This is a genomic window from Micromonospora sp. NPDC018662, from assembly GCF_044391475.1.
Classification (GTDB): Bacteria; Actinomycetota; Actinomycetes; order Mycobacteriales; family Micromonosporaceae; genus Micromonospora.
Genome location: NZ_JBISAC010000003.1, coordinates 288357 through 346027, shown reverse-complemented (window position 1 = coordinate 346027; position 57671 = coordinate 288357). Strand labels below are relative to the sequence as shown.

The 57671-nt window shown below is 74.5% G+C and carries 51 protein-coding genes (2 of these 51 cut by a window edge); 15 read left to right on the top strand and 36 right to left on the bottom strand.

Going from position 1 to position 57671, the window contains the following annotated elements:
- The 3 genes from katG to ACH495_RS11210 form a co-directional block, all read right to left on the bottom strand.
- Positions 1 to 1150 carry the 5' portion of a catalase/peroxidase HPI gene (gene katG, locus ACH495_RS11220; protein ID WP_396857577.1) on the bottom strand. 1127 nt of this gene lie to the left of the window's left edge, so 1150 of the gene's 2277 nt are visible here — the first part of the coding sequence; it begins with the start codon at positions 1148 to 1150; its stop codon lies off the left edge, out of view.
- Between the two features lie 43 nt (positions 1151 to 1193).
- Positions 1194 to 1622, bottom strand: a complete 429-nt coding sequence (locus ACH495_RS11215) for a Fur family transcriptional regulator (protein WP_396857576.1) — start codon at positions 1620 to 1622, stop codon at positions 1194 to 1196.
- Between the two features lie 117 nt (positions 1623 to 1739).
- Positions 1740 to 2741, bottom strand: a complete 1002-nt coding sequence (locus ACH495_RS11210) for a glycoside hydrolase family 11 protein (RefSeq protein ID WP_396858038.1) — start codon at positions 2739 to 2741, stop codon at positions 1740 to 1742.
- 527 nt (positions 2742 to 3268) lie between these two features.
- Between ACH495_RS11210 and ACH495_RS11205 the strand changes: the two genes are divergently transcribed.
- Genes ACH495_RS11205 through ACH495_RS11195 form a run of 3 tightly spaced genes read left to right on the top strand, consistent with a single transcriptional unit; the run spans position 3269 to position 4501 of the window.
- Entirely contained in the window at positions 3269 to 3622 is a 354-nt protein-coding gene (locus ACH495_RS11205; RefSeq protein WP_396857575.1) for an ArsR/SmtB family transcription factor, read from the top strand.
- Positions 3619 to 4086: an SRPBCC domain-containing protein gene (locus ACH495_RS11200; protein ID WP_396857574.1), complete on the top strand. Its 468-nt coding sequence runs from the start codon at positions 3619 to 3621 to the stop codon at positions 4084 to 4086. The genes ACH495_RS11205 and ACH495_RS11200 overlap by 4 nt, the downstream gene beginning before the upstream one ends.
- Positions 4079 to 4501: a DUF6069 family protein gene (locus tag ACH495_RS11195; RefSeq protein WP_396857573.1), complete on the top strand. Its 423-nt coding sequence runs from the start codon at positions 4079 to 4081 to the stop codon at positions 4499 to 4501. The genes ACH495_RS11200 and ACH495_RS11195 overlap by 8 nt, the downstream gene beginning before the upstream one ends.
- Before the next feature lie 53 nt (positions 4502 to 4554).
- On the opposite strand, the gene ACH495_RS11190 is transcribed toward ACH495_RS11195, so the two are convergent.
- On the bottom strand, positions 4555 to 5532 hold the full coding sequence (locus ACH495_RS11190; RefSeq protein WP_396857572.1) for a PaaX family transcriptional regulator C-terminal domain-containing protein: 978 nt from the start codon (positions 5530 to 5532) through the stop codon (positions 4555 to 4557).
- A 185-nt stretch (positions 5533 to 5717) separates the two neighbouring features.
- On the opposite strand from ACH495_RS11190, the gene ACH495_RS11185 reads away from it, so the two are divergent.
- A complete protein-coding gene (locus ACH495_RS11185; RefSeq protein WP_396857571.1) occupies positions 5718 to 7079 on the top strand; it encodes a PHB depolymerase family esterase in 1362 nt (453 codons plus the stop codon).
- A 99-nt stretch (positions 7080 to 7178) separates the two neighbouring features.
- Here the strand turns inward: ACH495_RS11185 and ACH495_RS11180 are convergent, their stop codons facing one another.
- The 13 genes from ACH495_RS11180 to ACH495_RS11120 all read right to left on the bottom strand — a co-directional run bounded on the left by ACH495_RS11180 (position 7179) and on the right by ACH495_RS11120 (position 22259).
- Positions 7179 to 8381, bottom strand: coding sequence for an aldo/keto reductase family oxidoreductase (locus tag ACH495_RS11180; protein ID WP_396857570.1), 1203 nt, complete (start codon positions 8379 to 8381; stop codon positions 7179 to 7181).
- Between the two features lie 156 nt (positions 8382 to 8537).
- Entirely contained in the window at positions 8538 to 9980 is a 1443-nt protein-coding gene (locus ACH495_RS11175; protein WP_396858037.1) for a glycoside hydrolase family 19 protein, read from the bottom strand.
- Positions 9981 to 9994: 14 nt separating this feature from the next.
- Entirely contained in the window at positions 9995 to 11746 is a 1752-nt protein-coding gene (locus ACH495_RS11170) for a TraM recognition domain-containing protein (protein ID WP_396857569.1), read from the bottom strand.
- Positions 11743 to 13515, bottom strand: coding sequence for an ATP/GTP-binding protein (locus ACH495_RS11165; protein ID WP_396857568.1), 1773 nt, complete (start codon positions 13513 to 13515; stop codon positions 11743 to 11745). Before ACH495_RS11165 ends, ACH495_RS11170 begins: the two co-directional genes overlap by 4 nt.
- Complete coding sequence (locus ACH495_RS11160; protein ID WP_396857567.1) at positions 13512 to 15011, bottom strand: SCO6880 family protein; 1500 nt, start codon at positions 15009 to 15011, stop codon at positions 13512 to 13514. Before ACH495_RS11160 ends, ACH495_RS11165 begins: the two co-directional genes overlap by 4 nt.
- A 20-nt stretch (positions 15012 to 15031) precedes the next feature.
- Entirely contained in the window at positions 15032 to 16567 is a 1536-nt protein-coding gene (locus ACH495_RS11155; protein ID WP_396857566.1) for a hypothetical protein, read from the bottom strand.
- A gap of 1 nt (position 16568) precedes the next feature.
- Positions 16569 to 17306: a hypothetical protein gene (locus tag ACH495_RS11150; protein ID WP_396857565.1), complete on the bottom strand. Its 738-nt coding sequence runs from the start codon at positions 17304 to 17306 to the stop codon at positions 16569 to 16571.
- A 3-nt stretch (positions 17307 to 17309) separates the two neighbouring features.
- Positions 17310 to 17681, bottom strand: a complete 372-nt coding sequence (locus tag ACH495_RS11145; protein ID WP_396857564.1) for a hypothetical protein — start codon at positions 17679 to 17681, stop codon at positions 17310 to 17312.
- 56 nt (positions 17682 to 17737) lie between these two features.
- Positions 17738 to 18397: a hypothetical protein gene (locus tag ACH495_RS11140; protein ID WP_396857563.1), complete on the bottom strand. Its 660-nt coding sequence runs from the start codon at positions 18395 to 18397 to the stop codon at positions 17738 to 17740.
- A gap of 26 nt (positions 18398 to 18423) precedes the next feature.
- On the bottom strand, positions 18424 to 18927 hold the full coding sequence (locus ACH495_RS11135; RefSeq protein ID WP_396857562.1) for a hypothetical protein: 504 nt from the start codon (positions 18925 to 18927) through the stop codon (positions 18424 to 18426).
- Between the two features lie 147 nt (positions 18928 to 19074).
- On the bottom strand, positions 19075 to 20235 hold the full coding sequence (locus ACH495_RS11130; RefSeq protein WP_396857561.1) for a ricin-type beta-trefoil lectin domain protein: 1161 nt from the start codon (positions 20233 to 20235) through the stop codon (positions 19075 to 19077).
- 302 nt (positions 20236 to 20537) lie between these two features.
- Positions 20538 to 21593, bottom strand: a complete 1056-nt coding sequence (locus ACH495_RS11125; RefSeq protein WP_396857560.1) for a zf-HC2 domain-containing protein — start codon at positions 21591 to 21593, stop codon at positions 20538 to 20540.
- Between the two features lie 99 nt (positions 21594 to 21692).
- Positions 21693 to 22259, bottom strand: a complete 567-nt coding sequence (locus ACH495_RS11120) for a sigma-70 family RNA polymerase sigma factor (protein WP_396857559.1) — start codon at positions 22257 to 22259, stop codon at positions 21693 to 21695.
- A gap of 440 nt (positions 22260 to 22699) precedes the next feature.
- On the opposite strand from ACH495_RS11120, the gene ACH495_RS11115 reads away from it, so the two are divergent.
- Positions 22700 to 24295: a ricin-type beta-trefoil lectin domain protein gene (locus ACH495_RS11115; protein WP_396857558.1), complete on the top strand. Its 1596-nt coding sequence runs from the start codon at positions 22700 to 22702 to the stop codon at positions 24293 to 24295.
- 67 nt (positions 24296 to 24362) lie between these two features.
- Here ACH495_RS11115 and ACH495_RS11110 read toward each other — a convergent pair whose 3' ends face one another.
- Entirely contained in the window at positions 24363 to 25847 is a 1485-nt protein-coding gene (locus ACH495_RS11110; protein ID WP_396857557.1) for a S8 family serine peptidase, read from the bottom strand.
- A gap of 184 nt (positions 25848 to 26031) precedes the next feature.
- Here ACH495_RS11110 and ACH495_RS11105 point away from each other — a divergent pair, with 184 nt between their 5' ends.
- Positions 26032 to 28083: a hypothetical protein gene (locus tag ACH495_RS11105; RefSeq protein ID WP_396857556.1), complete on the top strand. Its 2052-nt coding sequence runs from the start codon at positions 26032 to 26034 to the stop codon at positions 28081 to 28083.
- On the opposite strand, the gene ACH495_RS11100 is transcribed toward ACH495_RS11105, so the two are convergent.
- The 6 genes from ACH495_RS11100 to ACH495_RS11075 all read right to left on the bottom strand — a co-directional run bounded on the left by ACH495_RS11100 (position 28044) and on the right by ACH495_RS11075 (position 35224).
- Positions 28044 to 29660, bottom strand: a complete 1617-nt coding sequence (locus ACH495_RS11100; protein ID WP_396857555.1) for a hypothetical protein — start codon at positions 29658 to 29660, stop codon at positions 28044 to 28046. The genes ACH495_RS11105 and ACH495_RS11100 overlap by 40 nt on opposite strands.
- Before the next feature lie 115 nt (positions 29661 to 29775).
- Positions 29776 to 30261: a hypothetical protein gene (locus tag ACH495_RS11095; protein WP_396857554.1), complete on the bottom strand. Its 486-nt coding sequence runs from the start codon at positions 30259 to 30261 to the stop codon at positions 29776 to 29778.
- A 152-nt stretch (positions 30262 to 30413) separates the two neighbouring features.
- Positions 30414 to 32066 carry a class I adenylate-forming enzyme family protein gene (locus ACH495_RS11090; protein WP_396858036.1) on the bottom strand — a complete coding sequence of 551 codons (1653 nt, stop codon included), beginning with the start codon at positions 32064 to 32066 and terminating at the stop codon, positions 30414 to 30416.
- A gap of 111 nt (positions 32067 to 32177) precedes the next feature.
- Positions 32178 to 32942 (bottom strand): ABC transporter permease, encoded by a 765-nt coding sequence (locus ACH495_RS11085; protein ID WP_396857553.1) that lies wholly within the window; start codon positions 32940 to 32942, stop codon positions 32178 to 32180.
- A gap of 2 nt (positions 32943 to 32944) precedes the next feature.
- The gene (locus ACH495_RS11080; protein ID WP_396857552.1) at positions 32945 to 33922 is read right to left on the bottom strand and encodes an ATP-binding cassette domain-containing protein; all 978 of its coding nucleotides are present in this window, start codon (positions 33920 to 33922) and stop codon (positions 32945 to 32947) included.
- Between the two features lie 150 nt (positions 33923 to 34072).
- A complete protein-coding gene (locus ACH495_RS11075; RefSeq protein WP_396857551.1) occupies positions 34073 to 35224 on the bottom strand; it encodes a glycosyltransferase in 1152 nt (383 codons plus the stop codon).
- A gap of 72 nt (positions 35225 to 35296) precedes the next feature.
- On the opposite strand from ACH495_RS11075, the gene ACH495_RS11070 reads away from it, so the two are divergent.
- Entirely contained in the window at positions 35297 to 36235 is a 939-nt protein-coding gene (locus ACH495_RS11070; RefSeq protein WP_396857550.1) for a 3-oxoacyl-[acyl-carrier-protein] synthase III C-terminal domain-containing protein, read from the top strand.
- A gap of 11 nt (positions 36236 to 36246) precedes the next feature.
- Positions 36247 to 37140 (top strand): 2-hydroxy-acid oxidase, encoded by an 894-nt coding sequence (locus tag ACH495_RS11065; protein ID WP_396857549.1) that lies wholly within the window; start codon positions 36247 to 36249, stop codon positions 37138 to 37140.
- Between the two features lie 68 nt (positions 37141 to 37208).
- Here ACH495_RS11065 and ACH495_RS11060 read toward each other — a convergent pair whose 3' ends face one another.
- The 6 genes from ACH495_RS11060 to ACH495_RS11035 form a co-directional block, all read right to left on the bottom strand.
- Positions 37209 to 38234, bottom strand: coding sequence for an aminotransferase class I/II-fold pyridoxal phosphate-dependent enzyme (locus tag ACH495_RS11060; protein WP_396857548.1), 1026 nt, complete (start codon positions 38232 to 38234; stop codon positions 37209 to 37211).
- Positions 38231 to 39508, bottom strand: coding sequence for an FAD-dependent oxidoreductase (locus tag ACH495_RS11055; protein WP_396857547.1), 1278 nt, complete (start codon positions 39506 to 39508; stop codon positions 38231 to 38233). Before ACH495_RS11055 ends, ACH495_RS11060 begins: the two co-directional genes overlap by 4 nt.
- Complete coding sequence (locus ACH495_RS11050; RefSeq protein ID WP_396857546.1) at positions 39505 to 41205, bottom strand: prenyltransferase/squalene oxidase repeat-containing protein; 1701 nt, start codon at positions 41203 to 41205, stop codon at positions 39505 to 39507. The genes ACH495_RS11055 and ACH495_RS11050 overlap by 4 nt, the downstream gene beginning before the upstream one ends.
- On the bottom strand, positions 41202 to 42230 hold the full coding sequence (locus tag ACH495_RS11045) for a UbiA family prenyltransferase (RefSeq protein WP_396857545.1): 1029 nt from the start codon (positions 42228 to 42230) through the stop codon (positions 41202 to 41204). Before ACH495_RS11045 ends, ACH495_RS11050 begins: the two co-directional genes overlap by 4 nt.
- On the bottom strand, positions 42227 to 43246 hold the full coding sequence (locus tag ACH495_RS11040) for a polyprenyl synthetase family protein (RefSeq protein WP_396857544.1): 1020 nt from the start codon (positions 43244 to 43246) through the stop codon (positions 42227 to 42229). The genes ACH495_RS11045 and ACH495_RS11040 overlap by 4 nt, the downstream gene beginning before the upstream one ends.
- A 209-nt stretch (positions 43247 to 43455) precedes the next feature.
- Positions 43456 to 44478: a methyltransferase gene (locus ACH495_RS11035; RefSeq protein WP_396857543.1), complete on the bottom strand. Its 1023-nt coding sequence runs from the start codon at positions 44476 to 44478 to the stop codon at positions 43456 to 43458.
- A gap of 160 nt (positions 44479 to 44638) precedes the next feature.
- Between ACH495_RS11035 and ACH495_RS11030 the strand changes: the two genes are divergently transcribed.
- The gene (locus tag ACH495_RS11030; RefSeq protein ID WP_396857542.1) at positions 44639 to 45502 is read left to right on the top strand and encodes a TauD/TfdA dioxygenase family protein; all 864 of its coding nucleotides are present in this window, start codon (positions 44639 to 44641) and stop codon (positions 45500 to 45502) included.
- Between the two features lie 9 nt (positions 45503 to 45511).
- Here the strand turns inward: ACH495_RS11030 and ACH495_RS11025 are convergent, their stop codons facing one another.
- A complete protein-coding gene (locus ACH495_RS11025; RefSeq protein ID WP_396857541.1) occupies positions 45512 to 46705 on the bottom strand; it encodes a cytochrome P450 in 1194 nt (397 codons plus the stop codon).
- Between the two features lie 144 nt (positions 46706 to 46849).
- Between ACH495_RS11025 and ACH495_RS11020 the strand changes: the two genes are divergently transcribed.
- Both ACH495_RS11020 and ACH495_RS11015 read left to right on the top strand, forming a co-directional pair.
- Positions 46850 to 48031: a nucleotide disphospho-sugar-binding domain-containing protein gene (locus ACH495_RS11020; RefSeq protein WP_396857540.1), complete on the top strand. Its 1182-nt coding sequence runs from the start codon at positions 46850 to 46852 to the stop codon at positions 48029 to 48031.
- A 22-nt stretch (positions 48032 to 48053) separates the two neighbouring features.
- Positions 48054 to 49256, top strand: coding sequence for a cytochrome P450 (locus ACH495_RS11015; RefSeq protein ID WP_396857539.1), 1203 nt, complete (start codon positions 48054 to 48056; stop codon positions 49254 to 49256).
- 15 nt (positions 49257 to 49271) lie between these two features.
- Here the strand turns inward: ACH495_RS11015 and ACH495_RS11010 are convergent, their stop codons facing one another.
- A complete protein-coding gene (locus tag ACH495_RS11010; protein WP_396857538.1) occupies positions 49272 to 50684 on the bottom strand; it encodes a condensation domain-containing protein in 1413 nt (470 codons plus the stop codon).
- 65 nt (positions 50685 to 50749) lie between these two features.
- Between ACH495_RS11010 and ACH495_RS11005 the strand changes: the two genes are divergently transcribed.
- Genes ACH495_RS11005 through ACH495_RS10995 form a run of 3 tightly spaced genes read left to right on the top strand, consistent with a single transcriptional unit; the run spans position 50750 to position 53087 of the window.
- A complete protein-coding gene (locus ACH495_RS11005) occupies positions 50750 to 51487 on the top strand; it encodes a 4'-phosphopantetheinyl transferase family protein (RefSeq protein ID WP_396857537.1) in 738 nt (245 codons plus the stop codon).
- Positions 51481 to 51762, top strand: coding sequence for a phosphopantetheine-binding protein (locus tag ACH495_RS11000; RefSeq protein ID WP_396857536.1), 282 nt, complete (start codon positions 51481 to 51483; stop codon positions 51760 to 51762). Before ACH495_RS11005 ends, ACH495_RS11000 begins: the two co-directional genes overlap by 7 nt.
- The gene (locus ACH495_RS10995) at positions 51759 to 53087 is read left to right on the top strand and encodes a glycosyltransferase family 2 protein (RefSeq protein ID WP_396857535.1); all 1329 of its coding nucleotides are present in this window, start codon (positions 51759 to 51761) and stop codon (positions 53085 to 53087) included. Before ACH495_RS11000 ends, ACH495_RS10995 begins: the two co-directional genes overlap by 4 nt.
- Positions 53088 to 53215: 128 nt before the next feature.
- On the opposite strand, the gene ACH495_RS10990 is transcribed toward ACH495_RS10995, so the two are convergent.
- Positions 53216 to 54457, bottom strand: a complete 1242-nt coding sequence (locus ACH495_RS10990; protein ID WP_396858035.1) for a beta-ketoacyl-[acyl-carrier-protein] synthase family protein — start codon at positions 54455 to 54457, stop codon at positions 53216 to 53218.
- Positions 54454 to 54714 (bottom strand): acyl carrier protein, encoded by a 261-nt coding sequence (locus ACH495_RS10985; RefSeq protein WP_107155127.1) that lies wholly within the window; start codon positions 54712 to 54714, stop codon positions 54454 to 54456. Before ACH495_RS10985 ends, ACH495_RS10990 begins: the two co-directional genes overlap by 4 nt.
- Positions 54715 to 54832: 118 nt before the next feature.
- Between ACH495_RS10985 and ACH495_RS10980 the strand changes: the two genes are divergently transcribed.
- Entirely contained in the window at positions 54833 to 55198 is a 366-nt protein-coding gene (locus tag ACH495_RS10980) for an MmcQ/YjbR family DNA-binding protein (protein ID WP_396857534.1), read from the top strand.
- Positions 55199 to 55290: 92 nt separating this feature from the next.
- On the opposite strand, the gene ACH495_RS10975 is transcribed toward ACH495_RS10980, so the two are convergent.
- Together ACH495_RS10975 and ACH495_RS10970 are read right to left on the bottom strand one after the other, a co-directional pair.
- Entirely contained in the window at positions 55291 to 56988 is a 1698-nt protein-coding gene (locus ACH495_RS10975; protein WP_396857533.1) for an extracellular solute-binding protein, read from the bottom strand.
- Positions 56989 to 57022: 34 nt separating this feature from the next.
- Positions 57023 to 57671 carry the final stretch of a trehalose-6-phosphate synthase gene (locus tag ACH495_RS10970; RefSeq protein ID WP_396857532.1) on the bottom strand. The gene runs 776 nt beyond the window's last position, so only the last 649 of its 1425 coding nucleotides appear in the window; its start codon lies beyond the right edge, outside the window; its stop codon occupies positions 57023 to 57025.

Sequence of the window (57671 nt, the reverse complement as noted above, 5' to 3'; positions counted from 1 at the left end):
TGATCGCCTCGGCGTCCTTGGCGACCCACTGCTTCGCCCCGCCCGGGCTGGTGGTGAGCTCCCACTCGTAGCCGAACAGGATCTCGAAGAAGCGGTTGCTCCACTCGGTCGGCCGGTCGGTCCACGTCACCTCGAGACCGCTGGTGATGGTGTCGCCGCCCTTGCCGCTGCCGTACGTGCTCAGCCAGCCCAGGCCCTGGTTCTCCAGCGGGGCGCCCTCGGGCTCCGGGCCGACGTGGTCGTCGGCGGGACCGGCGCCGTGGGTCTTGCCGAACGTGTGGCCACCGGCGATGAGGGCGACGGTCTCCTCGTCGTTCATCGCCATCCGGCGGAACGTCTCCCGGATGAAGTGCGCCGCAGCGGCCGGGTCCGCGTTGCCGCGCGGGCCCTCCGGGTTGACGTAGATGAGGCCCATCTCGGTCGCGCCGACGCCGGCCGCCATCTCCTTCTCGGAGGCGTAGCGCTCGTCACCGAGCCAGGTGTCCTCCGGACCCCAGAAGATCTCCTCGGGCTCCCAGACGTCCTCGCGGCCGAAGCCGAAGCCGAACGTCTTGAAGCCCATCGACTCCAGGGCCACGTTGCCGGCCAGCACCAGCAGGTCGGCCCAGGAGATCTGCTGGCCGTACTTCTGCTTGACCGGCCAGAGCAGCCGGCGGGCCTTGTCCAGGTTGGCGTTGTCCGGCCAGCTGTTCAGCGGGGCGAACCGCTGGCCGCCGTCGCCGGCGCCGCCGCGGCCGTCCTCGATGCGGTAGGTGCCCGCCGCGTGCCAGCTCATCCGGATCATCAGGCCGCCGTAGTGGCCGAAGTCGGCCGGCCACCACTCCTGCGAGGTGGTGAGCACCTGGACGATGTCCCGCTTGAGGGCCTCGACGTCGAGCTTGGCGAACTCCCGGGCGTAGCTGAAGTTCGCCCCCAGCGGGTTGCCCTTCTCCGAGTGGGCGTGCAGCACCGACAGGTCGAGCTGGTTGGGCCACCAGTCGCGGTTGGTGCGCGGACGACCGCCGGTCTTCGGGGTCGGCGAGTCGATCGCCGGGTTCTCGCTCTCGCTGCCGTGCGCGGTCACGGAGTCGTGCGCGACCGGGCAGCCGGCCGCCTCCTTGGCGTCCACGCCCTGGGCGCTGACGGGCCCGTTGTCCTGGGTCTCGCTCATCTGTTTCCTTCCGAACTGGCGGATCACTGGCCGAACTCGTGGATCACTGGGCGGTGCGGTCGGTCGCGCAGTCGGGGCAGGTGCCCCAGTAGACGACCTCCGCCTCGTCGACCACGAAGCCGTGGTCGTCGGAGGCGGTGAGACAGGGGGCGTGACCGACGGCGCACTCCACGTCGGCGATCGCGCCGCAGGAGCGGCAGACGACGTGGTGGTGGTTGTCCCCCACCCGCGACTCGTAGCGGGCGACGGCGCCGGCCGGCTGGATGCGCCGCACCAGACCGGCGTCGGTGAGCGCGCGGAGCACGTCGTAGACCGCCTGGTGGGAGACGGTCGGCTGGTCCGCCCGGACCAGCGCGATCACGGTGTCGGTGTCGACGTGCGGATGGTCCCGCAGGGCGGCGAGCACCGCCAGCCGGGGCCGGGTCACGCGCAACGAGACCGCCCGCAACTGGGTCTCGAAGTCGGGCGTCACCCGATGAACACTAGTCCAGTCTTTTGGAATCAATCAAGTTTCTGCCCGGGTGTGTCGGCCGGCACACGCGGAGGTGGGGGCGCCGCCCGCGCGACGCCCCCACCCGAAGAGACCAGCTCAGCCGGCCGAGCAACTCGCCGTCGGCGTGTTGCTGTTGCCGTTCTTGTAGAGCGTGATGCCGAAGTTGTTCCCGTTGCCGTTCGGGCGTGCCGTGAGTGTGCCGCTGGTGCCGCTCACCGACGCGTTCCAGCTGTTCTGGAGCGTCTGACCACCCTGGGTCTGGATGTTGACCGTCCAGTTGCTGCTGCCGCTGACCGAGAACGTCACGTTGAACCGGTCGCTCCAGTCCTCGGCCCGGCTGACGCTGACCGTGCAGCCGCCGTTGTTCGGCGGCGGGGTGGTCGGGTCGGAGCCACCGGAGCCGCCGATCGTGATGTTGGAGTTGCCGCTGCTCTGGTAGCCCTCGGTGGCCAGGATCTGGTAGTCGTGGCTGCCCAGGTTCATCCCGGCGCGGGCCCACGCGTCGAAGTGGTTGCCGGCGGTGATCGTGCCGCCGACCCGCTTCGACTGCCGCACGCTCCAGTACTGGTAGAACGTCCGGGTGCCCTCGATCGAGGGCGCGTTGACGCGCTGGGTGCGGTAGATGTCGTACGTGCCGCCGTCGCTGGTCACCGTGCCCATGTAGCCACTGCCCGGCGGACGCCAACTGCCCCAGCTGTCGACGATGTAGTACTCGACCAGGGGGTTGCGGGTCCACCCGTAGAGGGTGAGGTAGGCGTTTCCGGACGGGTTGAAGCTGCCGGAGTAGCTGACCGTCCGGCGCCCGCCGGGGTTCCAGCCCTTGCCGGCGACGAAGTTGTTGATGCCGCTCCACTGGGTGCTGTACTGACCGCCGTTCCCCATGGTCATGGAGACGTTGCCACTGTCCTTCCAGAAGGAATAGAAGTAGCCGTTGTTCGTGCCGGTGGAGTTCGACGTGACGGTCTGGTCGGCGTAGGCCGGGCTCGACAGGACCGCCGTCGTGCCGGCGGCGGCGAGCGCCACGGCGCAGGCGCCGCCGAGGAGCGTCCGGAGGCGTCCGCGCCGGCGGCTGCCCGCGCGGACCGGGGCGTCGTTCATGGGCATGTTCCCTCCCGGGGAGAACTGGCGCTTGGCCGGCGGTACGCCCGCCGACTGCCATCGAGGTGTGTCAATTGGCACAGTATTGGAGCCGTCGTTCGATGTGTCAACAACTTCCGGAAACACTACGGAAACCTCCGGTGACGCAAGATGCTCTGCCGACACCACATAGGCACTGCTCAGCAGCAGGGTGAAGCGATTCGACAACCGGCACCGGGCGATGCGATCCACGACCCGGCAAGCTCTGCCGGAAGCCGAAACCCGAAACTTTCAGAGCCTTTCCGGACCAGAGCGCCGGACCCCGAAATGATCACCGAGAGCCATGCCCGACGCCACCGGGCTGCCCGCCCCCGCGCCGCCGCCACCCGCCGCCCCCGTCGCCATCCCGCACTTTCTCGGAAAGCGGGGCCATCGGCGCTCGAATGACCACTCTTTCCGTGAAACAGCGGAGTGGGGGCGGGGGGGAAGAGGGGGCGTCGAATGGCGTGACGTTGAACCTGGGGGTTCAGTGTCTTAAGGTGAACCACGTGGTTCAGCAAGAGACTCTCAACCGGGTGTTCGCCAGCCTGGCCGACCCCACGCGACGCGACATCCTGGTCCGGCTCGGCGCGGGGCCGGCCACCATCAGCGAGCTCACCGAGCCCACCGGGATGAGCCTCACCGGCATGAAGAAGCACGTCCAGGCGCTGGAGAACGCCGGGCTCGTGGTGACGCGCAAGGTCGGCCGGTCCCGACAGTGCCGCCTCGCCGACGCCCCGCTGGACGACGCGATGACCTGGATCAGCTTCTACCAGCGGCTGTGGGCCCGCCGCCTGGACGGCCTCGACGCCTACCTGACGCTCCGACCCGACCGCACCGACCCGAAGGACCCTGACGCATGACCATCGACATGAGGATGACCCGGCAACTCCCGGCCCGCCCGGACGAGGTCTTCGACGCCTACACCGACGCCGAGAAACAGAAGGTCTGGTTCAGCATCCTCGACGAGGAGCCCGGCATCGTCGAGATCGAGGTGGACCTGCGGGTCGGCGGAAAACAGACCGCGGTCTGGGGGCCCTCGCCCGACGCGCTGTTCCGCGAGACGCAGACGTTCCTGGAGATCGACCGGCCGCACCGGCTCGTCACCGAGTCCACCGGCAGCGGCCCCGACGGCGCCACGATGACCACCCGGATCGAGATCACGTTCGAGGAGAAGGACGGCGGCACCCTGATGACCGTGGTGCAGAGCGGCTTCCCGGCGCCGGAGGTGCGCGACTTCTTCGTCGGCGAGGTGTGGAGCGGGGCGTTCGACCGCGTCGAGGCGTACCTGGTCCGCGAGCGGGGACGGGAGCGGTCGCGTGGCTGACCTGCCCCGCGCCGCGATCGTCGCGCTGGCCACCGTGGGCGCGGTGGTCGTCAACCTGATCGTCTACGCCGTGGGCCGGGCCGCCGGCGGCACGTTCCGGTTCACCGCCGCGAGCGGGCCGGCCGAGGTGAACGCCGTGACCGTCGCGGCGTTCAGCGCGCTGCCGCTGCTGGTCGGGCTGACCACCGTCGCGCTGCTGGCGCCCCGGTTCGGCTGGGTGGTCCGGGCCGCGTCGATCGTCGGCCCGGCGCTCGCGGTGCTCACCATCGTCGCGATGACGCTCCCCACCGATCTGGACGCGACCAGTAAGACCACGCTGGCCGTCTGCCACCTGACGCTGGTCCCGATCATCCTCGTCGCGGTGGCCGCCCTCGGCCGGCGTACCCGGGTCGCGCCGGACGCGGTCGCGGCCTGAGCAGGCCGTCCCGGGCCGCGCGTCCGCTCCGGCGCGGCCGAGGTCACGTGCCGTCAGCCCGGCGGCGCGCCGCACCCGTCCGCGCGTACCCCGGCGAGCATGTCGGCGGTGGTGTGGGCCCGGACGTCGGGCGGCGGCGCGCCACCGGCGTGCCGCGCGACGACCGCCCGGACGTGGCGCTCGGCAGGTTCGGCCAGCCCGTCGTAGACGGCCGCGAACAGGTCCCGGGCCGCCTGCCGGGGCCAGCCGGCCGGCAGGAGCTCCAGCGGCAGCCGCGGGTCGAGCGTGGGGAACCGCCGGTACGTGTCCATCACCTCGGTACGGGCCCGCACGGCCGCCGGGCCGTCGACGGCGCCCGTCCGGGACGCCAGCGGGGTCCACCGGCGCAGGAACTCCTCGTACTGCCGGGCGATGCCGGCGACGTCCCAGGCCTCGATCGGCGCGCGCCGGCCGACCGCGTCAAGCGGGTCCGGCCGCCCCCGGATGACCGTGACCGCGCCGGGGGTGAGCCCGGCCAGCAGCGACCGGGCCGGCGGCGTCAGCTCGTACGGCGAGACCCACAGCCCGTCGTAGAGCGGCGCGTAGCCGAGCCAGCGGAGCTGGCCACGCAGGGCGCGACGCTGCGCGCTGCGGTCCTGCGGCAGCGAGAACGCGACGAGCGTCCAGCACCCGTCCCAGAGTGTCGAGGCCGTGGTGGAGGTGAGGATCCAGTGCCCCCCGGCGGAGAGGTCGGCGGCGGCGGCGCGACTGAGTCGGTAGGAGCTGTGCCGGCCCTGCCGGCTGCGCTCCAGCACGCCCCGGCGGGCCAGCCGGCTGATCGCGGTCCGGGCGCCCGCGCTGCTCACCCCGGCCTCGGCGAGCAACGCCACGATGGCGGCGGACGGGAGCGCGGCACGGGTACGCAGCGTGTAGTCCGCCAGCAGCGTCACCGCGACGCCCTGCGGCGCGGGCCCGACCTGACGCCGGGGCAGGCGCACCGAGGTCTCCCCGTCGTCGGGATAGATCTCCTCGATGTCGAACGCGCTGGCCACGGCCACTCCGGACTCGGCTCGGGGACGGAGCCTCGACTGTAGACGGAGATCGCCGCCGACATGCATCGTCACACTTCGATTGACACTTCCCGGGCCGACGGGAACACTAACTGCTACCCGACACGGAGCCGGGCAGGGCGCACCACCCAGGACCCCAACCTGCACAGGTGATCGAAGGAGTCTCCGTGAGAACCAGAGGGAAGATGCTGCTCGCCGTGGCCGCGATGCTGGCGGCGGCCGGCCTGGTGATCCCCGCGACACAACCCGCGTACGCGGCGTCGCTGACCGAGGTGACCAGCTTCGGCGACAACCCGGGGCGGATGCGCATGCACGTCTACGTCCCGGACAACCGGCCGGCCCGACCGGCGACAGTGGTGGCCATGCACGGCTGTGGCGGGTCCGGCCCCGGCTTCTACTCCGGCAGCGAGTTCGCCTCGCTGGCCGACCGCTACGGGTACATCGTGATCTACCCGAGCGCGACCCAGCAGGCCGGCTTCGGCAACTGCTTCGACACCTGGTCCGACGCCGCCAAGCGGCGCGGCGGCGGCAGCGACCCGGTGTCGATCATCTCGATGATCCGCTACGTCCAGCAGCAGTACGGCGCCGACCCGGACCGGGTCTACGCCACCGGCAGCTCGTCCGGCGGCATGATGACCAACCACATGCTGGCGCTCTACCCCGACGTCTTCAAGGCCGGCGCGGCGTTCATGGGCGTGCCCTACAACTGCTTCGCCAACGCGGCGGACTACCCGCCCGGGTCCAGCCAGTGCACCGGCGGCAGCATGAACCGGACGCCGCAGCAGTGGGGCGACGCGGTCCGGCAGGCGTACCCCGGCTACTCCGGCCCGCGTCCCCGGGTGCAGCTCTGGCACGGCACCAGTGACACGCTCGTGCCGTACTCGCTGCTGCAGGAGTCGATCGAGCAGTGGACGAACGTGTTCGGGCTGAGCCAGACGCCCACCTCCACCGACACGCCGCAGGCCAACTGGAACCGACGTCGCTACGCCGACGCCACCGGCACGGTCCAGGTGGAGGCGTACAGCATCCAGGGCGCCGGACACACGCTGCCGGGCGCCGGCATGGCCGCCGTCGCGATCGCGTTCTTCGGCCTGACCGGCACGCCCAGCCCCACCACCTCGCCCACGCCGACCACGTCGCCGACCCCCACCACGTCGCCCAGCCCTACGACGTCGCCGACCCCGGGCCCGACCACTCCCCCGCCGGGCTCCGGCGCCTGCCGGGTGAGCGTCGACGTCAACGCCTGGAACTCGGGGCTGACTGAGAACATCACCGTCACCAACACCGGCGGCACCGCCGTGAACGGCTGGTCCCTGGCGTTCGCGCTGCCCGGCGGCCAGGCCATCACCTCGGGCTGGAACGCGTCCTACTCCCCCGCCTCCGGTCAGGTGACGGCCCGGAACGTCGCCTACAACGCCGCCATCCCGGCCAACGGGTCGACCACCATCGGCTTCCAGGCCACCCACACCGGCAACACCGGAAAGCCGGCCTCGTTCACCCTCAACGGCGCGCCCTGCACGCTCGCCTGACCCACCCCGCACCCCTGCCCCCTGCACCCCTGATTCACGGAAAGAGTGGCCATCCGCGCCTGGATGGCCACTCTTTCCGTGAATCAGCGCGCGGTGGGGCTACGGCAGCGGGGCGCCGCGCGCGATCACCCAGAGGTCGTACCACTCCTCGCGGGTCAGCTCCGGGTCGCGTCGGGCGGCGTCCCGGCAGGCCCGGATGCGGTCCGGGCGGGCGGTGCCGATCACCGGCGCCACCCGCGCCGGATGCCGCTGGATCCACCACAGCACTATCGCCTCCGGCGTGGTGCCCTTCGCGTCGGCCAGCGCGGCGACCCGGCCGGCCGTCTCTCGGTCTGCCTCGGTCCGCGCCGCGCCGGTGAAGCGCCCGCGGGCCAGCGGGCCCCACGCCTGGAGGCCGATCCGGTGCGCCCGGCAGTGCTCCAGGGTGCCGAGCGGGAAGCCGGCCCCGGTGGACTCGGCGGTGTTCACCAGCACGCCGGCCTCGACCCAGTCGCGCCGGGCCAGGCTGATCTCCAACTGGTTGGCGACCAGCGGCACGTCCAGGGACGCCTGGAGGTGGGCGATCTGCGCCGCCGCCATGTTCGACACGCCGAACTGCCGCACCAGGCCCTGCCGGTACAGCGAGGTCAACGCCCCGGCCACCTCGTCCGGGTCGGCCAGCGGGTCCGGCCGGTGCAGCAGCAGGACGTCGATCACGTCGGTCCGCAGCCGGGTCAGACTCTGTTCGACGCTGCGCTCGATGTGCGTGGCACGCAGGTCGTACCGGCCCGGCCCGTCGTCGCCGGGCAGGTGGATGCCGCACTTCGTCTGGATCAGCACCCGGCGGCGCAGCTCCGGCGCGCGGGCCAGGACCTCGCCGAAGACCGCCTCCGACTTGCCGTTGCGGTAGATGTCCGCGTGGTCGAACGCGGTGACGCCGATCTCCAGGGCGGCCTCGACCGCCGCCTCGGCCGCCGCGATCTCCGGCGCGCCGTACGGCTCGGCGTCCCACCCGCCGCCCAGCCCCATGCAGCCGTAGATCAGTCGGTGGTCGCGGATGTCGGCATCCGCCTGGGATACGTGCTGGTCGTCGGCCATGAGACGTGGATAGCACAGCGTCGCGGCGACTGGGCGGAGTGGGGGAGCGCGACCAACTACGTACTCGGTGAGCCACTGCTCGGCGTCCCAGGTGTGGAACCGCTCCACCTCGGTGAACCCGAGCTTCGCCGCCAGGCGCAACGAGGTGGAGTTGGCGGACGCGGTGGTGAGCACGACCGGCTCGCCGGGCAGGACGCGGTCGAAGACGGGTCCCAGGTCGGTCATGCCGTCCGGCGAGTCGTGGCCGCGGCCACCAACTCACCTGGGCGCGATATGCCTTTCAGGCATGATTATGACTCACCGGTATACCCTCACCGGTGGTCCTTCCTCCGCCGCAGTCACCCCGCGTAACCGGCGCCGTCCTCTCGGCCGATTCGTCGGTCAGCACGACAGTGTCCCCTCGTCGCCCGGGTCGACGCCCAGCGCCTCGGTGAACCGGCGGTACGCGTCGACCCGGTCCCGCACCTGCCCGGGGTTGCCGCCGCCGCACTCCAGCGCCCCGTTGATGCTGCGGACCGTCCCGCCGAACCCGGCGCCGCCGGTGATCGCCGCGTGCGGCGTGGTGGTGCCCGCGCCGGACTGGGTCATCCAGAACCAGAGCGCGGTCCGCCACGCCACCGCCGGGTCGGTCGCGACCAGGTCCGGGTTGCCGAGCAGGTCGACCCCGAGCGCGTCGCCGGCCGCCTGGTAGTTGTAGTTCCAGCTCAGTTGCAGCGGCCCACGCCCGTGGTAGGCGGTCCGCCCGGCGGGGCACCCGTAGGGCCGGCCGCCGTCGCAGTAGGTACCCCAGGCGGCCCGGTCGATCTCGTCGACGTGCACCAGCCCGTCGGTCTCGTGGTCGACGTTGGCCAGGAACGCCGCCAGCTCCCGCTTGCGGGTCCGCTCGTCGCCGGTGGCGGCGAACGCGGGGAACGTCGCCATCGCGTCGGTGAGCCCGGCGTACGTGTAGAAGACGTTGCGGCCGGGGAACATCGCGTCGAACGTCGACCCGGTCACCAGCGTGCCGTCGTCCTCCGGCACCACCCGCTTGTTCAGACCGCCCCTCGAGGGCACCGACGGGGCCAGTGACACCGACGGTGTCGGCGAGGCGGTGGACGTGTCCGTGCCGCCGATCGTGTAGCGGGCGAACAGGCCCCGCACCCGGAACGGATAGCTGTCCAGCAGGATGACCGGCATGCCGCCCTGGGCCTTCACCGCCTCGACGCCCTGCTCCCAGGCCATCAACGTGAGCGTGAGGTGGTCACCGACGACGGTCTTGTCGTCGAGCATCCGCTGCGTCTCCTCGGCCAGGTGGCAGAAGTACCGGGCGTGGGCGTGGATCGCGTCCTCCGGGTCCAGCGCCGACGCCGTACCGCTGCCGTCGTCGTCCTTGCCGTAGCGCTCGAAGACGTCGGGCGTCAACTGGGACAGCCCCTTGCGGCCTTCCGGACCCTCCTTGTCCGCGTCGAAGTCCGACGCGTACTCGATCTGGGCGGCGAGGATCACGGGGGTGAGCAGGTTGCACTCCCGGGCGGCGGCCCGGATCGGCGCGACCAGGTCCGCGTCCGGCACGCCCGACTCCTTGAACCCGCCACGACCGTCGCCACCGGCGAGTTCGGTGAGGACGCTGCCGCCGGCGCCCGGGCCGAGCGTGCTGTCCGGGTCCGGCGAGTACGACGTCATCTGCGACCCGCTGAGCAGGATGATGACCACCAGCACGATCAGGGCCAGCGCCGCCATCGCGGCCAGCGGCAGCATCCCCACCACCGAGATGAGCAGCCAGGCGAGCTGGGTGGCGCCGAACCGGTTGGTGGCCGTCTGGTGGGCCGCGCGCGCGGCCTGCATCTTCGACACCGCGCTCAGCCCGCCCGTGGCGGTCCGGCCGCCGCCGCCCGTGCCCGTTGCGTGACGGCATGGGCCTCGGCCTTCGCCGCCGCCGCGATCGGGGCCGCGTCCGGTTCCTTGAACCAGGGCCGCAACCGGATCATCGCCGGCCGCACGCCGGTCGCCAGCAGCAGCGCGGTGCCCTTGGGCAGCGCCCGGATCCGGTCCGCCGGCAGCACCTGCTCCTGGCGGTACGACACCGACCGGGTGGTGCCGTCGCCGGAGCGGGAGTAGCTCGGCGTGCGGACGTCGTGCTGGCCGATCAGGCGGGCCACCTTGTCCACGAAGTCGGCGTCGTCCAGGCCGGCGCCCAGCAGCTTGACCGTGGCGGCGCCCCACAGCGCGTCCATGCCCGCGTCGCCCCAGACCCGCACGCCCTGCCGGTAGCTCTGCAGCAACGTCACCACGCTGATGCCGCGTGAGCCGAGATGGCTGTAGAGGTCGGGCAGGTCGGCGATGCGGCACACGTTGGCGGCCTCGTCCAGCACCGCGGTCATCGGCGGGTCCAGCCGGCCGCCCATCCGCTCGGCGGCCACCACGCCGGCCCGGACCACGGCGTCCGCCAGCCCGGCGATCACCCCGGCCGCCGACCCGCCGCCGTCCTTGGACAGCAGGTAGAGCGTGTCCCGACTGAGCACGTGTTCCTCCGGCACGAACTCCGGCAGGTCCGGGTCCGGGCTGACCCAGGCCATGATCTCCGGGTCGAGCAGGCAGGCGACGCACTGCCGGGAGGTCTCGTAGATGCCGTCTCGGGTCTGCACCGCACCCCGTACGGTGCCCTGGAGCTGGTCGGCCATGGCGTCCAGGCCGGCGTCGCGGAGCAGGTCGACCGGGGTACGGTCGCCCGGGTCGGCGAGCCAGGACAGCATCTCGCCGACCGACGAGCCGCCGTGCGAGGCGGCGAGGAAGAGCGCGGTGAGCGTGTTCTGCGCGGCGGCGATCCAGAAGTCCTTCTTGGACGCGTCGTCGTTCACCGAGCTGACGAAGTGACCGGCGAGCCGCCGCGCGCCCTCCAGCGTGCGGCAGCCGCCGAGCATGTCCCACCACATCGCGCGCTCGGCGTACGCGATGCCCTGCGGGTCGAACGTCCACACCCGGCCGACCCGGGCCCGGTGCTGCCGGGTGACCGTGAAGACGTCCGCCTTGTTGGAGGTGAGCAGCACCGCGCCGGGGGCGCGCAGCACCCGGGGCACGGCGATACCGGTGGACTTCCCGGCCCGCGGCGCCATCAGGTCGAGTTCCACGTCCTCGTACGACGACCGCAGCTCCGGCCCGGACGGCAGCAGGTCACCGAGCAGGTTGCCGGTGTCGTCCGGCCGCAGGCGGGGGACGTCCCGCAGCGACGGGCGCAGCTCGCGGGCCCGGGCCTCGGCCGCCCGGCCGGTCATGGCACGCAGGTCGGCGGCGCCGGCCAGGTTCGACGGCTGCCCGAGCCGCCGGGCGACGGCCCGGACCGCCGTCACCACCGGCACGGCGACGACCGGGAGGAGCACGGCCGCGCCGCCGTAGGCCAGCGCCGGCGGTACGCCCGGCCACACCGCGTCGGTGGCCCCGCCGAGCAGGCTGAGGTAGACGCCGAGGTCGAACGGTGGTGGCCGCCAGCCGTACCCGCCGACGGCGGCGGCGAGCGTGCCACCGAGCCAGAGCAGCACGAAGGCGGTGAGGTTGATCAGCGCGAGCGCCGGGATCAGCCACGCCAGCAGGTCGCCGCCGGCGCCGCGCTTCACCGGGCCCCCGGTCCGGCCGCGTCCGGCCGGGAGCCGGCGGTGACCGCACGCACCACCGCGGCGCGTTCGGCAAGCATCCGCTCCGCGTCGCCGTTGGCGATCCACCGCGTGTTCGTGTCGTGCAGGTGCCGCTCGGCGTCGGTGATCGCGACCCGGATCGGGATGCCCGGCCGCCCACCGACCTTGATCAGGAACCGGCCCCGACCGGGGGGCTCCTCGTTGCCGCCGTCCTGCGCCCAGCCGGCCGGCGAGGACCAGGACGAGACCAGGTCGATCTCCCGCCGGGAGAGCCCGACGACGCGGCCCAGCTCCTCCATCTCCGCCCTCGGCAGGCCGGCGCAGGCGACCATGCCGGCGCGCTCGACGAAGCCCCGCGCCTTGGCCTTGTCCGCCTCGTTGCCCAGCGCCTCGGCGTCCTTCAGGGTGTGGGTGATCTTCGCGTCGGCGAGGCCGAGCGAACGGTTCAGCCGGGTCAGCGCGTCGATCCGGTCCACGATGCCGGAGGCCGCGCGCAGCGGTCGCCACAGCTCGTCCAGGACGGTGAAGAACCAGCGCCGGGGCGCCAGGCCCGCGTCCGCCAGCGCGTGCGAGGCGGACACCGTACCCAGGCCGTCCGACCAGGCCGCGAGCATCGCGGCGGCGGTCAACTGCCCGTCCGCCTCGCCGATGCGGGAGATGTCGATGCAGACCGCTGTGGCGTCCGGGTCGATCCGGGTGGCGGTCTCCGAGGCGAACGTGTCGCCGAGCGGGCCGTCCAGGATGCCGAGCAACGACCGGTGCAGCGGGTCGACCGCGTCGCGGTACCGGGACTCCTGACCCCGGTCCAGCGTGACCTGCCGGACCTGCGGCGGCCCGGACTCCAGCACCGCGAGCAGGTCCGGCAGCCGGTACGTCCGGCCCGGCGCGGTGCGCTCGCGCAGGTGCCGCAGGCAGGCCGAGAGCACCGACTGCTCGTGGTCGCTGATCGGCGCGCCCCGCACGATGGTGAGCAACGCGGCCACCATGTTCAGCACCCGGCCGTGGGACTCGGCGGCCAGCGCCTCGCCGGCCTGCCCGCCGATGCGCGCGGCGGCGGCCCCCATCGCGCCCGGATCGAGCACGTTGAGCCCGCCGACGCCCCGGGCGATGGAGATGACCTGCCCGCCCAGCGCGCGTACGGTGTCCGCGTAGTCGGGCTTGAGGTCGCCGAGCACCAGCGGGACGACGCCCTGCCCGGCCAGGCCGATCAGCATCCGGTTGATCAGCGTGGACTTGCCGAGCCCCGGCATGCCGAGCATGAACAGCGACGGGTTGGAGATGTAGCGCGCCCGGGTGAACCAGTTGAGCGGGTCCCCGCAGACCGTGGCGCCGGTGCTGATGTGCTGGCCGAGCGGGACCCCGGTCATCGGCGCGCCCGAGCCGGAGGCGAACGGCCAGAGCCCGCACGCCTGCACGGTGGTGGCCCGCCACATGGTCGGCGGGTCCAGCGTGGCCACCCGGCCGCCACCCACGACCGGCGAGCCCCGGTGCGGTACGCCGTCGGCGCGGTCGGCCCGGGCCAGCCGCTGCCGGTACCGCTGCTCGGCCGCCTCCTCCGCGGCCCGCTGCCGGCGCGCCCGGCGTCTCGCCCGTGGCGTCTGCCGGCCCGTCTCGTCGGGCTCCCGGTCCTGCGCGTCCACGGCCGGCACGACCAGGCCCGACATCGCGGTGACCGGCCCGGACGTCCCGCGCGGCCAGCCCGCGCCGAGATCGAGTCTCCGCGCGCCGCCCGCGCCCGCCCCGGTGGTCACAGCGCCTCCTGGAGGTCGTGCGGGACGATCGACTGCTCCCAGGGCAGGATGCCGACCGGCAGGGCGCAGGTGAACGCCGCGGCCTGCATCCGGTCCGCCGGCCGCATCGCGATCCGGGTGGCGCCCAGCAGGTTCCGCATCGTCACGTTGGCGTCGCGCACCTCGGCGGCCGAGTCGACGGTCAGCGTCACCAGCATCGAGAACTCCACCAGGCCGGCGCCGGACGCCTCCTCCGCCGCGGTCTGCTCGGCCGCCTGGATCTCCGCGACCGCGCGCGCCCGGACCAGGCCCTTCGTCGAGTTCGCCATGAACTGCGCGGACCGGCGGTCGGACTCGACGATCCGGGCGGAGGTCGCCGGGTCGATCGGCCGGTAGATCAGCGCCACCCGCTTGCGGCGGATGCCGGCCGCCGGGTCGAGCAGGCTGCGCAGGATCCCGGACCGCACCACGCCCCGGGGCGCCATGGTCAGCAGCCAACTCCGGGACACCCCGGAGTCGTGCTGGTAGGCGCCGACCGTCTCGACCGCCGCGGCCGGCCCGGCGTCGTCCCACTCCAGGCCGGTGCCGCCGTGCCGGGCGCGTACGTCGAGCACCTCGGCGGAGACGGCCGGGTCGTACGCGACGCGGACGACCTCGGCGATCCGCTCCGCCGACAGCGGCTCCGCCGACCCCCCGCCGGCGGCCACCAGCCCGTTGAGCATCCCCTGGAGGCGCAGCGCCAGGTCGGCGAGCATGGTGTCGTCGTCGCGCCGGCCGCCGCCGGGCGCCGCGTAGGTGAGCGTCAGGTAGGTGTTCATCTCCGACGACGCGTCCGGGTAGGAGCGCACCACCTCCTCCATCACCGCCCGCGCGGCGGGCGGCGCGTTCGGGGAGAGCCGGCCCAGCACCTCGGTGGCGAGCCGGGTGCCCGGGTCCGGGGCGGTCTCCACCACCACCGAGGCGCCGCGCAGTCCCGGCTCGTGCGCCAGCCGGGACAGCCACTCCCCCCACAGCGCCACCCACGTGTCGACCTGGTCCGGGTCGACCAGCGACCCGCCGTCGGGCTCGCAGCTCAGCACGATCGTGTACTGGTGGCGGTTGCGGTGGTGCAGCACGCCGAACGGGCGGTCGTACGGGTCGCGTCCCTCCAGCATGGCCACCCGGCTCAGCAGGCCGGGCGGGCGGAACCGTCCACCCGGCCGGGTGGACAGCGGCCCGGAGACGTAGAGGTGCTGCCGCTTGGACTTCCGGCGCAGCCACCCGACCCGGACGCCGGCCATCTGGAAGACGTTGCGGCCGTCCTGGGTGCGGATCGCCAGCGGCGCCACCATCAGCGCGAACGGGAGCCCCACCACCAGCGCCGCGTCCAGCGAGACCATGGACGCGATCAGGACCAGCACGAGACCGCCGAAGAGGCCGATGGTGCCGATCAGGCCCAGCGAGCCCAGGCCGGCCTTGCGGGGGCGGCGCCAGTTGCCGTACGTCGGTGTCTTGATCTGTTCGGTTGCCGTGCTCATGGTCGTCCTCCTGGGCCGGCCTAGTCGCGGTCAGAGTCCGGCAGCGCGCCGCGGGCGATGCCGGCGGCGTGCCGGTGGGTGCCGGCGACGGCGCCGGCGCTCTTCTGCACGGTCCAGGCGGCGGCGCCGACCGCGCCGCTGACCACCCGACCGGCCGTCGATACGACGCGGCGTCCGCCGCCACCGGTCGGGCCGCTGCCGGCCGGCGGCGCGCTCTCCGGCGCGGGTGTGCTCCCGGACGCCGGCTCACCCCCGGACGCCGGCGGGCTCTCCGGCGCCGGCGTGCTCCCGGACGGGGTGCCGCCGGCCGGCGGCGCGCTCTCCGGCGCGGGTGTGCTCCCGGACGCCGGCTCGCCTCCCGACGCCGGCTCCCCGCCGGCCGGCGGCTTGCTCCCGGACGCCGACCCCGCACCGCCGGATCCAGCGCCGCCGGACCCGCCCTCGCCGGTGGACGCGCCGTCGGGCGTCGACGCCCCGTCGGCCTTGCCCGCGCCGTCCGCCGTGCCCGCGCCGTCCGCCTTGCCCGCACCGTCCGCCTTGCCCGCACCGTCGGCCTTGCCCGCACCGTCGGCCTTGCCTGCGCCGCCGCTCCGGGACGCCGCGCCGGTGGGCGCACCGCCACCGCCCGGTGCCCGGGCCGCGCCGCCGCCGTGACCGCCGCCGGCGATCCGCTTGGCGCCGCTGGCCACCGCGCCCGCCGCGGCGGCGCCGGCGGCCACGCCCGCGCCCACGCCGTCGGACGAGCCGAGCGCGGCCATGGCCGGTACGATCAGCCGCATCAGCGCGGGCAGCGCCACCGCGGCCATCAAGAGGATGGCGGCGCCGGCCAGCTTGTAGTGCTTGGCGTCGCCGTCGACCGAGCCGATCATCGCCGCCCCGGAATACATGATCAGCCCGACCACCGGTTTGAACGCCAGCCAGGCCACCATCCAGGCGATGTGCTTGCGCCACCACCCGCCGCCCGACTCGGTCATCGACGCGGCGGCGGCCAGCGGCAGGGTGCCGGTGAGCAGCACCATCGCGCCGAGCCGCACATACATCAGGATCACGTGGATGCAGCCGGCGACCAGCAGGAGCAGCCCGATGATGATCAGCAGAAACGCGGTGAGCCCGTCCGTGCCGCAGTTGGCGATCAGTTTGAGCTGCGCCTTGATGCCCTGGTCGTACAGGTGGTCGCTGTAGTTGTCGGCCTCGGTGGCGAGCAGGTTGAGCACGGTCCACGCCGCGCCCACGGTGAGCACCATGCGGACCAGGCCCAGCAGCGCCGTCCACAGCGCCTGCCCCCGGCGCAGCAACGCCATCCGGAACGCCGCGGCCAGCAACGACGCCACCGCGATGGTCACCACGAGCCAGTCGGTCTGCAGGTGGATCTGGTCGTTGATCTTCTCGTCGCCGAGCGTCGGCACGTCACCGAGGTTGGCGAACAACTCCACCGCCGCGCCCATGATGGCGCCGGCGATGTCGCTCAGGATGCCGTCGATGCCCCGCTCGAAGAAGCCGACGACCTGCCCGATCTCCCCGATGTAGACGGCGTCGCCGGTCGCGCACTCGGCCATCTCAGCGCTCGTTCCACAGCAGGAAGCCGGCCAGCGACACCACCGGGGTGACCGGGCCGTACAGACCGCCGGAGGTCAACGGGCGCAGCCGCCAGTCGACGCCGTTCCAGTCCGCCGTGTAGTCGACCGAGAAGTAGCGCGCGGTCGCCTGCCGGACCAGCACCCGCACCACCGCCGTACCCGGCGTGTAGCGCACCACCAGGAAGCCGGCGAGCCGGTTGGAGGTCTGCGGCGGGCCGCCGTCCGGCAGCGACTCGCGCATCGCGTCGAAGTAGTCCCGGCCGAGGCCGGGTACGAGCTGCTGCCGGCTGACCGCACGCCAGTCCGGGCCGCTCATCTGGCGGGAGATGGTGTGCACCGCCAGCACCGCGCCCATCGGGGTGTGCGCGAAGCACCACCGCAGCGGCCCGGTGGTGCGCAGCGGCCCCGCCGAGGCGGAGAACGGGGTCGCGGCGCCGTTGAGCGGCCGCCAGACGACGTCGTCCGGCGCCTCGGTCGGCAGCGGCTGCGGGGTGTCCACGGTGCGGCAGCCCTGCGGTCGCGAGCCGTCCGGCCCGAGGCCGCCGATCACCGGCCCGGACGGGGGCGCGGCCCGGGAGCCGGCGTCCCCGCCCCCGTACACCGCCGCGCCGATGCCGACGCAGACCGCCAGCACCAGGAAACCCGCCGACACCTGCCACCGGCGGTGCCGCCAGAACGGCCCGTCGTCCGCCGGCTCGTGTGCGTGTCGCGCACGCATACGTCAGTTCCCCTCGCCTTCGCCGCCGCCGGTGCCGAAGACCCAGGTGACGATCGGGCCGGCGGTGGCGACCAGGATGCAGCCGCCCAGCACCATGCCGAGTCGGCTCATGTGCTCGGAGCTCTCCCCGCGCTTGTGGGAGATGGCCATCACCGCGCCGGTGATCAGGACACCGAGCACGCCCGCCGCGGTGCCCGCCCAGGCGACCAGGCCGAGCGCCTGCTCGACCTTGTCGGCGAGCTCGGTGGGCACCGCGTCCTCGCCGGTGCTCGGCTTCGGCACCTCGCTGCGGCCGGCGGGTACCAGGTGGGGCGCGAGGCGGAGGTCGAACGGGATCCGCACCAGACCGCTGTAGTAGAGGTCGGAGAGGGCCATGGGTGCTCCTTCGAGGTCACTGGGGTCGATCGGCCGGCCGGGGGCCGGTCCGGTGGTCACTGACTGAATCCGAGGGCCTGCACGATCGGCCCGGCGGTGGTCGCGAGCAGGCACGCCGCCATCACGAACGCGATCTGCCTGGTGTACTCGGTGCGCTCCTCCAGCGCGCCGCGCCGCAACTGCGACGCCAGCGTCATGCCGGTCAGCAGCAGGCCCATCACGGCGGCGGCGCTCACGCACCACGCCATCAGGGAGAGCAGTTGCATGATCGGCGCGTCCGGGTCGTCCACCGCCACCTGGTACGGCTCGATCGTCGGCGCCTCGAAGCTCTTCTTGTTGATCACGTTCTCGCACTTGAACTTGCCCGCGTACAGGGCGCCGTTGAGCGTGCACGAGTGCGACCCGGTGATGTCCACGTCGTCCTTGGTCCGCGAGTGTCCGAGCGTGTCGACCAGCATCTCGACGTCCATCCAGACCGTGTCGCCGTCGGTGTACTCGGCGGTCAGGTCGAACGAGCCGTCCGGCGAGCCCTTCTTGCCGGAGCAGACGCGGTCGCCGCCGCCGGCCGGATAGGTGTTCACCGTGGTGGTGGTCTTCAGGCAGATCTTGTAGAGGAACGCGGCGCCACCGCCGTCGACAGTCACCGTGTAGCTGCCCGCGGCCGCCGCCGGGGCCGGCGGCGCGAGCGCGAGCAGCGCCAGGACCAGCGCCGTCACGGCCGACACCGTCCGGCCGGGCCGGCTCACCGCGACCCCCGCCCGGGCCGGGCCGTCACCAGGTCGGCCAGCCGGGCCAGTTGACGCGGGGGCCGCGTCGGCTCCACCCCGATCCGGTACGACGGGATCCACGGCACCCGGTGCACCGGGGCGATCGCCCGCAGCAGCCGGATCCGGCCGAGCAACGGCGCCGGCAGCCGGCCCGGCGCGTCGGCGATCAACACCACGCCCACCAGCCGCATCCCCGCCGGGTGTCGGCCCTCCCGCATGGCGTGGAGCGCACGGGAGACCGCCCGCAGACCGTCGGAGTTGGTCCGGCCGACCACCGCGACCCGGGCCGGCTCACCGATCGCCGGGTCCGGCCACCGGCAGCCGATGTCGGTGCCGCCCAGCAGCCGGGTCAGCGTGCTCGCGCCGGCGCCGCCGTGCGCGCCGATCCAGCCGATGCCCTCGTCCGAGAGGACGTCGGGCTGTCGGGCCGGACGCTCGTCGCGCTCCCGTGGTCGCCGCAGCATCATCGGCTGGCTCATCGTCCGTCTCGCCTCCCTTCCCGCTCGCCGTCGCGCTTGCCGGCCGCACTACGACGCGACCGTCCACCCGGTTCAGCGCGGATCGCAGGTTTTTTCCGAAGACCCCGGACGGGGGCCCGGATGGCGATCACCCGGGCCCCCGCCGGGTCAGCGGTCGGCCTCGCGCCAGTTCTGGTTGCTCTGGCTGGCGGCGCACTCCCAGATCTGCAACGGCGCGCCGTCGTCGGAGTTCCAGTCGCGCACGTCGAGGCACTTGCCGGAGTGCGGGTTACGCAACAGCCCGCCCTCGGCCACCCAGACCTGCGCCGGCCCGCCGGTGCACCACGCGAGCTGCACCTTCGCCGCGTTGTCCCGGGACGCCCACGCCACGTCCATGCACTTGTCCAGCACCCTGAGCGTGTCGCCGGGGCCACTGGTGAACCGCTGGGCCGGGGTGCCGTTGCACTGCCAGAGCTGCAAACGCACCCCGTCGGCCGACTCGCCGCCCGGCACGTCGACGCACTTGTCCGCGTACCCGCGCAGCGCGAAGCCGGAGGTGGACCGGCCGGTCGTACGCTTCGCCGGCGGCGCCGGCGAGTCCCCGCCGTTGCGGAACGTCACCACGACGTCGGCGCAGCCCGGGCAGTTGTAGACCGTCTCGTTGCCGGCGACCCGGTCGTGGGTGGACCACAGGTAGGCGCGCGGGCCGAACGGGAGCAGCGCGGCGGTGTAGGCGCTCTCGGCGTCCCGGTTCGGGTTGACGCAGTTGATCCGGTCGCCCCGGGCCGGGTCGCGGACGGCGTGCGCCTCCGGGCAGGCGGCGAGCATCTGGCCGGCGGAGCAGTCCCACCGGGCGCAACTGCCCGCCTTCTCCGGCCGCGGGGCGCCGGGCGCGTCGATGGTGATCGTGGTGGAGACCGCGTCGACGTAGCTGACGTTGTACCAGGGCGCGGCCGGGTTGTTCCGGTCGAAGTTGAACTCGGCCAGGCTCACCGGCTCCGCGCCCCGCTCGCACCGGTCGGCGAAGGCGCCGCAGTCACCGACCAGGCACCGGAACGAGCCGTTCGGGTCGCCGTCGCAGCGCTGGCGGGCGAAGAACCGGCCCCGCCAGTGGCCCGGCTCGCCGGCGTCCGGAATGACGACGGTGCTCCTCTCACCGGGCCGCAGGGTGGGCAGGCCGGTGATCGGCCGCGAGCCGTCCCCGCTCTCCCCCGCGCCGATCCACAGCGTCTCCGCGGTGCCGTTGACGAACGTCACCCGTTCCCCGGTGGCGGCGGTCGCCACGCCGCCCGGCACGCCCACCAGGAGCCCCGACCCGAGCAGCACCACCGCGAGCAGCGCGGCCCTCCTGCGGGTCGGCCGTGTTAGGCGGGGGCCCCGGTTAACGCTTTCGGATGTGGCGGGGCCCCCGCCTAACACCCCGGCCCGCGTCCGGCGGGTCGGTGACGATCCGGTGTTCACTGCCATGTAGCCCTCCCTCGGCCTGGCGGGGACGCGCCGCGTCCCCTGACGGGTGCGGCAGGCGCACGGCCACACGACGACGCGGGAGAGCTTTCGGTTCAACGGATCGGGCGGCGAATCGCGCTATCCCACGAGGGGAGGGCGCGCGCACCGCCGAGGCCGGATCGTCCTCAGCGGGAGATCGGCGCGGTGACGACGGAGGTGCCGTCGGTCAGGCCCACACCGACGAAGGAGAGCTGGTCGACAGGGGGCGACAACTCGCCGGTCACCTCCTGCGGCCCGTTCGAGGCGGTCCAGTCCCGCACCGGGTGACTGACCCCGTCGCGGGTCACCGCGAAGAGCCGGTAGCGCAACCCCGGCCGCAGCCCGGTCGCGGTGATCCGGATCGTGGAGCCCTGCCCCTCGTGGGTGGTGATCGACACGGACAGGCTCGCGCCCTGGCCGGGCGCCTCCCCGGTCGCGGTCAGCACCACGCCGTCGCGTCCGCCGCCGCCGACCGCGGCCACGATCCCGCCGGTGAGCACGGCCAGCGCCAGGGCCGCCGCCCCGGCCCAGAGCAGCAGCCGGCGACGGGCGGACAGCGCCTGTGGACGGCCACCCCCGGGCCGGTCGCCGGACGCCCGTCCCGGACCGGTCGGGCCCGCACCACCCGGCCCCCGGCCCGGACGGGCACTCCGCCGGCCCGCCGGCCCGCGCCCGGTCCCGGCGCCCGGGGTCGTCGTGCCCGCACCATCGGTGCGGGGCACGTCGGTGCGCCCGGACGCGGACGCGGCGTCTCCGACGTCGGCGCGCTCGGCCGGGCCCGCGCGGCGCTCGGCCGGGCCCGACGCCGACGTGTCGTCCGGCAGGTCGTCCGGCAGGTCGCCCGGTTCCGACGTCGTCCCGGCGGCCGGCACGGTGCTCGACGTGCCGAGAGCCGGGTGGGCCGACGATGTCGGACCCCGGCCCGGCGGGAGCGTGTCCGCCGGGCCCGGCGCGGAACGCGACGGCGGGACGGAAGGCGGCAGGACGGAAGCGGGTGGGACGGCGAACTCGGCCCAGTCGGCCGCGTCGAGGTCGCCGAGCCCGCTGGTCGTGCCGCCCAGGTCGGCGGCGGCGGAGAGGCACTCGTCGCAGCCGGCGAGATGCGCCTCGAAGGCGACGCGATCGGTCTCGTCGAGCGCGCCGAGCAGATAGAGCGCGAGCGCCTCGTGCTCGGACGTGGGGTGTTCACCGCTGCTGCGCATCACGACCCCCTTCCCGACCCGACGAAGGGTGCGCCGCAGCGACGACCCGGGTCACCGCGCCGGTGCCGGGATCGGACGAGGAACCGCTGGGACGTGTCATCAGGCCGACTCGATCGGGCCGATCGCCGCGTGCAGCGCCCGCACCGCGTAGTACGTCCGGGACTTTACCGTACCCTCGGGTATCCCGAGCCGCTCCGCGGCCTCCGCGACCGACGCGCCCTTGTAGTACATCTCGATCAGGACCTCGCGGTGCTCCGGCTTGATCTGTCGCAGCGCCAGGCGGACGGTGTGGGCGCTGACCACCCGGTCCATCTCGTCGTCGGCCGAGGTGAGCCGGTTGAGGTCCGGCACGGCGACCTCCGTCGGTCGGGCCTGCCGGGCCCGGCCGGCGTCGACGGCGACGTGCCGGGCGACGGTGTAGAGCCAGGGCGCGATCCGGCGCGGCTCCTCGGCCAGCGTGCCGAGGTTCCGCCAGGCCCGCAGGAACGTCTCCTGCACGAGATCCTCGGCCAGCTCCTGCCGGCCGAGGACCAGGCGGGTGACGAAGCGCAGCAACGGTTCGCGGTACTGATCGTGGATCCACCGCATGAGGCTCTCGGGGGAACCCTGGCCGACGGCCTCGCCCGGCGCTCCGGGCTCCACCGCCTCGTTGGGCACCGCCGACACAGAACGCCTCCCCCTGACGTGTGGGGCGTGCCCGCCCGGCCGGCCCGGCGCCACGGCACCGGGCCCCTCTGAGGGAGAAGGATAACCGTACTCATCGGACGTTGCCGCCGGCCGGCGGACGGCGACCAGAGTGGCGGTGCTCACCGGGCGCGGCCCGGCCGGCGGACGACGGACCGGCGCGGGCCGGCCCCGTCCATAACGACGCTGGTCAGCGCCGCACCGGGCGAATGGTGGCGAGTCGACATCGAGCACTCCGATCGACGGTCCGGCGGTGTCCGGCGGCGGAATCGGGTCCGTCCCGGCGCCGCCCACGTTGACGGCCCGGTGCGCCGGTCGGTTCAATGGCGGCCGGACTGGAATCGGAATGATTCCGGTCGGGTGAACCGAGGACGTCGCGCATCCGTCACGCCTGGCGACGTCATCACCGGAAGGGAAGTCCCGTGACACCCGATCTTCCTGGCCTCCGATCCCGGCTCGCCCGGATCCCGCGTCGTGTCGTCGCCGCCATCGCGGCCGGCCTCGCGGTGCTGTGCATGGTGGTCGCCTCCGTGAGCTGGGGCATCGCCACGGCCCGCGACGACAAGCTGACCGGCCGCAAGGTCTCCGCCGAGCACCTGACCGCCATCCGGGCCGCGGCCCGCTCCTGCCCCACGCTGACCCCGGCCCGCCTGGCCGGGCAGCTGATGACCGAGTCCGGCCTGGACGGACGCGTCGGCAAGACCACGTCGGGTGGTCGCGGCTTCGCCGGCCTGGACGACGACCGGTGGAAGTCCTGGGCGCCCTGGCCCGGCGCGGACCGCACCGACGCCGCCGCCAACATCCTGGCGCTGGCCCACCAGATGTGCGACCTCAGCGGGCAACTGCGCCTGGCCGCCATCCCCGGCGACCCGTGGCGGCTGTCCCTGGCCGCGTTCCACACGGACCTCGACCGGGTACGCGAGGCGAAGGGCGTCCCGTCCGACGCGGTCACCTACGTCGACGACGTCAGCCGCTACGCGGCGTACTACGGCGAGCTGACCGCGTTCGGCGGCTCCGGCACCACCCGCCCGGACACCGAGCGTCAGCAGCCGAAGGCGGTGCCGGCGAACTACGTCCGGCTCGTGGTGCGGGCCGGCTCGGTGTGCCCGGAGGTGCCGCCCGCCGCGGTGGCGGCCCAGCTCATGGCGCTGTCCGGGTTCGACCCGAACCTGCTCGGCGACGACGGCCGGCGGGGCGTCGCCCAGTTCCTGCCCGAGGTGTGGCGGGCCCACGGACCGGCGGGCGCCTCACCGTGGGACCCGCAGGTGGCCGTCCCGGCGGTCGGCGTCGCGGTCTGCGCGCTGCGGCGCGACCTCGCCGGCCTCGACGGCGACCCGGGCCTGCTGGCGCTGGCGGCCTATCGGAACGGGCCGACCGCGGTGCGCCAGACCGGCGGCGAGCTCGACAAGGACACGCAGGCGTTCCTGCGCCGGGTGCAGGAGTTCACCGACTTCTACGCGCTCGACGGCCGACTCAGGGCCGCGCCGGCGGGCGCGAGCCCCGCTCCCTCCCCCTCCGCCACGCCCCGGCCGCCCGGCCCGACGCCGACGGCCAAGCCGCCCGCGCCGCGGCCCAGCGCGTCGCCGTCGACCCGCCCGCCGGCCGAGCCGGAGAAGCCGGCCCCGCCGAAGCGCCCGACCGGCGCGAAGCAGCTCGTCGGCAAGGAGACCGGGCTGTGCGCCAGCGGCGGCGCCGGGGACGGCATCCCGGTGGTCCTGCGGCCGTGCCGGGAGGAGCGACCGCAGTGGTGGACGTTCCAGTCCGACGGGAGCGTCCGCGCCAACGGGCTGTGCCTGGACGTGGCCTGGGGCGAGAAGCGCGACGGCGCACCGGTGCAGAGCGCCCGGTGCAGCGGCAACCCCGCCCAGAAGTGGAAGTGGATCGAATACCAGGGCATCCGGTCCCTGTTCAACCCGGAGACCGACCGCTGCCTGGACGTCGACGGACACGGTACTGACGCTCCACTGAACGCGTGGACCTGCGTGTTCAACCCGAAGCAGACCTGGTCGCTGCGGTAGTCGGGCGTAAGGCGGGGCCCCTTTTTAACAGACGTCTGTTAAAAAGGGGCCCCGCCTTACATGCCGGTCAGCCGGCCCAGCGGCGGCGGCGCAGCCGGTAGACCAGGAAGCCGCCCGCGCCGAACAGCAGCGCGAACCCCAGCAGCACGGCGACCAGCGTGCCCCCGCCCCGGCCCGCCTGCACGGCCGCCGGGGCCTGGCCGTCCACGGACGGGGCCACCGAGGCCGCCGGGTTGATCATGCCGGAGCCGTAGCGCGGGTCGCCCTCGGCGACCTGCCCACCCACCGGGTCGGCGGTGGCGCGGATGCGCTCCTCCACCTGCGCGGCGGTCAGGTCGGGCTGGGCGGCCCGGATCAGCGCCGCCTCACCGGCCACGAACGCCACCGCGAACTCGGTGCCGGTGTTGCCGACCACCTTGCCGCCGCCGACGCCGAGCGTCGCCACCTCGATGCCGGGCGCGACCACCTCGACGGACTCGTCGACGTACTTCTCGGCGAGCTGGCCGCCCGCGCCGACGCCGCCGGTGAGCACCAACGCCCCGCCGGACCCGCCGCGCGGCGACGGGAGCGTGGTGGGCTTGACCGGCGCCCCCGCCACCACCAGCACGTCGTGCTCCAGCGCGGTGGCCAGCGACGCCGCCACCGCCGGGTCGGCCAGGTCCACCCGGGAGCCGAGCGCCACCACCGAGGCGCCGGTGCTGACCGCCACCTCGATGGCCGTCGCGGCGTCGGCCGGGCGGGCGTCGCCGGAGGACCGGACCATGCGCACCGGCACGATGGTGGCGTCCGGCGCCAGCCCCACCGGGCGGCCGTCGACGCTGTCGTCAGCGGCGATGATGCCCGCCATCGCCGTACCGGAGCCGAGACAGTCCTGGTCGCCACGTCCATTGCCGACGGTGACGTCCGCGCCCACCGCGACCCGGCCGCTGAGCTGCTGGAGGCCGGCGTCGACCCCGGTGTCGACGACCGCGACCTTGACCCCGTTGCCGCGGGTCAGGGTCCACGCGCTGTCCGCCGCCATCCGCAGCTGCGCCCACTCCGACCGGCCGCTCGACGCGGTGGTGGCGGTGCACGTGACGTCCCGGCGGGTGCCGGTGGGCGAACCGGAGGGCGTGGGACTCGCGTTCGGTGTCGGGCTGCTGTCCGGCCGTGCGTCCGGCGAGCGGGTCGGCGTGGGGCGGGCCGACGGCCGGCGGACGGCCGGCAACTGTCCGTACTCGACGCCCTCGCCGGCGGCGTCCCACGGCAGCACCAGGTGCCACCCCGCCCGCAGGGCGCCCGGGTCGGTCAGCCGGGCCCCGTCCGGCTGGACCCGACCGGTGTTGAGCTGGTAGATCTCGGCGGACCGCTCGCCGCTGCCGAGGAAGCGCCGGGCGATCTCGGTGAGGTTCTCCGGCTGGCCCTGGTACTGCGCCGCGACCACGTAGAACTTCACGTACGGTTCGGTGTCCGGCCCGGACCGGGCGACCGAGGGCCGTGGCACGGCCAGGATCGCGCAGCCGACCATCACCACCACGAGCAGTCGAGCAAGGATGGAGTGCTTCGCCAGCACCGGGGTCCCCTTCCGTCACCGCGGCCCAGACCGATCGGCCGTCACCGTCTATTGCGGATCAGCGCCGACTTCGTTCAAATCAATCTGAACCAGATTTCCATGGCGCTCGTCATGGAGACGCCGAGGGTACCGGCCCTCGGTGTCGAACGGCTGCGGCCGACGGTGTGACGAAGGCGGGGCGGCGGTGACAGGGCTGACACGGACCGCCGTCGTGGGCGGCCGGGGACTCGACCGGGTGCCGGCCACCCGCCGCTTCGACCCGCGCCGGCACCGGCGGGTGCCGGGCCTGCTGGATCTCTGGCTGGTGTGCGGCCCGCGGGGAAAGCCGGCGCTGCCCACCGCACCGGACCGCCCGCTGGACGCGCCCGCGCTGGCGGACCTGGTCCGGCGCACCGGGGAGGCCGCTGACGACGTCCGGATCCTCACCGACGACGGCGCCCGCCACGCCGAGCTGTTCACCGAGGTGGCCGGCCTGCTCGGGCACGACGTGCTGGTCAGCCCGGACGGCGCGGACATCCGGCAGGTGCTGCCCGGCCGCGTTCCCGAGGCCGACACCGACGACGGCCCGTTGCACGCGTTGCCGCTGGACCGTGTGACCCGGCAGCCGATGGACTGGCTGGTGCTCCAACCGCCGGACCTCGCCACCCCGCTGCCCGGCTGGTTCGCGGTGGAGGACGGGCTGGTCCGGCCCCGCACCGGGGTGGTCAACCTGCCGCTGGCCACCGGTGTGGCGTTGGCCACCCGCGCCGACTTCGTGGCCCGCCGGGCCACCGCCCACCGGCTCGGCGCCACCGCGACGGAGCTGGTCACGGTCTCTGTCACGGCCCGCTCCGGCGGCTTCCTGATCGGTGACTACAGCGGCACCCAGCAGGTCCGCGACGCCGGGCACCTGGCCGCGCTCCTCGGTGAGCTGCCGCTCTACGGCGCCGACCTGCGGCTCTGGCTGACCTGGCCGTCCGAGCCGGACGAGCAGGCGAAGCTCGCGGCCCAGGCCGCCGAGCTGGCCGAGACCACCGGCGCGACGGTCTGGACCCCGCCGCCGGGCGGCCGGGCCGAGCTCGTCGCCGACCATCGCCACCTGCGTGCGCGGGACGCGGCGGGCGCGGTCGCACCGTGGCAGGCCCACCGCCCCCGGTACGCCGACGGCCCGCCGGCCGTCCACGCGACAGCAGACGGCCTCCTGGTGCCCCGCCCGGCACGGCAGCGGATCGTGGTGACCCCCGCCGTCGACGACGAGAAGCCGGCGGACGGGACACCGTCGGCCGACGTGCCGGACGACCCCGGCGCCGGCGTCCCGGACGACCACGGCGCCGACCTGCCGGACGACCACGCGGCCGGCGTCCCGACGTCCTCGGCCCGGCCCGCGCTGGCCGCCGAACAGCGCCGCGCCGGCCGGTACGGGCCGCCCTGGCTGCGCGCCGGCCAGCAGGTCACCGTCGAGGCGTTCGACGCGTTCGTGCCGGTCACCGGCGACCTGGAACGCGCCGTCGCCGACGGCGTACCCAGTGCGGAGCTGTTCCTGGTCGGATACCTGGACCCGCGGTCCGCGCCGGACCGGGCCGACCTGCTGCGGGTACGGGTCGAGCCGGGCGGCGCGATCCCGGTGCAGGTGCTGCGCTCGCACGTCCCGGCCCGCCTCCAGTACCTGCTCGGTGCCCCGGACACCTACCTGCTGCCGGCCGGCCGGCTGGACCGGGCGCGGGTGCGGGGCGCGTTCCGGGCCACCGACGACGGCCGGCTGCGCCCCGTCGACGGGCTCGACGGCGCGGCGCTACGCATCCGGGCCGCGCCGACCAGCGCGTCGAGCGCCGGGTTGCCGCACGACGTCAGCCGGTGGCCGGCGCACGGCACCCGCCGGGCGTACGCGCTGCTGCCGGCCCGCTCCCGCGGCCTGGCGCCGGGGTGGTTGCCGCTGCTCCGGCAGCGGCCGGCGGCCCGGTCCGGCCGGCTGCTCGTGGAGGTGCGGGTGCCGCGTGGCCGGACGCTCGACGTCGTCGCCACCGCCGACGCGCTCACCGCACTGCCGCTGGCCCGGGGCCGCACCGAGCGGCTGCGGCAGGCGGGCGTCGAGCTGATCCTCACCAGCCGCTCCTACGACCGGATCCGGGTGGACCGGGTCCTCCGGGCGCGGGACGGGGTGTGGGAGGCGGTGCCCGGTGTGGCGGCCGGCCCGCTGCCCGTGGTGGCGCGCGGCGTTCAGTCCGCCCCGGCCGGCTCGCCGTCCCCGTCGAACTGAAGCGACCAGCGGCCGGCCGGGACCGGCCCGAGCACCACCGGCACGCACCGTCCGGCGGTGGCGGCGGCGAGGCCGCGCGCCCCCGCCGGGGACGGACCCGCGGTGAACACCACGGACGGCGCGGGCAGGTCCTCGCCCGGTCCCGGCGGCTCGGGCAGGACGGGCAGCCGGCGGCAGCCGTCCGGCGGCTCGGCACCCAACGCCTCCCCCACCACGGCGACGCCGACGCCGGCGGCCGACAGCCGTCCGGCGAGGGTCGCGGCGGCGCGGCCACAGACCGCCGTCGGCCCGACCAGCGTGAACACGTCGGGCACCCGGGCCAGGTCCACGTGCAGCCGCCACGGGCCGCGGCGCCCCAGCACCAGCGGCAGGACGGCCGGCGGCGCCGCCTCCTCCGGGCCCAGCCAGGCGTACGGCGGCACGCCCCGCCCGGCCGCCACCCCGACCAGCCGCACCCGGGCCGGGCCGGCGTCGGTCTCCAGGTCGGCGGTGAGGTACGGCGCCTCGTCCGCGGCGGGCAGCGGCGGGCGCGGCACGTCCGGCGCGGTCCCGGCCCCGGCCGACGAGGGCGCGGCGGGCCGGGCCGACGGCGTGGCCGGCGTGGCCGGCGACGCCGGCGTGGGCTCGACCGGCCGACCGGAACCGGCGGACGAAGCGGACTCGGCGGAACGGTCAGGGCCGACGGACGGAGCGGACTCGGCGGAACGGTCGGGCTCGACAGAGCGATCGGGGCCGGCGGGCGGCGGGGACGCCTGGCGCGGGGGCGGTGCCGAACTGCTGGCCGGCGGAACCGCCGGAGTCGTTCCGGGCGGGTCATCGTCGGGTCGGCGGGCCGCGGTCGCGGCGTCGTCCGCCGCCGGCGCCGCCGGTTCGGCCGTGGCGCGGTCACCGGGGGCGGGCGTGTGGTGCCGCTCGGGCGGCCACGGCCCGTCGTCGCCGGCCAGGGACACGCCACGACCCGCGCGCCCCGGGCGCAGCAGCACGATCGCCACCACCGCGAGCAGCACCGACAGCACGCCCGCGCCGACGCGGATCACCAGGGGGTCGACACCGCCGCCCGAGGTCCGGCGCCCCCCGGGCGGCGGGGCGGCCACCTCCGTGGCGACCGGGGGCCGGGCCGCCGCCTTCGTGGTGGCCGGCGCCCGGGTCGACGGCGGTACGCGGCTCGGCGGGGCAGTGGTGCGGGCCGGCGGGGAGGGTGCCGGGGTCGGCGACCGGGTCACCGGTGGGGCGGAACGGGTCCGGGTCCGGGGCAGCGGGCCGACGCGTACCCCCTGGCCCCTCGCGTCCCGGGGCAGCACGAGCACCCAGCCCGGGTTCAGCACCAACCCGTCGGTGAAGGTCTCCCCGTCCGGCTGGGCGCGACCGGTGTTCAGGTCGACGATCTCCCGGTAGCGGTTGCCGTTGCCGAGCGTGCGCAACGCGATGGCGTACAGGTATTCCCGCTGCCCGTCGACCGGCGGACCGACCACGTAGTACCGGCCGGTCTCCGCCGGCGCGGCGTGCGCCGGGCCGGCCGGCACCAGCCAGATCCCGACCAGCACCAGCACCGCCTGCACGGCCCACCGCATCCGCACGCGTCGCCCTCCCTCTCCTCCGCCGCCATCCTGCCGTCCGGCTCACTACGGACCGGACCGCCGGCGGTTCAACGGTGATCGTGGCCGGATCGCGGCACGGGCCGGCGGGCCGCCGTCACGGCGCGGTGGAGGCGGCGGTGACCAGCGCGATCCCGCCGCAGCAGAGCGGCACGATGACGGCCAGCGCGACCAGCATGATGCTGTAGTTCGACCACAGGCCGAACCGCGTCACGTCGGTGCCGTGGCCGTCGTGCACCCGGTTGCGCCAGCCGCCGAAGCGGAAACTCAGGTGGTGCGCGGCGCCCGGCTGGACCACCACCGACGTGGTGACGATCGGCACGCCCAGGAAGTCGGTGTAGCGGACGTCGTGCGGGCCGGCCGGGACCGCGATGTGCCAGGTTCCCTCGCCGGGGATCGGCACCGCCTGCCGGTCGATCTTGAAGCGGCTGGTGGTCGGCACCGGAACCAGGTAGGGCCCCCGGTTCACCGAGACGACGAGCACCGCGCAGCCCGGCGGCGGGGTGATCGGATGCGGGTAGGCGACCAGCGGCGTGACCCCGCCGGGCATGGGCGGGTACGGCTGCGAGGGGAGGTAGGACACGGCTGACGATTCTGGCACGGGGGCGCACCCTCGTCCCCGCGCGCCCGCCTCCGCCCGCCGGGTGGCGCGGTCAGCTCAGCTCGACGACCGGCCGGGTGAGGACCTCGTCGTCGCTCTCGGCACGGGCCGAGGACAGAGCCGCGGTCCCCGGTTCACCGACCGGTGGACGCTCCGGCGTCGGCCAGCAGCCGCTGGCGCATCAGGAACTTGCGGACCTTGCCGGTGGGGCCCATCAGCACGCCGTCGTCGGGCACTGTCACCACCCGCCGCAGCGTCGCGGCCACCGCCGGGCCCAACGCGGCCCGGACCCGGCCGGTGCGGTCCAGCGCGGGGTCGGCGTCGTCGGCGAGCAGGAGCAGCACCTCGGTGACGGTGGCGCCGTCGTCTCCGGCGACCGCGAGGACGGTGCAGTCCCGCACGTCCGGGCAGCGCGCGAGGATGCGTTCCTCGGACAGCGCGGTGTAGAGCCAGGTCCCGCCGCCCAGGTCGACCGCGTCGCTGGCCCGGTCCACGTGGTGGTAGTCGCCGTTCGGGTCGCGGTACATCAGGTCGCCGGTCAGGTAGTAGCCGTTCAGCCGGGTGCGGTAGGTGGTGACCGAGTCGTTCCAGTAGCCGATGGCCAGCGTCGGCGACCGCAGCCCGGCGTGCCCGACCTGGCCGTCCGGGACCTCCTCGCCGGTGGCCACGTCGAGCAGGGCGATCTCGGCGAACGGGTACGGCTTGCCGACGCAGCGGTCGTAGCGGTCGCTGCCGAGCCGGTGGGTGATCCGGAACGCGCCGTGCCCCATCTCGGTGGAGCCGAGCATGTCGACGAACTTGGAGCCGGGCACGTCGACCGGACCGTCCGGGGTCCAGGTGGGGTGGCTGCCGACGGCGACCAGCCGACGGACGTGCGACTCGTGGGCGCAGTCGCCGGTGTTGAACCAGTTGCGCACCGAGCTGAGGTCGCGGGTGGTCAGGTCGACGCGGGCCAGCTCGGACCAGGTCACGGCGAAGCCGAACACGCCGGTCGGGCGCCACCGCTCGATCGCGTCGAGGACGGTCTCGGCGCTGCGCGCGAACGGGCCGCCCTGCGCCGAGAGGCAGAGCAGCTGGTAGCCGTTGCAGAGCGCCTGGTTGAGCGTGATGATGCCGGCGGTGTGCGCGGCCGGCAGCGCGGAGAGTTCCCGCACCTCGCCGTGCGGCCGGGACTCGGTCAGCCGCACCGCGCGGATCGCGGCGAACAGGCCGTGGTGCGAGTGGACGATCGCGGCCGGCACCCGGGTGGTGCCGGAGGAGTGCGTGATGACGACCGGGTCCTCGGGGTGGTGACGGTGGTGCGGCGGCGCCTGCGCCGGGTCGCCGGCGCCGGTCTCGGCGGCGTCGCCGAGGACCGGCACGCCCAGGTCGTACCCGCGCAGCGCGTCGTGGTCGGCGTCGACCAGCACGCCGACGCCGCGCAGCCGCCGGACGAACTCGGCCGCCAGCTCGATCGGCATGTTGCCGTTCATCAGCGCCGGGATCGCCCCGAGCCAGGTCAGGGCCAGGAAGTTGAGGAACACGTCCGGCGCGGAGGTGACGTAGACCGCGACCGGGTCGCGCCGGCCGATGCCGCGCGCGGCGAACCAGGCCGCCCGGGCCGCGACCCGCTCGGTCAGGGTGGCCAGCGACAGCGGCGTCCACGCGGGGATGCCGTCGACGTCGACGTCGAACGTCACCCGGGGCATCGCCATGTCGGCGCCGTGCTCGGCCAGCCGGAGCAGCACGTTGCCCGCACCGAGTTCCTGGTCCGCCGCCAGGGTCGCCCGGAAGTTGTCGGCACCCAAACTCCTCGCCTCCTCACGTGACACGCTCACCGAGGCCACGCCCCCGCCGGGCCAGGACACGATCAGGCTAGAGCGCGCGACACGGCGAGACAATGGTCGATGTCCGGACGGTCAGGAGACCTCGCGGTTGAACAGGTGCGACGACCAGATCAGGCTGGCGGCGGCCAGCCCGGTCATGATGAGCGCCCCCTGCCAGACCACGGTCTGGAAGATCTGGCCGGCGAACAGCGCCCGCATGCCGTCGGTGGCCCAGGCGAACGGGTTCCAGAGCGCCACCCGCTGGATCCACATCGGGGCGAGCACGAGGGGGATGAGCACGCCGGCCAGCAGCGAGATCGGCTGGCCCACGGTGTTCACCAGCACCCCGAGGCTGTTCTCGTTGCGGACCAGCAACGCGATGTCGTACGAGATGGACGTGCTCAGCAGCACCATCACGGCCAGCAGCGCGTACGAGACGAGCAGGTTGGCCAGGTGCACGCGCAACCCGAACGGCAACGCCACCAGCGTGATCACGACCGCCTGCACCACGTTGAGGCACACGTGCATCAGGGCGCGGCCCAGCAGCAGGGCGGTACGGCTCACCGGCGTCACCCGGCACCGCTCGATGATGCCGGCGCGCAGCGCGCTGAGCAGCCCGTAGCCGGCGAACAGGCCACCGAAGAGGCCCATCGCCACGAACAGGCCGGGCACGTAGATGCGGTAGGCGTCCGCGTACGAGGAGGCGCCCCGGTCGACCATCACCACCTTGAGGAACGGCGCGAAGAGGATGAGGTAGGTGATGGGCTGGGCGAGGCTGAACGCGACCATCACCGGGTTGCGCACCATCAGGCCGACCTCCTGCTGGAAGATCAGCCAGGTGTCACGGACGAGTCGCACGGTCATTCCTCCAGTGAGCGGCCGGTCTTGGCCAGGAACACGTCGTCGAGGCTGGGTCGGCGGGTCTCGATCGCGCCCGGCTCGATGCCCCGGTCGTAGAGCGCCCGCATGATCTGCGGGATGGCCGTGGCGGCGCTGTCGACGTAGAGCCGCAGGGTGCCGTCGACCGGCTCGGACGCGCGGACGTAGGGCGCCTCGGCCAGCACCTTCGTCGCGGCCGGCAGGCCGCCGCCGGCCGGGTCGGCGAGGTCGGTCACGGCGAAGTCGATCGCGACCACGTCGCCGGAGATCTCGCGTTTGAGCGCCGACGGCGTGCCCTCGGCCACGATCCGGCCGGCGTCGATGATGGAGACCCGGTCGCACAGGCTATCCGCCTCGTCCAGGTAGTGCGTGGTGAGGAAGATCGTCATGCCCTCCTCGCGCAGCCGGCGCACCTCCTGCCACATCCGGGCCCGGCTGGGCGGGTCGAGGCCCGCGGTGGGCTCGTCCAGGAACATGACCTGCGGCGAGTGGATGACGCCGAGCGCGACGTCGAGCCGCCGGCGCTGCCCGCCGGAGTACGTGCGGATCCGGCGGTCGGCGAAGTCGTCGAGTTGGAACGCGCGGATCGCCGCCGCCGCCAGCTCCTGCGCGACCCCCTTGGACCGGCCGTGCATCCGGGCCTGGAGGATCAGGTCCCGCCGGGCGGTGGAGTCGTCGTAGGTGCCGCTGGCCTGCGCCACGAACCCGATCCGGTGGCGCACCTGGGCCGGCGACCGCAGCAGGTCGACACCCGCGATCGTCGCCGCGCCCCCGCTGGGGCGCAGCAGCGTGGCGAGCATCCGCAGCGTGGTGGACTTCCCCGCGCCGTTGGGGCCGAGGAAGCCGACGATCTCGCCCCGCCGCACCGCGAAGTCGACGCCGCGGACCGCCTCGACCGTGCTGGCGCCGCGACCGCGCCCCACCCGGAAGGACTTGCGTAGGCCGGTGGCCTCGATCATCGAGCCTCCTCGTGCGGCGACGACGCGGACCGGCCCGCGTCGTGCACCGTCCAATGACGACGGTGCCCGCGCGAGGGGCGTCAGGTCAGGCTAGTGCGACCCCGGGCGTGGGACAACGGTCGATGCGTGCCGGTTCGATGCGGGCCGGCGTCACGGCGTCGCGGCCAGCGCGGCGAGGTGCGCCGCCGCCGCGCGGGCGCCGCCGGCCGCGGCGAACGAGTCGCGCACGCGGCCCGCCCCGGCCCGGTACGCCGGGTCGTCGAGGACCGCGGCCACCGCCTCGGTCAGCTCCGCCGGGGTCGCCTCGCGGAAGGAGACCGCGCGTCCGGCGCCGGCCCGGGTCACCTGGTCCGCGATGGTCGGATGGTCGTGCCGGATCGGCGCGACCACCACCGGCACGCCGTACGCCAACGCCTCGGAAATCGTGCCCAGCCCGCCGTGCGAGACCACGGCGTCCAGCCGGGGCATCAGCTCCAGCACCGGCACCCGCGGCGCGACCAGCACGTGCTCCGGCGGGTCGGGCACCAGGTCGGCCGGCGCGGTGAGGATCACCTGGAGCCGGTCGGCGAGCGGCGCGGTGGCGGCCGTCATCCGCCGGTAGAAGTCGCGGGCCAGGTGTTCGGCCATCGTGCCGACGGTGACGAGCATGTGCCGGCGGCTCGGCGCCCAGGCGTCCCAGTCGAAACCGGGCGCGTTCGGCCGCCGTCCCAGCGCCGGCCCGGTCAGCACGCACCGCGCCGGCATCGCCGCCGGGCCGGTGAGCGCCGCGGTGGTCAGCCCGATCACCAGGTACGGCGAGAAGCGCAGGTCGAGCGTCTCGTCGACGGGCAGGTCGGCCATCGCCCACACGCGCCGCACCTGGGCCGCTACGAAGTCGGTGAACTCGGGCATCTCCACCGTCGGCGGGGTCAGCTCCAGCACGCCGACGCAGAGCGTCGCCCAGCGCACCCCGTGCCGGTGCGCGGCCAGCGCGCCGGCCAGCGCGTACTGGTCGGCGACGACGACGTCCGGCCGGTATTCCGCGACCGCCCGTTCGGCGGCGTCCCGGATGAAGCGGTTGGCCGGCAGCACGTGCCCCTCCCAGAGGGTGCGCACCGAGGCCATCCCGGACTCGCCGTCCGGGCGGTACCACCGCTTCCCGGTGGGGAACAGCGTGGCGTCCGGGCCGATCAGCGGGCGCAGGTCGCTGCGGGGCCCGCACCACGCCACCTCGTGTCCGGCCGCCGCCAGCGCCTGGCCGATGGCGAGCGGGGCGTTCAGATGGGAGACCACCGGCAGCACCACGAAGAGGAAGCGAGCCACGTCGATATGATGCCACGGTCCGTTGACATCCACCGGCGTCGTTGATCTGATCTTCTCCGTGACGGTGTGCGGATGACGGCTATCGACGCCGTCTCGGTGTTCCTGCCGGCTCGCCGCGTGCCGATCGAGAGCCTGGCCGCGCCGCTGCGCCTGACCGAGATGCAGATCCGGCTGTTCCGGCGGTTCCACGGGCTGACCGAGGTGCGCCGCGACCCCGACCTGTCCCTGGCCGACCTGCTGCGGCACGCGGTCGACGGCCTCACCGCGCTGCGCGGCCGGGAGCACCGGGTGCGGTTCGTGGTGTACGGCCGGGCCTTCCCGGTGGTGGCGCCGTACCCGGTCAACCCGCTGCACGACGCGTGCCGGGCGCTCGGCCTGGGGCACGCGCTGGCGTTCACAGTGACGCAGCAGTCCTGCGCGAGCGCGCTCGCAGCGGTCGACGTGGCCGGCCGGCTGCTGGCCGCCGAGCCGCACCCGCCGGGCGACGAGCCGCTCGCGCTGGTCCTCACCGGGGAGAAGGCGTTCACCCGCGACGCCCAGTTCATCCCGGAGACGTCGGTGTTCAGCGAGGGCGCGTCCGCGTGCCTGGTCAGCGCGCACGGCCGCCAGGACCGGCTGCTCTCCTACGCCGGCGCGCAGCGGGGCGAGTTCGACGTCGCCGGCGGCGTGTCCGCGGCCCGGTTCCAGCGCGAGTACCGGCCGGCGCTGGCCGAGGTGATCGGCCGGGCCCTGGAGCGGGCCGGAACGGCGCTGGCCGACCTGCGGCTGATCCTGCCGCACAACGTCAACGTGATGACCTGGAAGCGGCTGTGCAAGCTGATCGGGTTCCCGCTGGACCGGGTGCTGCTCGACAACATCACCGGCGCCGGGCACGTGTTCTGCGCGGACGCGTTCGTCAACTACCGCACCGCGCGGGAGCGCGGCCTGCTCCACCCGGGCGACCGCTACCTCGTCGCGGCGGTCGGCGCCGGGGCCGGGGCGACGTTCGCCGCCATGGTGTTCGAACACTGACCGGGAGCGTCATGGGCACCGACCTGCACCTGATCCGGGCCGCCCGCCGCGAGTTCACCGGGCCGGCGGCGCTGCTCGCCGACCCCGAGCTGCGGGCCCGCGCCGAGGAGTACCTGACCGACCTGACGCGACCGTACGGCCTGCAGCTCGACGCGTCGGCGGCGGCGCGGGGCCAGTCCTACGGGGAGATGGCCGCCGAGCTGGTACGGGCGGTCGTACCCGAGGACGATCCGGTCGACCTGCTGGTGCTGGCGTTCGCGGTGCACGACGCGCTGCCCGGCCGGGCCACCGCGTCCTACCTCAGTCACGTCTGCCCCGGCACGCCGATGTCCTTCGCGCTCTGCGACCAGGGCTCGGCGGCGGCGTTCACCGGGCTGCGGATCGCCCGTGCCCATGCGTGCCACCGGACCCTGCTCCTCGTCGTCGAGCAGTCCGTCCTGCCGTACGACCCGGGGGTTGCCGTGCCGGCGCGGCACCGCGCCGTGGCCCTGCTGCTCGGCGACGGCCCGGCGACCGGCGGCGGGCGGGTGACCGCGATCCGCCAGCACGCGGACGTCGACCCTGACGACGTGGCAGACCTGGCGGCGGCCGAGCTGCGCGCGCTCGGCGCGGGCGGCGCGGACGTGGCAGTGGTGCTGGGTGCGGGCCTCGCCGCCGCGCGGCCCGCGACCGGTGGAAGTCCGGTGACGGTGGCGCCGCCGGGGCAGCCGGCCACCGGGGTGTGGTGGGGACTGCTGGACCGGCTCGGCGACGGGCCCGACCGGCTCACTGCGGTGCTGGTCGCCGACTACGATCCCGACCTGCGCTACCTGTGCCTCGTCACCATCACGGCAGCCACCAGGATCACTCTCGGTGATGTCGCCTCGGAAGGGACGACAAAAATTCCCCATACCTCAGAGTCATGATTATGACCGAGCGGTATACCGCTCGAAAGTGTTCCCTCCCCGCCCGCGACACGCCGTCCGCAGCGGTCTCACCAACCCTCGGCGAGCGCCCCCCGGACGAACGCGCAGAGCCGCTCGTTCGCCTCCTCCGAGCCGACCGTGATCCGCACGCCGGCGCCGGGCAGCGCCATCACCAGGATCCCGGCCGCCCGCGCGCGGTCGGCGAACGCCGTCGCCCGCTCCCCCAGCGGCAGCCACACGAAGTTGGCCTCACTGGGTGCCACGGTCAGCCCCAGCCCCCGCAACGCGTCGACCAGGCCGGCCCGTGCCGTCACCAGGTCCGCGCACCGCCGGGTCAGCTCCGGTGCCACCTCCGGCGCCAGGCTCGCCACGGCCGCCGCCTGGGCGAGGGCGTTCGGGAAGAACACCGCCCCGGTCAGCGCAGCCGCCGGGAGCAGCCGGGGCGGCACCACGGCGTAGCCGACGCGCAGCGCGGCCAGCCCGTACGCCTTGGAGAAGGTGCGCAGCACGCAGACGTTGTCGTAGGCCCGGTACAGCTCCATCCCGTCCGGCGCGTCCGGGTCGGTGACGAACTCCCGGTACGCCTCGTCCACGATGACCGGCACGTCGGCCGGCACCCGGTCGAGGAACGCCTCGACGCGGTCGCGACGCAGCGTCGCCCCGGTCGGGTTGTTCGGGTGGCAGAGCAGCACGCATCGGGTCCGCCCGGTCACCGCGTCCGCCATCGCGGGCAGGTCGTGGTCGTAGCCGTCCAGCGGCACCGGCACCGCGTTCGCGCCGGCGTTGCGGATGATCAGCGGGTAGCCCTCGAACGACAGTGCCGCGTGGACCACGTCCGGCCGGGGTCCGAGGGACTGCACCAGGTGCTGGCACAGCCCGGCCGAGCCGGGGCCGACCACTATCGACTCCGGCCCCACCTCCAGCCGCGCCGCCAACGCGGCCACCAGCGCCGACGAGGTGCGGTCCGGATACCGCTGGAGGGTCGCGGCGCCGTCGGTGACGATCCGCCGGATGCCGGGCAGCGGCGGGTACGGCGTCTCGTTCATCGACAGGTCGACCGGCGGGTGCGTCCCGACGGCGGTGGCAGGAGTCATGATCGCTCGCTTCTCGACGGGGCCGGCGGGGACGGGACGCGGGCGTGCCGGTCGGTGAGCACCCCGAGCTGGTAGAGCCGGTCGACGAGGGAGAGCGGCCGGACGTCGGTGCCGGACAGGTTGCCGGCGGTGAGCCCGAGCAGCCTCGGGTTGGCGGCGGTGCGGCGCATCATCCGCGCGCCGAGCAGCTTCGGCAGCCCGGAGACGCTGGTGATCATGCGGGACGCGTTGTGGCTGACGGTCGCGACGTGGTCGAGGCGCGGGCGGCGCGCGGCCTCGAAGGCCCGCAGCGCCCGGTCCACCGCGGCCGGCGCCGGCGTGCCGCCCTCGGCCGCCAGGCTGGCCGCGAGCGTCTCCGCGTCACCCAGCGAGCTGTTCACGCCCTGCGCCGCCATCGGGTGCACCGCGTGCGCGGCCTCGCCGACCAGCGCCAGGCCGGGCACGGCCAGGCGGTCGGTGCGCAGCCGGTAGACCGCGAGGAGCTGACGGCGGCGCAGGCTGGCCCGGATCGCGGCGCCGATCGGGCGGACCGCCGGCACGTCGGCGAGCAGCCGGTCGCACCACGCGCCCAGGTCGGCCCGGCCCCGGAACTCGTCCGGCGTCACCTGGACGTAGAGGCGGCACCGCCCGCCCGGCAGCGGGTAGACCAGGCACAGGCCGCGCCCGGTCCGGTACGCGGTCACCTCGTCGGCCACCTCGGCGTCGGCCACGTCGAACGCGACCAGGCCGTGCGGGTACTCGCGGCGCTCGACCGCGACGCCGGCCGCCCGCCGCAGCGGCGAGGACATGCCGTCGGCGGCGACCACCAGCGGCGCCCGGATCTCCCGGTCGCCTCGGTCGCCGGTGACCGCGACGCCGGTCACCCGCCCGCCGTCGCCGGACAGCAGGCCGGTCACCCGCCGGCCCCACCGGACCTCCACGGTGGCGGGCAGCCCGTCGGCGAGCACACCGCGCAGGTCGCCGTAGTCGGCGCAGAGGATCTCCCGGTACGCGCCGGGCAGGTCGGCGTAGTCCAGGCAGAGCAACGGCCGGCCGGCCGGATCCCGGATGGCCAGCCGCCCGACCGGCCGGGCGCCGGTGGCGCGCAGGGCGTCGAGGACTCCCCACGAGTCGAGGATGCGGACCGTCTCCGGCTGGAGGATCTCGCCCTTGGCGATCGACGCGGGGGTGCGCTGCCGGTCGAGCACGAGCACCCGCAGCCCGAGCGCGCCGAGCGCGCGGGCGCTCGCCAGGCCGCCGGCGCCGGCGCCCACCACCACGACGTCGGGGCTCATCGGGTCACCGCGCCGGGCGCGACGTCGGGCCGCCCGGCGGTGGCCCGGCGGTACTCGCCGAGCGCGCGCAGCGCGACCGCCTGGGTGATCACCGCGTTGGGGTAGCGCATGTGGTGGCGGATGTAGTTGCACACCCGGGTCGCCGGCCATCCGCCGCCCGGTCCGGCCGCCGCCACCAGCCAGGCGACGCCCCGCTCCACCGCGCCGCCGACCTCGGGGTCGCCGGTGGCGAGCAGGCCCTGGACGGCCCAGGACGTCTCCTCGACCGAGCCGGCGGTGCCGTCGCCCGGGCCCCACGAGCCGTCCGGCAACTGGGTCTCGCGTAGCCACCGGACCGCGCGCCGGACCACCTCGTGCCGGGCGTGACCGACGCGCGACAGCGCCGCCACCACCACGGCCGTGCCGGAGGTGTGGTCGCGGTACCAGAGGTTCTCGAACGTGCCGTCGGGCGCCGCGCGGGTCAGCAGCCAGGCCGCCGCCCGCGCGATCGCCGGGTGGTCGTCGGGGTGACCGGCCTCGTGCAGGGCGAGGATCGCCTGGCTGGTGATGGCCGGGCAGGGGCCGTCGTTGGCGAGCTGCGTGTCGCGTACCCACAGGCTCCACGACCCGCGGCTGTCCTGGCGGTCGACGAGCCAGGCCAGGCCGGTGCGCAGCACCGGGTCGGCGTCGGCGTCGGGGTAGCCGGCCAGCGCCGACAGGATCTCGGCGGACTCCAGCGTCACCGGCCAGCCGCCCACGTTGGAGTAGCTCCACCCGCCCGGCGGCACGTCCAGCACCTCGAACGTGGTGGGTTTCTGGGTGGCGTGGAAGACGTCCCGGGTGGCCCGCAGCCGCGGGTCGGCGGCGTACCCGGCGGCGATCAGACCGGTCACCGCGTAGCCGGACCGGGTCAGGTCCAGGTTCGTCACGGCGTCCCAGGCGCCGTCGGGGCGGACCGCCCGCCGGAGCCAGCCGACCACGGCCGCGGCGATGTCCGGCGCCTCACCGCTGCGGGCCAGCCCGAGGAGCACCAGTGCGGCGGGCCACGGGTCCTCGCTCAACGCGCCGGTACGGCCCTCGTGGTCGAAGATGGCGCGCAGCAGGCGTACCGCCACCGGGCGGGCCCGGCGCAGCGTGGCCCGGCGCAGGCGACCGGCGGGCAGCAGGTCGGCCTGCATCAGGGCGAGACCGACGAAGGGCGCGGTGCGGAACGACAGCCGCCGGCGGCGGACCCGGTCGAACAGCACGATCTCCAGCGGCAGCCGCCGTAGCGGGCCGGCCTCGGCGGTCATCCCGGCCATCGTGAGCAGTTGGCGGCAGAGCAGCGAGATGGCCCGGTCGGTGACCGTGTCGACGCCGCCCAGGGCGGCCAGCCGGGCCCGGCCGGCCGCGATCGCCTCGGCGCCGGCCGCCGGCGCGCTCAGCGCCAACGCCGCGACCGCGACGGCGGTGGGCACCACCTCGGTCTCCGCGCCGACCACGCCGCCCCAGCCACCGTCGTCGTGCTGCTGGCGGCGCAGCCAGTCGGCGCCCGCGTCGACGAGGTCGGCGCTGCCGACCGGGTCGGCGGCGTGCAGCGCGGCCACCGCGCCGGCGGTGCCCAGCACCGAGGCCGGCGGGTCGTCGCCGAAGACGCCGTCGGCGCGCTGGCGGCGCAGCAGCGCCTCGGCGCCCTCGCTGATCGCCTTCCCGACGGCCTCGGCGGTGACAGCGGTCATGGCGCGTCCTCCAGGGACATTCGGCGGTGGGTGGCCAGAGCCAGGTCGGGGGTGGTCGGGCCCAGTTCGTGCCGGGTCCGCATGCCGCGCTGCGCCCACCAGGTCAGCGCCACCATCGGCAGCGCGAGCACGAGTTGCACCGTGACGCCGAGGCCGAGCCCGACCACGGCCGAGGCCAGCACGACCCGCTCGACGACCAACACGGAGTGGGCGCGCAGCGCCACCACCACGGGCATCCCGGCGCGGTGCGGCAGCAGCGGCGCCAGCGCGGTGACCCCCACGACGCCGACCACGAGCAACGTCACCAGGTAGGCGGTCCGCTCGCTCCGGTCGGCCAGCAGGCCGGCGGCGAGGGCGGCGGTGAGCGTCACGGCGTAGAGCGCCAGCACGGTCCGGACCGCGAGCGGCACGCCGTGCCGGACCGGCAGCGTCTCGTAGCCGCCCGCGCGGTCGCCGTCGATGTCCCGCAGCGCCCCGACGAGGTTGGACATGGCGTCGTGCGACCAGAACGCGACGGTCAGCGCCAGCAGCACGGGCAGGACCGGGGACGGGTCCGCCGGCAGCCCGACGGCGAGCGCGCCGTAGAGCAGCGCGACCGCGCCGAGCGCGCCGCGCACCAGGTTGCCGGCGAATCCCCGGGCCTTGAACCAGCGGCTGTAGGCGACGATGCCGCAGGCGGCCAGCAGCGCGGCCGTGGTGGTGCCCCAACCGCCGGCCACGGCGAGGACCGCGAGGACCGCGAAGCAGGCGAAGCCGCACCCCAACGCGGTACGCGCGCCCAGCCGGCTGGACGGGATCGGCCGGTGCGGCTTGCTGCCGGCGTCCAGCTCACGGTCGAACCAGTCACCGAGGTAGTGGCCGCCGAGCCAGCCGGCGGTGGGCGCCGCCCAGGCCGACAGGAGCCGCCACGGATGGTGCGGGCCGTCGACCACCGCCGCGCCGCCGAGGCCGACCAGTCCGACGTACCAGAGGGTGTAGGGCCGCCAGGTCTCCACGTGCGCCCGCAGCGCCCGGGCGGCCCTCACGCCATCTCGCTCGTCATCCAACGCGCGATGCCGGCCAGCACGTCCGCGCTCGCGGAGGGGGCGAGCACGGCCAGTTCGGCCCGTGCCCGCTCGGCGTGCTCCGCCATCCGCCGGCGGGCGGCCTCCACCGCGTCGACGTCACCGAGCAGCGCGGTCACCCACTCGACGTCGCCGGGCCCGGCGCCGCGCCGGTGCAGCACCGCCATCAGCTCGACCCGGTCGGTGTCGGTGGCCGCGTCGTACGCCAGCAGCAGCGGCAGCGTCGGCCGGCCGTTGTTGAGGTCACTGGTCGCCGGTTTCCCGGTCTGCTCCGGGGTGGCGACGTAGGACAGCAGGTCGTCGCGGATCTGGAACGCCGTGCCGACGTGCTCGCCGTAGCGGGCCAGCGCGGACGCCACGTCCGGTTCCGCGCCGCCGAGCAGGGCGCCGATGTGGCACACGGCGCGGAACAGCGACCCGGTCTTGAGGCGGATCATCTCCGGGTACCACCGGGCGCCCGCGTCCAGGTCGCCGACGAGCTGGGCCTCGATGGCCTGGCCCCGGCACAGGTCCTGCCCCGCCTCGGCCAGCGCGGCGACGGCGGCCACCACGTGGCCGGGCGGGACCGCGCCACCACCGTCCACGATGGCCTGGAACGCCTGGAAGATGAGGTGGTCGCCGGCGACGATGGCGTTCGGGATGCCGAACGCGACCGGGACCGCCGGCCGGCCGCGGCGCATCGTGTCGGCGTCGATGATGTCGTCGTGCACGAGCGTCGCGGTGTGCAGGTACTCCGTGCCGAGCGCGGCGGCGAGCACGTCCCGGGGCGACCCGCCCACCGCCTCGGCGGCGTGCAGCGTCATCATCGGGCGGAGCAGCTTGCCGGGTGGCAGCAGCGCGTACCGGGCGATCGCGGCCGGCTGCTCGGCCGTCTCCGGCCAGCGTCGGCCGAGTTCGGCGTGGAGCAGTCGCCCCGATTCGCTTCGGGCCAGGTCGTCGATGAAGGGCGGATATCTCGTGAAGCCAGCAACCGTCATGACGTGTCGACCCTTTCACGAAGGCTCGGCTAGTCGCCACGCGAGACGTTACCGGCCGGAACTCCCATGAACAACCATTGATAAATGCGCCGATCCATGGGTGGATGCGAATACGATGACGATATTCTTCGGCAAATTGGACGATGCGCAGCCAAATCGTCGACGGCCCGGCGCACCGGTGGGTAAGGGACGCGTGGCGGCCCGGTCGGTCAGGCGGCGGTGAACTCCATCAGGGTGAGCCCGTCGGGGCCGTGCCAGGTGCGCCGGGGCGCCAGCCCCGCGGCCGCGGCCAGGGCGGCGTGCTCGGCCGCGCTCCGCTCCCGACCGCCCACCAGCACCAGCATCCGCAGGTCGTACGGGGACAGGTGCGGCACGTGCGGCATGGTCGGGAGCACCTCGATGACCAGCACCCGGCCGGTGTCGCCGGCCGCCTCCGCGCACCGGCGCAGGATCGCCGTCGCGTGGTCGTCGCTCCAGTCGGTCAGCGCGCGGGACACCACGTAGACGTCCGCGCCGGCCGGCAGCGGGGCGAAGAAGTCCCCGACCACGCCCGTCACCCGGTCGGCGAGGCCGTGCTCGGCGAACGTCGCGGCGGCGGTCGCCACCGGCTCGCTCCGGTCGACCAGCGTGCCGCGCAGGTGCGGGTGGGCGCAGAGCAGCTCCCGCAGCAGCCCGCCGGAGCCCCCGGCGACGTCCACCACGTGCGTCACCTCGGACCAGGGGTAGCGCGCCGCCACCTCGGGCGCGGTGAACCGCTGCTGGCTGAGCATCAGCGCGTCGAAGTAGGCACGGTGGTCCGGGTGGGCGTCGAGGTCGGCCCAGAAGTCCCGGCCGTGGACCGACCCGTAGCCGGGTCGACCGGTGCGGATCGCGTGCGGCAGGCCGGCCCAGGCCAGGTCCATCCGCGCGCCGAGGCCGCCGAGGTCCAGGTCGGCGCCGTGCCCGCCGCCGTCCCGGTCGCAGAGCAGCTCGCCCACGTCGGTCAGCGCGAAGACGTCCGGCGACACCTCGACGAACACGCCCCGGTGGGCCAGGTAGCGCAGCAGCCGGCCGAGCGCGCCCGCGTCCACGTCGCACGCCGCGGCCAGCGCGTCCAGGCCGGTGACGCCGGCCGCGATCCGGTCCGGCACGCGGAGGGTCACCGCCGTGCGCACCGCGAACGGGGTCGCCAGGTCGGTGAGCCGGTCGAGCCGCGCGGCCGGGCCGCCATCGACTTCCACATCGATCGTCACGAGTGTGTCCCCTCCCCCACCGGGGGCCCGGATCATGGCCCGCCGGCCCCGAATGATCCCAAGCCGGCCGCGGGCGCGTCAACGACGACGCTGGTATGGACATTCACGATCGTGGAAGAATGCGGCGACGGGCCGTCCCGCGCAGACCGGAGGACCATCGATGACCACTTCCACCGCCGTCGACGTCCGGCTCGTCGCCGGCGCCCTGGGCGCCCAGGTCCACGGGATCGACCTGAACACGCTGACCGACGAGGGTTTCGCGCTGGTCCACGACCTCCTGCTGAAGCACCAGGTGGTGTTCCTGGCCGGCCAGACCGGGCTGACCCCCGAGGCGCACGTCGCGTTCGGCCGCCGCTTCGGCGAGGTCGAGCTGCACCCCTACCTGCCCCGACTGGAGGGTCATCCGGAGATCGTCGTCATCGACTCCGCCGACGGCGGCAAGGTCGACGTCTGGCACACCGACATGACCTTCCACCAGAGCCCGCCGATCGCGTCCATCCTGCACCTCACCGAGCTGCCCGAGGTCGGCGGCGACACCATGTGGACGAACCAGTGCCGGGTCTACGAGGCGCTCTCCGCGCCGCTGCGGGACCTGCTCGACGGGCTCACCGCCATCCACGTCATCCGGATCGGCACCGAGTTCACCAGCCGGGCGGAGCACCCGGTGGTGCGCGTCCACCCGGAGACCGGGCGCCGCTCGCTGTACGTCAACCGGCTCTTCACCTCGCACATCCCGCAGCTGACCCGCAACGAGAGCGACGCGCTGCTGGAGCACCTGTTCCGGTTCTCCGAGAGCCCGCAGTTCACCTGCCGGTACCGCTGGCAGGTGGGGGACGTCGCGGTGTGGGACAACCGGGTCACCCAGCACTACGCGGTCAACGACTACGGCGGCCTGCGGCGCGGTCAGCGCATCACCGTGCTCGGCGACCACCCGACCGGCGATCCGCCCCGGTGGGAGCACTACGCCCCGGCGCCGGGCGAGCGCTACTGGCCGGACCGGGTCAACGCGGTGGAGAGCTACTGAGGGCGCCGCTCACCAGGTGATCGGGAACGACGCGATGCCGCCGTTCATCCGGTCGTGCCGCCACGGGATGTCCTCGATCGGCACCGCCGGCGCCAGCTCCGGCATCCGGTCGAGCAACACCCCGAGGGAGAGTTCCACCTGCATCCGGCCCAGCGCCGTGCCCAGGCAGAAGTGCGGCCCGAACCCGAAGGTCAGGTGCGGCACGCTCGGCGTCCGGTCGATGTCGAAGACGTTCGGGTCGGGAAAGTGCCGGGGATCGCGGTTGCCGGCCCACGGCAACGCCATCACGCACTCCCCGGCCCGCATCGCGACCCCGCCGAGGGTCAGGTCCTCACGCACCACCTGGACCCGGAACATGCTGCTCACCGCCGTGTAGCGGAGGATCTCGTCGGTCGCGGCGGGCAGCTTCTCCGGGGCCGCACGCAGCTTCGCCAACTGCTCCGGGTGCTGGAACAACGCGCGCAGGCCGGCGCTCGTGGAGTTGATCTCCAGGCCGCCGAGCAGCACCCCCATCGCCAGCTCGACCAGCTCGGCGTCGACCAGCTCGTGCGCGTCCTGGCCGAGCACCCACGCCGAGAGCAGGTCGTCCCCGGGCTCCGCCCGCTTCCGGGCGAGCTGCCCGGCCAGGTAGGACCGCAGCTCCGCCTGCGCGTCGGCGGCGTCGGCGGAGCCGTACGCGGTGATCGAGTTGAGGCCGGAGATCCAGGCGTAGAAGCGGGGGCGGTCGGCGACCGGCACGCCGAGCACGTCGCACACCACGTGCACCGGCAGCGGCGCCACCAGCCCGGCCACCAGGTCGGCCGGGCGGGGACCGGCGAGCATGGCGTCGACCAGACCGTCCACCAGCCGCCGGACCCGGGGACGGAACGTGGCGATCCGACGCGCGGTGAACGCCCGGCTGCCCACCCGGCGCACCGCCGCGTGCGCCGGACCGTCCATGTTCAACTCCCGCGGGCCGGCGGCGCCCGACACCACTGTCGCGCCCAACGGGAGCCGGGAGAACCGGGGGTCGGCCAGCACCGTGCAGCAGTGCTCGTAGCTGAGCACCAGCCAGGCGGCCCGGCCGTCGGGCAGCCGCACCCGGCTGACCGGGTCGCTGACCACCATGTCGAGCAGCTCGGCGGGCAGATCGCCGGTGAACGGCGCGAACGGATAGGGGCGCGGCCCGGAATTGACGGTCAGGTCGTGGTCCACGTCGGGCATCGGGTAAGACTCCAACACACGTTAGTCCGCCGTCAATATCTATTGGCCGCGCCGGCGACCTTCCGCGTACGGACATCCATCGCCTAGCATCTGTGGTCCGGGACTGCCGTTTCCAGTGCGGATTGGTCGGATTTGACTGCGCCTTTGCGAATTCTGATGTCGACGTGGGGCTGGCGGTCCCATTTCTACAGCCTGGTCCCGCTCGGTTGGGCGCTCCAGGCGGCCGGCCACGAGGTGCGGGTGGCCAGCCATCCCTCGATGGTCGCGGCGATCACCACGGCCGGGCTCGCCGCCGTGCCGCTGGGCGACGACGTCGACTTCGCCGAGACCTTCGCCGGACGGATCGGCGCGGTGGGCGACCTGGACCGGCCCGGGGCCCAGCCGGCGGACCGGCTCGAACCGGCGATCACCGCCGACGGCGGGGTGGTCCGGTTCGCCGACGCGCTGCTCGACGACCTCGTCGCGTTCGGTCGGGCCTGGCAGCCGGACGTCGTGGTCTGGGAGCCGTTCAACCTGGCCGCGCCGGTGGCCGCCGCCGCGCTGGGCGTGCCCGGCGTGCTGAACCTGTGGGGTCCGGACTCCTCGGTGACGCTCCGGCTGGACCCGGAACCGGTGCTCGGGCCGCTCGCCGCCCGATTCGGGCTCGCCGCCACCGACGTGTCGACGCACGGCGACCTGACGCTCGACCCGGCGCCGCCGCCGCTCCAGGCGCCGACCGCTCGGCCGGGGCAGCCGGTGCGGTTCGTGCCGTACAACGGCCCGGCCGTGCTGCCGGCCTGGCTGCACCGCCCGGCGGCCCGGCCCCGGGTCTGCGTCACGGCCGGCACCATGATGGCCGGCGTCGGGCTGCACGACCGGCTGGACCTGACCGGGGTCGTCCGCTCGGTCGCCGAGCTGGACGTCGAGGTCGTCGTGGTGGTCGAACCCCGCCAGCAGCGCGGGCTGGGCCCGCTGCCGGCCGGCGTCCGGCTGGCCGACGCGCCGCTGGCGCTGCGGCTGGTGCTGCCGACCTGCGCCGCGCTCGTGCAGCAGGGCGGGGCCGGGACCACCATGACCGCGCTCGCGTACGGCGTGCCGCAGCTCATCCTGCCGCAGGTCAGCGACCAGCACTTCAACGGCGAACGGCTGGCCGCCACCGGCGCCGGCACCTGGTTGGCCCCCGAGCGGGCCGAGGGCGCCACGCTGCGGGACGCCGTCGGCGAGCTGATCGGCGACGGACCGGCGCGGGCGGCCGCGACGCTGATGCGGGACCGGATCCGCGCGCTGCCCAGCCCCGCCGAGGTGGTGCCGACAGTGGCCGCCCTCGCCCGGCGCACCCGGACCTGACCATCCGCCAGAGGAGTCGCAGATGACGCAGCCGCAGCCCGTCCCGTACCCGCTCGCTCCGGCGCCCACGATCTACCATCCGTCCCCGGACTACACCCGGTTGCGCGAGACCTGCCCGGTGGCCCGCGTCGAGCTGCCCGACGGGGCGTCGGCCTACCTCGCCACCCGGCACGCCGACGTCCGCCGGGTCTTCACCGACCAGCGGTTCAGCCGGGCCGCCGCGGCCGGCCCGAACCGGCCCACCCGCGAACTCGGCTCGCTGGCGGAGGACTCGCTCATCGGCATGGACCCGCCCCGGCACACCGTGATGCGCCGCGCGGTGTCGCACGCGTTCACCGTGCGTCGGGTCGAGGAGCTGCGCCCGACGGTGGCGGCGCTGGTGGCCGGCATGATCGACCGGATGGAGGCGGCCGGCCGTCCCGCCGACCTGATCACCCATCTCTCCGCGCCGCTGCCGATCTATGTGATCAGCAAGCTGTTCGGCATCGCGGAGCAGGACCAGGAGCGGGTCCGGGAGTGGTCCGACGCGCTGGTCGGCGACTGGGACGCCGACCCGGCGGCCCCGCAGGCCGCGCTCGACGCGTTCCAGGAGATGATCGTCGAGCGCCGGCGCCGGCCCGGCGACGACCTGATGAGCGCGCTCATCGCCGCCTGGGACGCGCACGAGGACCTCACCGAACGGGAGCTGGTCTCGGTCACCGCCGGCATCTTCGTGGGCGGGCACGAGACCACCACCAACCAGCTCAACCTGTTCCTGCTGGTGCTGGCCCGCCACCCGGAACAACTGGCCGGGCTGCGCGGCGACGACCCGGTGGCGGTCGCCCGCGCGGTCGAGGAGCTGTCCCGCTTCATCCAGCTCGGCGACAACGGCGTGCTGCTGCCCCGGGTCACCACCGAGGAGGTGGAGCTGGGTGGCGTACGCCTGCCGGTCGGCTCGGCGGTGATGCCGGCGATCGCGTCGGCCAACCGGGACGCGACGGTGTTCCCCGACGCGGACACGCTGGATCTGGCCCGCGCGCACAACCCGCACCTGGCGTTCGGCGCCGGCCCGCACCACTGTCTCGGCGCGGCGCTGGCCCGGATGGAGCTGCAGGAGGCGCTGGGCGCCCTGCTGCGCCGACTGCCCGGCCTGCGCCTCGCGGTCGACGAGTCGGCGCTGCGGTTCCGGCCGGGGCTGGTGGTTCGCAGCCTGGAGTCGTTGCCGGTGACGTGGGACGACCGGTGACCGGCGGGCGGCCGGTCAGCCGACGACCGACCCGGGCGTGACCCGGGTCGGCGCCGCCGCGTCGAGGGCCGCCTCCACCGCGACCTCCTCCACGCCGCGCAGCAGACGCTCCGCCTGCGCCTCGGTGAAACACGCGAAGTCGAAGATCACCTGGAGGTGGACGGTCTCCGGCTGGTCCTCGATCGTGATGAACGCCTGCTCGGGAAGGTGGTCCAGCGGGCCGTCCCAGACCAGGAACGTCTCGGCGGCCTTCCGCCGGATCGACTCCGCGGTCACCCGCTCGTCCCGGGCGTGGTCGTCCGCCGCCACCCGGGTGGTCACCCGCCGGTCGTTGATCCGGCAGGTGACGCGCGCCGGGTAGCCGCGCTCCGCGTCCAGCCGCGCCTCGGCCTCCGCGAGCTGCGTCGGGTCGTAGTAGGCGTACATGCCGGCGGCCATCGAGGCCCGCCGGGCGCGGGACACCACCTCGTCCACTGTGGCGTCGGCGGTGTCGACGGTCAGCACGCCGTTCTGGCTGAGCGGGGCGATCGCCTCGGCGAAGCCCGGCCGGAACCGGTTGCCCACGATGAGCTTCGCGGTGAGCGGGCTGACACCGGTGGCCCGGCCGATCGCGACGGCGATGACCGCGAGCAGGACGCGCGAGGTGTCCGTCCGGGTCCGTCGCGCCACGGCGCGCACCGCCAGGTACGCCGCGGGCGAGCTGAACCGGCCGTGCCAGTACCGGTGGCCCAGCCGGCCGCCGCCGGGCCGGGGCGGGCCGAACGTCAGCGGCGGGATCGACCGCAGGTGCGACGCCCAGTGGCGGACGGCCCGGTCGCTGACCCGCCGCAGCGGCGGCGTCTCCTCGCGTCGACCGAGGTCGAGGATCTGCACGGTACGCGGATCGTGGCCACGGCGGACGGCCGGCTCGGCCAGCCCGAGATCCGCCAGGAGCAGGGACGTGGCGGTCCCGTCCACCACCAGATGGTCGAAGGTCAGCACCCGGTGCGCCAGCGCGCCCCGGTGCCGGACCAACGCCATCCGCACCGACCAGTCGCGGTAGAGGTCGTAGGGGGCCAGCAGGCGGGCGTGGCCGAGCTGGTAGGCGAACGTCGCCACGTCGGCCGGGTCGGCGTCGTCCGGCACGTCCAGCACGTCGAGGACCGTCTCACCGGAGGCGGACACGACCTGGCACGGCCCACCCCGGTCGTCGGTGCCGAGCCGCATCCGCAGCGCCGGGTGCCGGGCCAGCAGGCCGGCCAGCTCCGCCGCCACCTGCTCGACCGTGACGCCCGCCGGCACCGGGAGCGCGCCGCTGACGTTGTGAGTCCAACCGGTCTCCCGCATGTCCCGCAGGATCGCCTTCTGGCCCCAGGTCAGGGGCGCGACGCCGGCCCCGGGGCCGGCGAACGGGACGGGGATCCGCACCTCGGCCGTCTGCGTGATCACCGGGCTATCAGAGCAATGCGCATCGGCGCGTGTCAACGTCCGGACGGACCGTTACGCTGCCGTCCATGCCGGACCGCGTACGCGTCTGCATCATCCCGGCCGGCGGGTCGCCGGACGAGCTGGCCCGGTGCCGGGCGCTGCTCGACCCGGACGAGCGGGCCCGCGCCGCCGCGCTCGGCACCCCGACGCTGCGGGACCGGTTCACGGTGGCGCACGGCGCGCTGCGTGCCCTCGCCGGGCGGGCGGTGGGCGTCCCACCCGGTGACCTCGCCTGGCGCCGGGGCCGGCACGGCAAGCCGATCCCGGCCGGGCCGGGCGTCGGGCCGCACACGAGCCTGTCGTACTCCGCCGGTCTGGTCGCGGTCGCGATCAGCCGGCACCGCCCGGTCGGGGTGGACATCGAGCACCTGCCGTCGGGCCGGGACCCGGTCGGACTGGCCGAGCGGTTCTTCCACCCGGCGGAGGCGCGGCACGTCGCCGCCGGGACCGACGCCGGGGAGCGGGCACTGCGGTTCACCCGGCTGTGGGTCCGCAAGGAGGCGGTGGTCAAGGCCGCCGGGGGCCGGCTCTGGCCCAATCTCGCGGTGCCGGTCCACCCGGGCGACGTGGTCGCGTGCGTCGAGCCGGCCGGGACGTACCGCCTCGCCGACCTGGTCACGCCGTCCGCGTACCGGATGGCGGTCGCGCTGCCCGGTGACGCGCCGTACGCGGTCGAGTCCTACCCGTTGACACTCGCCGATGTCCTTTGCTCTGATGAGTCCATGTTGGAGCGCATGATCGACCCACCGGCCTCCCGGTGCTAGAGCACGACACGTCGACCACGTCGCCGCTGCGCGACCAGGTGGTCGGCAGCCTCACGGCGTTGCTGGGCCGCATGCTCAAGCCGGACGCCCCGATCACCGAACGGACCCAGCTGATGGACGACCTCGGCCTCAGCTCCTCGCTCGCCCTGGAGCTGCTGCTGGAGCTGGAGGACGAGCTGGAGATCCAGATCGACGTGGAGGATCTGGACGAGGACCGGATGACCACCCTCGGCGACCTGGCGGACTACATCACCGCCAACTCCACCCCGCGTTGAGCACGGCGACCGGGCGCCCACCGGCCCTGAGCGTGGTGGTGCCCGCGCACAACAACGGCTCCGCGCTCGACGCGACGCTGCACTCGCTCACCCGGCAGACCCTGCCGCGTGACGACTTCGAGGTGATCGTCGGTGACGACGGCTCCACCGTCGCGCTGGGGCCGGTCGTGGACCGGTACCGCGACCGGCTGGCCGTCGACTACGTGCGCAGCGACGCCAACCGGGGGCGTAGCGCCAACCGCAACGCGGCGGCGGCGCGGGCCCGCGCCGACACGTTGATGTTCCTGGACGCCGACACGGTGGCGCATCCCGGGCTGTTGGAACGGCACCGGGACTTCCACGCCGACCGCGCCGGCCGGCCCCGGGTCCTGCTCGGCCAGCGCTACGACCTGGACTGGGCCGGCGCGGACGCGCTGCGCCGCGGTGAGCCGATCGTCCCGGCGATGCTGGACGCCGAACGCGGCGACCCGCGTCTGGAGGACACCGCCCACCCGCAGCGGATGCGCGACTTCCCGAGCGCGCCCTGGGTGCTCGGGCTGACCCACAACGCCTCGGTCGACCACGAGTCGTTCCGGCGGGTCGGCGGCTTCGACGAGGCCATGGTCAAGTGGGGCTTCGAGGACCTCGACTTCTTCTACCGCGTCTTCCACCTGCACGGGGCGCCGCCCGAACTGTTCCACCTCGACGTTAACGCGTGTTCCTATCACCTCCCCCACTTCCGGCGGACCACCAACGGGCTCGCCTCGATGGACAACATGAAGTACCTGCTGCGCAAGCACCTGCGCTACGACGTCGAGGCGCTGTACGCGATCAACACGTTCGGCCGGCACCTCGGTCGCATCCGCCTCTACGGCGACGCGATCGACGCGTACCGGCGGGCCGGGCTGGGCCGTCCGGCCGCGCTGCCCGGCACGCTCCGCGCCGAGCTGGCCGACCGCCGGGCGCTGGTGATCGGCAACGAGGTGTCCACCTTGGAGCTGGGCGCCGGCTCGCACACCTTCGACCACGCGGCGCCGCCCGGCGACACGAACTCGCACCTGCTCGGCACCGTGCTCCAACAGTTCCGGTCCGGCGCGCTGGACCTGATCGTCAACGTCGACCTGTGGCGCTGCCTGCTTCCCGACGACCTGCCGGCGTTCCTCACCCGAGGGCTGCTCAAGGCCGACCGGATCGAGCTGGTCGCCACCCACACCGACCTGGACCAGCGGGCGCTGCTGCCGGTGCCGCTCATCGCGGACCTCGACTACCTGGTAGACATGCTGCGCCCCCACTTCACCCTCACGGTGACGCCCCACGACACCGCCACCCAGCTCACCATCCGCTGACCCCCCGCCGCCCCCGCCACCCCCGCCGCGGGGGCCTCATTCACGGAAAGCGTGGCTATTCCGCCCCGGATAGCCACGCTTTCCGTGAATCAGCGCGCGGAGGGGGTGGGGGTGAGGGGGTGGGTGGGCTACGGGGTGGGGTGGGTCAGGACGAGGCTGACGTTGTGGCCGCCGAAGCCGAACGAGTTGGACAGGACGGCGTCCACCGCCGCCGGACGGGGCTGCTTGCGGATGTGGTCGACGTCGCCGCTCGGGTCCGGGTCGTCGAGGTTGTACGTGGGCGGCAGCAGGCCGCGCCGGAGCGCCTCGACGCCGATGGCCGCCTCGATGACGCCGGAGACGCCGAGCATGTGCCCGGTCACGCCCTTGGTCGAACTCAGCGGCGGCGGGTGCGCGCCGTAGACGTCGCGGAGCGCGGCCAGCTCGGCGGCGTCGCCGGCCTTGGTGCTGGTGCCGTGCGCGTTGACGTACCCGATGTCGTCGAGGTGCAGGCCGGCGTCGCGGACGGCCATCCGCATGCAGTGCGCCGCGCCGGAGCCGTCGGGCCGGGGGGTGGTCGGATGGTACGCGTCGTTCGTGGCGCCCCAGCCGAGCACGTCGGCGTGGCGGCGGGCACCCCGCGCGGCGGCGTGCGCGGTGCGCTCCAGCACCAGCACGCCGGCGCCCTCGCCGAGCACCAGACCGTTGCGGCGACGGTCGAACGGGCGGCTCGCGGCGGTCGGGTCGGCCCAGCCGTGGGCGAGCGCCCGGGCGTTGCCGAACGCGTCGGCGAACGTCGGGAACAGCGGCGCCTCGGCGCATCCGCACAGCACGACGTCCGCCTCGCCGGCGCGCAGGATGCGCAGCCCCTCCCCGACCGACTGGGCGCCGGCCGCGCACGCCGTGCCGATCGACGAGGTGTAGCCACGGATGCCGAACGTGATGGCGACCCGGGCCGCGGCCATGTTCGGCAGCGTGCCGGGCAGCATGTAGGGGCTGACGCCGAACCGGCCCCGCTCGGCGCGCCGCAGCACCTGGTCGGCCAGCGTGGAGAGCCCGCCGACGCCGGAGACGACGACCGCCACCCGGTACGGGTCGACGTCCTGACCGATGCGCAGGCCGGCGTCGGCCAACGCGTCCCCGGCCGCCCGCAACGCCATCACGATCGACCGGTCCACCACGCGGGACTCCGGGCCGGGCAGCACGGAGGCCGGGTCGATCGCCGGGGCGATCGCCGCGACGTCGACCACCCCGTGCACCGGATGGCCCTCCGGCGGCCGGGACAGCCCGGACCGGCCGTCGCACACGGCGTCGAACACCTCCGCGGCGGTCGAGCCGACCGGGCTCACCAGCCCGATGCCGGTGACCGTCGCGCCCTCGCGCACGCTCAGTGCGCCGAGGCCGGCTGGATGCGCTGGGCCACCGTCCGGGAGAACTCGCCGAGCGTCATCATCGCGAGCATCTCCGCCTCGTCGTCGTCGAACGCCACCCCGAACCGGTCCTCCACCCGGACCGCCAGCTCGGCGAGGCCGAGCGAGTCCACGTCGAGGCCGGCCGGACCGAAGACGGTGTCGTCGTCCACGTCGTCGACGTCGTACTTCATCTCGGTCAGGGCGGCGAGCAGGAACGCGCGGATCTCATCGGTCATGACCGGTGTGTCCTTTCCCCAGCGTGGCATCGACCTTACTCGATCGGGATGGTTTGGCAAGGACCGACCGGCCGGGCGGACGCCCGTTCCGCTTCGATATGTGGCGTACGGTGGATCAATGACCGATCTGGAGCCGATCGTCCGGCGCGTGTGCCTGGCGCTGCCCGAGGTCAGTGAACGCCTCAGTCACGGCACCCCGACGTGGTTCGTCCGGGGCCGGACGTCGTTCGCCTCGGTCTGGCCGGACGGGCACCACCGCGACGACTTCCCGCACCTGTGGTGCGCGGCGCCGGCGGGGGCCGCCGCCGAACTGGTCGCGGAGAACCCGCGCGTCTACTTCCGCCCGCCCTACGTCGGGCACCGCGGCTGGGTCGGCGTACGCCTCGACACCGGCGTGGACGAGGCCGAGTTGGCCGAGGTCCTCGTGGACGCGTACCGCTCGGTGGCGCCGGCGGCGCTGCTCGCCCGGCTCGACGGCCGCTGACGAGCGGTACGCGGCACCGGGCCCGCGAGGCCGCGCCGGCGGTCGCCGCCGCGCCGCCGGGCCCGGTGGCCGGCGGGGGTGCCGGCCTTCCGTCAGGACGACTGCCGGTCCGCCGGCCCATCGTCGATCGACGCCCTGAGCCGGCCGCCGTTGATGTCGGCGACGGCCTGCCGGAGCCGGCGCAGCACGCCGTCCACCTCACCGCCGGCGACCACCTCGCACTCCGCCACGTGGAACGCCTCGAACAGCCCAGCGACGTCCGAGGTGGACGGGATCAGGTCCCCGGTCATGCACTGGTCGTGGAACACGGCGGTCGAGGGGTCCGTCCGCCGCACCCGGTCCAGGGTGTTCCGCAGCGCCGGTGTGCGCGGCTGCGCCGCGTAGAGCGCCATCGCCAGGTCCGTCCGGGTCAGGTACTCGCCGATCAGATCCTGCGCGATGCTCTTGTTGGCGCTGGTGGACGACAGGTAGAAGCCGTGCACCGCGACCAGGGAGCGGGCGGGGGCGCCGCCCACGAACCCGGGTACGGCGGACACCGCCAGCTTGATGCCGGCCCGGCGGGCCTCACCGATCGCCCACGGCGCGCCCACGAGGTACGGGGTGCGGCCGGTCAGGAACAGCTCCATCGCGCGATCGCGGTCGATCGCCCGCTGGAGAATGCCCTCCCCCTGCTCGCCGAGCGCCCGCAGGCGGCGGAACGCCGCCGCACAGTCCTCGCCGGTCAGGGCGTCCGGATCCCACCCGCCTCCGGGCAGCCGGTGGAACAGCCGGCCACCGGCGCTGGTGAACAGCGGATAGACGTAGAACGCGTCGCCGTCGCCGACCTGCAACGCCACCGGCACCTCGGCCCGGCCCTCGGCGCAGACCTCGCGGCCGTGGGCGATCATCTCCTCGACCGTGGTGGGCGCGAGCGGGGCCAGGTCGAGATTGCGCAGGAGCCCGATGGAGTCACCGGCGTAGGGCACCCCGTAGAGCTGACCCTGGTAGGTCATCGCCTCGACGGCCCGGCCGGCGAACGCGGCGCGGCGGTGCGGGGTGAGCGCCACGGGGTCGATGACGTCCCGCCGTACCAGGCCGCCGATCCAGTCGTGCGGGCCGACCAGGATGTCCGGCGCCTGCCCCGACGCGACAGCGGTCAGGAAGGCACGTCGCAGCGTCTCGATCGGGCGGGTCTCGAACCGGACCCGGACCTGGTGCGAGGCGAGGAACTCGTCCGCGTAGCGGTCGAGCGTGTCCGTGCGTTGCGTGTCGGCCCAGATCACCAGGTCGGGGCGCACCTCGAACAGCCGGCCGTGCTGGTCCCGCATCCAGCGGTTGCCGGTCGAATCGCTGAAGGTCATCTCGACGCGGTAGTCGGCCGTCGCGTTCGGCGTCACGTCGCGGGCGCCGTTCACCTGGATCGGGTGGAACGACGGCCCCGGGCCGGGTGGGATGACCGGGAGGTCGAACCGCTCGTTGACGTCCGCGTCATGGACGTTGACCACCGCGAGATTGGCCTGGTACACCGGCGTCTCGGAGGCGTTGCGGACGAACGCGCCCCAGACGTCCCCACGACGCCCCCGGACGCTGCCCCACCAGGCCGAGACGAGCGCCGCCTGCGTACGCCGGACGAACTCGTGCCGCTGCTGGCGTTCCTGCTCGTTGACCCGGTCGCGGCCGAGCTCGATCCGGTAGGCGCGGCGCGCGGCGAGCGCGGCGAGCAACGCCAGGACGAGCGCGAACACGGTCGCCACCGCCGAGACCCAGGCGGCCAGTTCGTCGCTACGCAGCGCAACGGGAACGCTACTCATGTCTCGACGCTAACAAGCCGACGCGACGTCTCGATCACTCCGTCGGATGGACGTCCCGGCCCGCGCGGCCGGCCGGTGGCACGCCGAGGACCGCCGCGAGCCAGTCGGCGGACGTGTCCGCCCCGATCGCCGCCCGCAGCCGCCGCGTCTCGGACGAGCCGGACCCGGACGGCGGGTGATCCAACGCCTCCTTCATCGCGGTCGCCGTCGCGTCCACGTCGCAGGCGTCGAGCGACGAGACCAGCGGAGCCAGGTAGTCGTGGACCCCGGCCGTCCGGGACAACAGGATGGCCGAGGTCGCGCTGGCCAGCGCCGCCTCCTTGGCCACCAGGTTGAACCCGTCGTACGTCGGGTTGATCAGCACCACGTCCGCGAGCGCGAGCGCCGCGAGGGCGCGGTTGCGGGTGTCGGCGGCGTCGGTGGCATCCAGCACGGTGACCGGATCGGGGCCGTTCGGGCGGCGCCAGGTCTCGTTGATCCGGGCGACCGCGGCCCGACAGGCGGCCTCGTAGGCGACGTGACGGGGGGTCCGATACCTGGGGCGCGCGACGACCGCGAGCAGCCACACGTCGTCGGCCAGCCGGGGGTCGCGCCGCAGCAGCTCGTCGTACGCGGCGAACCCCCGGAGGTGGTTCTTCCACAGGTCGAGACGGTCGACCCGGACCACCGCCCGGCGACCGCCG

Bases quoted from the DNA above. Each gene is read 5' to 3' on its own strand.
- ACH495_RS11145 (WP_396857564.1), bottom strand. From the start codon at position 17,681: ATGGCCCTCTCCGACCTCTACTACAGCGGTCTGGTGCGGATCCCGTTC.
- ACH495_RS11135 (WP_396857562.1), bottom strand. From the start codon at position 18,927: ATGAGCCAGCCGATGATGCTGCGGCGACCACGGGAGCGCGACGAGCGT.
- ACH495_RS11025 (WP_396857541.1), bottom strand. From the start codon at position 46,705: ATGCCCGACGTGGACCACGACCTGACCGTCAATTCCGGGCCGCGCCCC.
- ACH495_RS11080 (WP_396857552.1), bottom strand. From the start codon at position 33,922: ATGATCGAGGCCACCGGCCTACGCAAGTCCTTCCGGGTGGGGCGCGGT.
- ACH495_RS11200 (WP_396857574.1), top strand. From the start codon at position 3,619: ATGACCATCGACATGAGGATGACCCGGCAACTCCCGGCCCGCCCGGAC.
- ACH495_RS11180 (WP_396857570.1), bottom strand. From the start codon at position 8,381: ATGACCGACCTGGGACCCGTCTTCGACCGCGTCCTGCCCGGCGAGCCG.
- ACH495_RS11210 (WP_396858038.1), bottom strand. From the start codon at position 2,741: ATGAACGACGCCCCGGTCCGCGCGGGCAGCCGCCGGCGCGGACGCCTC.
- ACH495_RS11030 (WP_396857542.1), top strand. From the start codon at position 44,639: ATGACCACTTCCACCGCCGTCGACGTCCGGCTCGTCGCCGGCGCCCTG.
- ACH495_RS11050 (WP_396857546.1), bottom strand. From the start codon at position 41,205: ATGACCGCTGTCACCGCCGAGGCCGTCGGGAAGGCGATCAGCGAGGGC.
- ACH495_RS11160 (WP_396857567.1), bottom strand. From the start codon at position 15,011: ATGAGCACGGCAACCGAACAGATCAAGACACCGACGTACGGCAACTGG.
- ACH495_RS11155 (WP_396857566.1), bottom strand. From the start codon at position 16,567: ATGGCCGAGTGCGCGACCGGCGACGCCGTCTACATCGGGGAGATCGGG.
- ACH495_RS11055 (WP_396857547.1), bottom strand. From the start codon at position 39,508: ATGAGCCCCGACGTCGTGGTGGTGGGCGCCGGCGCCGGCGGCCTGGCG.
- ACH495_RS11150 (WP_396857565.1), bottom strand. From the start codon at position 17,306: ATGCGTGCGCGACACGCACACGAGCCGGCGGACGACGGGCCGTTCTGG.
- ACH495_RS11040 (WP_396857544.1), bottom strand. From the start codon at position 43,246: ATGACGGTTGCTGGCTTCACGAGATATCCGCCCTTCATCGACGACCTG.
- ACH495_RS11070 (WP_396857550.1), top strand. From the start codon at position 35,297: ATGACGGCTATCGACGCCGTCTCGGTGTTCCTGCCGGCTCGCCGCGTG.
- ACH495_RS10980 (WP_396857534.1), top strand. From the start codon at position 54,833: ATGACCGATCTGGAGCCGATCGTCCGGCGCGTGTGCCTGGCGCTGCCC.
- ACH495_RS10975 (WP_396857533.1), bottom strand. From the start codon at position 56,988: ATGAGTAGCGTTCCCGTTGCGCTGCGTAGCGACGAACTGGCCGCCTGG.
- ACH495_RS11175 (WP_396858037.1), bottom strand. From the start codon at position 9,980: ATGCAGGCCGCGCGCGCGGCCCACCAGACGGCCACCAACCGGTTCGGC.
- ACH495_RS11015 (WP_396857539.1), top strand. From the start codon at position 48,054: ATGACGCAGCCGCAGCCCGTCCCGTACCCGCTCGCTCCGGCGCCCACG.
- ACH495_RS10985 (WP_107155127.1), bottom strand. From the start codon at position 54,714: ATGACCGATGAGATCCGCGCGTTCCTGCTCGCCGCCCTGACCGAGATG.
- ACH495_RS11125 (WP_396857560.1), bottom strand. From the start codon at position 21,593: ATGCGCAGCAGCGGTGAACACCCCACGTCCGAGCACGAGGCGCTCGCG.
- ACH495_RS11065 (WP_396857549.1), top strand. From the start codon at position 36,247: ATGGGCACCGACCTGCACCTGATCCGGGCCGCCCGCCGCGAGTTCACC.
- ACH495_RS11005 (WP_396857537.1), top strand. From the start codon at position 50,750: ATGCCGGACCGCGTACGCGTCTGCATCATCCCGGCCGGCGGGTCGCCG.
- ACH495_RS11060 (WP_396857548.1), bottom strand. From the start codon at position 38,234: ATGACTCCTGCCACCGCCGTCGGGACGCACCCGCCGGTCGACCTGTCG.